The sequence below is a fragment of the Cellulosimicrobium sp. 72-3 genome, from assembly GCF_013127315.1.
Lineage (GTDB): Bacteria > Actinomycetota > Actinomycetes > Actinomycetales > Cellulomonadaceae > Cellulosimicrobium > Cellulosimicrobium funkei.
In genome coordinates this window covers 627,642-683,017 of the sequence record NZ_CP053419.1, presented here as the reverse complement: position 1 = coordinate 683,017, position 55,376 = coordinate 627,642, and the positions used below count along the sequence as shown (strand labels likewise).

General features: G+C 75.0%; 52 protein-coding genes and 3 riboswitches (2 of these 55 cut by a window edge). Of the genes, 15 read left to right on the top strand and 37 right to left on the bottom strand.

The window, feature by feature from the left end:
* The 4 genes from HKK73_RS03065 to HKK73_RS03050 all read right to left on the bottom strand — a co-directional run.
* On the bottom strand, window positions 1-30 hold the beginning of the coding sequence (locus tag HKK73_RS03065; RefSeq protein ID WP_085386588.1) for an ABC transporter permease. It extends 966 nt beyond the left edge of the window; 30 of the gene's 996 nt are visible here — the first part of the coding sequence; it begins with the start codon at window positions 28-30; its stop codon lies off the left edge, out of view.
* A 46-nt stretch (window positions 31-76) separates the two neighbouring features.
* A complete protein-coding gene (locus tag HKK73_RS03060) occupies window positions 77-1,756 on the bottom strand; it encodes an ABC transporter substrate-binding protein (protein ID WP_171467420.1) in 1,680 nt (559 codons plus the stop codon).
* Window positions 1,757-2,126: 370 nt separating this feature from the next.
* Window positions 2,127-2,915: a copper homeostasis protein CutC gene (locus tag HKK73_RS03055; RefSeq protein WP_171467419.1), complete on the bottom strand. Its 789-nt coding sequence runs from the start codon at window positions 2,913-2,915 to the stop codon at window positions 2,127-2,129.
* Window positions 2,916-3,023: 108 nt separating this feature from the next.
* On the bottom strand, window positions 3,024-3,632 hold the full coding sequence (locus HKK73_RS03050) for a TetR/AcrR family transcriptional regulator (protein WP_085386591.1): 609 nt from the start codon (window positions 3,630-3,632) through the stop codon (window positions 3,024-3,026).
* A gap of 111 nt (window positions 3,633-3,743) precedes the next feature.
* Between HKK73_RS03050 and HKK73_RS03045 the strand changes: the two genes are divergently transcribed.
* Window positions 3,744-4,175 (top strand): organic hydroperoxide resistance protein, encoded by a 432-nt coding sequence (locus HKK73_RS03045; protein WP_171467418.1) that lies wholly within the window; start codon window positions 3,744-3,746, stop codon window positions 4,173-4,175.
* Window positions 4,176-4,237: 62 nt separating this feature from the next.
* Here the strand turns inward: HKK73_RS03045 and HKK73_RS03040 are convergent, their stop codons facing one another.
* From HKK73_RS03040 to gdhA, 3 genes are all read right to left on the bottom strand, one after another.
* Complete coding sequence (locus HKK73_RS03040; protein WP_171467417.1) at window positions 4,238-4,672, bottom strand: VOC family protein; 435 nt, start codon at window positions 4,670-4,672, stop codon at window positions 4,238-4,240.
* 119 nt (window positions 4,673-4,791) lie between these two features.
* Window positions 4,792-5,118, bottom strand: a complete 327-nt coding sequence (locus HKK73_RS03035; RefSeq protein ID WP_085386594.1) for a hypothetical protein — start codon at window positions 5,116-5,118, stop codon at window positions 4,792-4,794.
* A gap of 177 nt (window positions 5,119-5,295) precedes the next feature.
* Entirely contained in the window at window positions 5,296-6,633 is a 1,338-nt protein-coding gene (gene gdhA, locus HKK73_RS03030) for an NADP-specific glutamate dehydrogenase (protein ID WP_021482903.1), read from the bottom strand.
* Window positions 6,634-6,859: 226 nt separating this feature from the next.
* Window positions 6,860-6,962: riboswitch (SAM riboswitch) on the top strand.
* A gap of 54 nt (window positions 6,963-7,016) precedes the next feature.
* Here gdhA and HKK73_RS03025 point away from each other — a divergent pair.
* A complete protein-coding gene (locus HKK73_RS03025) occupies window positions 7,017-7,616 on the top strand; it encodes an NADPH-dependent FMN reductase (RefSeq protein ID WP_144721481.1) in 600 nt (199 codons plus the stop codon).
* Window positions 7,613-8,176, top strand: coding sequence for a flavin reductase family protein (locus HKK73_RS03020; RefSeq protein WP_171467416.1), 564 nt, complete (start codon window positions 7,613-7,615; stop codon window positions 8,174-8,176). The genes HKK73_RS03025 and HKK73_RS03020 overlap by 4 nt, the downstream gene beginning before the upstream one ends.
* 85 nt (window positions 8,177-8,261) lie before the next feature.
* Here HKK73_RS03020 and HKK73_RS03015 read toward each other — a convergent pair whose 3' ends face one another.
* Both HKK73_RS03015 and HKK73_RS03010 read right to left on the bottom strand, forming a co-directional pair.
* On the bottom strand, window positions 8,262-8,654 hold the full coding sequence (locus tag HKK73_RS03015) for a hypothetical protein (protein ID WP_228074943.1): 393 nt from the start codon (window positions 8,652-8,654) through the stop codon (window positions 8,262-8,264).
* A 113-nt stretch (window positions 8,655-8,767) separates the two neighbouring features.
* Entirely contained in the window at window positions 8,768-9,793 is a 1,026-nt protein-coding gene (locus HKK73_RS03010) for an aldo/keto reductase (protein ID WP_114554006.1), read from the bottom strand.
* Window positions 9,794-10,032: 239 nt separating this feature from the next.
* Between HKK73_RS03010 and HKK73_RS03005 the strand changes: the two genes are divergently transcribed.
* Window positions 10,033-10,518 (top strand): Dps family protein, encoded by a 486-nt coding sequence (locus HKK73_RS03005; RefSeq protein WP_051028364.1) that lies wholly within the window; start codon window positions 10,033-10,035, stop codon window positions 10,516-10,518.
* Between the two features lie 76 nt (window positions 10,519-10,594).
* Here HKK73_RS03005 and HKK73_RS03000 read toward each other — a convergent pair whose 3' ends face one another.
* The 18 genes from HKK73_RS03000 to HKK73_RS02915 form a co-directional block, all read right to left on the bottom strand.
* Window positions 10,595-12,385, bottom strand: a complete 1,791-nt coding sequence (locus HKK73_RS03000; protein WP_171467415.1) for an ABC transporter ATP-binding protein — start codon at window positions 12,383-12,385, stop codon at window positions 10,595-10,597.
* Window positions 12,382-13,428 carry an ABC transporter permease gene (locus HKK73_RS02995; protein WP_171467414.1) on the bottom strand — a complete coding sequence of 349 codons (1,047 nt, stop codon included), beginning with the start codon at window positions 13,426-13,428 and terminating at the stop codon, window positions 12,382-12,384. The genes HKK73_RS03000 and HKK73_RS02995 overlap by 4 nt, the downstream gene beginning before the upstream one ends.
* The gene (locus tag HKK73_RS02990) at window positions 13,425-14,378 is read right to left on the bottom strand and encodes an ABC transporter permease (protein WP_074805478.1); all 954 of its coding nucleotides are present in this window, start codon (window positions 14,376-14,378) and stop codon (window positions 13,425-13,427) included. Before HKK73_RS02990 ends, HKK73_RS02995 begins: the two co-directional genes overlap by 4 nt.
* 70 nt (window positions 14,379-14,448) lie before the next feature.
* The gene (locus HKK73_RS02985) at window positions 14,449-16,077 is read right to left on the bottom strand and encodes an ABC transporter substrate-binding protein (RefSeq protein WP_171467413.1); all 1,629 of its coding nucleotides are present in this window, start codon (window positions 16,075-16,077) and stop codon (window positions 14,449-14,451) included.
* A 103-nt stretch (window positions 16,078-16,180) separates the two neighbouring features.
* Window positions 16,181-16,294, bottom strand: a riboswitch (SAM riboswitch).
* A 366-nt stretch (window positions 16,295-16,660) separates the two neighbouring features.
* Window positions 16,661-16,981 carry a contact-dependent growth inhibition system immunity protein gene (locus tag HKK73_RS02980; RefSeq protein ID WP_171467412.1) on the bottom strand — a complete coding sequence of 107 codons (321 nt, stop codon included), beginning with the start codon at window positions 16,979-16,981 and terminating at the stop codon, window positions 16,661-16,663.
* A gap of 220 nt (window positions 16,982-17,201) precedes the next feature.
* Window positions 17,202-18,299, bottom strand: a complete 1,098-nt coding sequence (locus HKK73_RS02975; protein WP_171467411.1) for an LLM class flavin-dependent oxidoreductase — start codon at window positions 18,297-18,299, stop codon at window positions 17,202-17,204.
* A 134-nt stretch (window positions 18,300-18,433) separates the two neighbouring features.
* Entirely contained in the window at window positions 18,434-19,546 is a 1,113-nt protein-coding gene (locus tag HKK73_RS02970) for an LLM class flavin-dependent oxidoreductase (RefSeq protein WP_171467410.1), read from the bottom strand.
* Between the two features lie 84 nt (window positions 19,547-19,630).
* A complete protein-coding gene (locus HKK73_RS02965; protein WP_171467409.1) occupies window positions 19,631-20,035 on the bottom strand; it encodes a rhodanese-like domain-containing protein in 405 nt (134 codons plus the stop codon).
* A 27-nt stretch (window positions 20,036-20,062) separates the two neighbouring features.
* A complete protein-coding gene (locus HKK73_RS02960) occupies window positions 20,063-21,328 on the bottom strand; it encodes an LLM class flavin-dependent oxidoreductase (RefSeq protein ID WP_171467408.1) in 1,266 nt (421 codons plus the stop codon).
* A 59-nt stretch (window positions 21,329-21,387) separates the two neighbouring features.
* Window positions 21,388-22,329, bottom strand: coding sequence for an NADPH-dependent oxidoreductase (locus tag HKK73_RS02955; protein WP_171467407.1), 942 nt, complete (start codon window positions 22,327-22,329; stop codon window positions 21,388-21,390).
* Window positions 22,326-23,519 carry an FAD-dependent oxidoreductase gene (locus HKK73_RS02950; RefSeq protein ID WP_171467406.1) on the bottom strand — a complete coding sequence of 398 codons (1,194 nt, stop codon included), beginning with the start codon at window positions 23,517-23,519 and terminating at the stop codon, window positions 22,326-22,328. The genes HKK73_RS02955 and HKK73_RS02950 overlap by 4 nt, the downstream gene beginning before the upstream one ends.
* A gap of 7 nt (window positions 23,520-23,526) precedes the next feature.
* Window positions 23,527-24,561: an ABC transporter substrate-binding protein gene (locus HKK73_RS02945; RefSeq protein ID WP_171467405.1), complete on the bottom strand. Its 1,035-nt coding sequence runs from the start codon at window positions 24,559-24,561 to the stop codon at window positions 23,527-23,529.
* Window positions 24,562-24,678: 117 nt separating this feature from the next.
* Window positions 24,679-25,458, bottom strand: a complete 780-nt coding sequence (locus HKK73_RS02940) for an amino acid ABC transporter ATP-binding protein (RefSeq protein WP_021482208.1) — start codon at window positions 25,456-25,458, stop codon at window positions 24,679-24,681.
* A complete protein-coding gene (locus HKK73_RS02935; RefSeq protein WP_076403581.1) occupies window positions 25,455-26,546 on the bottom strand; it encodes an amino acid ABC transporter permease in 1,092 nt (363 codons plus the stop codon). Before HKK73_RS02935 ends, HKK73_RS02940 begins: the two co-directional genes overlap by 4 nt.
* Window positions 26,543-27,139, bottom strand: coding sequence for a GNAT family N-acetyltransferase (locus HKK73_RS02930; protein ID WP_253705764.1), 597 nt, complete (start codon window positions 27,137-27,139; stop codon window positions 26,543-26,545). Before HKK73_RS02930 ends, HKK73_RS02935 begins: the two co-directional genes overlap by 4 nt.
* Complete coding sequence (locus tag HKK73_RS02925) at window positions 27,136-28,035, bottom strand: DUF1684 domain-containing protein (protein WP_085386609.1); 900 nt, start codon at window positions 28,033-28,035, stop codon at window positions 27,136-27,138. Before HKK73_RS02925 ends, HKK73_RS02930 begins: the two co-directional genes overlap by 4 nt.
* Window positions 28,036-28,094: 59 nt before the next feature.
* Window positions 28,095-29,492, bottom strand: coding sequence for an NtaA/DmoA family FMN-dependent monooxygenase (locus HKK73_RS02920; protein ID WP_171467404.1), 1,398 nt, complete (start codon window positions 29,490-29,492; stop codon window positions 28,095-28,097).
* A 17-nt stretch (window positions 29,493-29,509) separates the two neighbouring features.
* On the bottom strand, window positions 29,510-30,664 hold the full coding sequence (locus HKK73_RS02915; RefSeq protein WP_171467403.1) for an LLM class flavin-dependent oxidoreductase: 1,155 nt from the start codon (window positions 30,662-30,664) through the stop codon (window positions 29,510-29,512).
* A gap of 344 nt (window positions 30,665-31,008) precedes the next feature.
* Window positions 31,009-31,116: riboswitch (SAM riboswitch) on the bottom strand.
* Between the two features lie 169 nt (window positions 31,117-31,285).
* Between HKK73_RS02915 and HKK73_RS02910 the strand changes: the two genes are divergently transcribed.
* Both HKK73_RS02910 and HKK73_RS02905 read left to right on the top strand, forming a co-directional pair.
* Entirely contained in the window at window positions 31,286-32,008 is a 723-nt protein-coding gene (locus HKK73_RS02910) for a TetR/AcrR family transcriptional regulator (RefSeq protein ID WP_253705762.1), read from the top strand.
* Window positions 32,009-32,102: 94 nt separating this feature from the next.
* Window positions 32,103-34,823 (top strand): MMPL family transporter, encoded by a 2,721-nt coding sequence (locus tag HKK73_RS02905; protein ID WP_171467402.1) that lies wholly within the window; start codon window positions 32,103-32,105, stop codon window positions 34,821-34,823.
* 83 nt (window positions 34,824-34,906) lie between these two features.
* Here the strand turns inward: HKK73_RS02905 and HKK73_RS02900 are convergent, their stop codons facing one another.
* Together HKK73_RS02900 and purL are read right to left on the bottom strand one after the other, a co-directional pair.
* Window positions 34,907-35,914 (bottom strand): endonuclease/exonuclease/phosphatase family protein, encoded by a 1,008-nt coding sequence (locus HKK73_RS02900; protein ID WP_171467401.1) that lies wholly within the window; start codon window positions 35,912-35,914, stop codon window positions 34,907-34,909.
* A gap of 171 nt (window positions 35,915-36,085) precedes the next feature.
* Complete coding sequence (gene purL, locus HKK73_RS02895; RefSeq protein ID WP_043657435.1) at window positions 36,086-38,458, bottom strand: phosphoribosylformylglycinamidine synthase subunit PurL; 2,373 nt, start codon at window positions 38,456-38,458, stop codon at window positions 36,086-36,088.
* Window positions 38,459-38,621: 163 nt separating this feature from the next.
* Between purL and HKK73_RS02890 the strand changes: the two genes are divergently transcribed.
* Window positions 38,622-38,897, top strand: a complete 276-nt coding sequence (locus HKK73_RS02890; protein WP_034651373.1) for a hypothetical protein — start codon at window positions 38,622-38,624, stop codon at window positions 38,895-38,897.
* A 52-nt stretch (window positions 38,898-38,949) separates the two neighbouring features.
* Here the strand turns inward: HKK73_RS02890 and HKK73_RS02885 are convergent, their stop codons facing one another.
* The 3 genes from HKK73_RS02885 to HKK73_RS02875 all read right to left on the bottom strand — a co-directional run bounded on the left by HKK73_RS02885 (window position 38,950) and on the right by HKK73_RS02875 (window position 40,905).
* Window positions 38,950-39,336 (bottom strand): DUF1304 domain-containing protein, encoded by a 387-nt coding sequence (locus HKK73_RS02885; protein ID WP_043657438.1) that lies wholly within the window; start codon window positions 39,334-39,336, stop codon window positions 38,950-38,952.
* 70 nt (window positions 39,337-39,406) lie between these two features.
* The gene (locus tag HKK73_RS02880; protein ID WP_043657442.1) at window positions 39,407-39,955 is read right to left on the bottom strand and encodes a hypothetical protein; all 549 of its coding nucleotides are present in this window, start codon (window positions 39,953-39,955) and stop codon (window positions 39,407-39,409) included.
* Complete coding sequence (locus HKK73_RS02875; RefSeq protein WP_051028372.1) at window positions 39,952-40,905, bottom strand: LysR family transcriptional regulator; 954 nt, start codon at window positions 40,903-40,905, stop codon at window positions 39,952-39,954. The genes HKK73_RS02880 and HKK73_RS02875 overlap by 4 nt, the downstream gene beginning before the upstream one ends.
* Before the next feature lie 91 nt (window positions 40,906-40,996).
* Here HKK73_RS02875 and HKK73_RS02870 point away from each other — a divergent pair, with 91 nt between their 5' ends.
* From HKK73_RS02870 to HKK73_RS19050, 4 genes are all read left to right on the top strand, one after another.
* Window positions 40,997-42,118, top strand: a complete 1,122-nt coding sequence (locus HKK73_RS02870; RefSeq protein ID WP_051028373.1) for an EamA family transporter — start codon at window positions 40,997-40,999, stop codon at window positions 42,116-42,118.
* A gap of 62 nt (window positions 42,119-42,180) precedes the next feature.
* The gene (locus HKK73_RS02865) at window positions 42,181-43,656 is read left to right on the top strand and encodes an APC family permease (RefSeq protein WP_043657451.1); all 1,476 of its coding nucleotides are present in this window, start codon (window positions 42,181-42,183) and stop codon (window positions 43,654-43,656) included.
* Window positions 43,657-43,679: 23 nt separating this feature from the next.
* Window positions 43,680-44,120, top strand: coding sequence for an NUDIX hydrolase (locus tag HKK73_RS02860; RefSeq protein ID WP_043657470.1), 441 nt, complete (start codon window positions 43,680-43,682; stop codon window positions 44,118-44,120).
* Window positions 44,117-45,181 carry a DUF2599 domain-containing protein gene (locus tag HKK73_RS19050; RefSeq protein ID WP_253705761.1) on the top strand — a complete coding sequence of 355 codons (1,065 nt, stop codon included), beginning with the start codon at window positions 44,117-44,119 and terminating at the stop codon, window positions 45,179-45,181. The genes HKK73_RS02860 and HKK73_RS19050 overlap by 4 nt, the downstream gene beginning before the upstream one ends.
* 274 nt (window positions 45,182-45,455) lie before the next feature.
* Here the strand turns inward: HKK73_RS19050 and HKK73_RS02850 are convergent, their stop codons facing one another.
* A complete protein-coding gene (locus HKK73_RS02850) occupies window positions 45,456-47,588 on the bottom strand; it encodes an acyl-CoA dehydrogenase (protein ID WP_171467400.1) in 2,133 nt (710 codons plus the stop codon).
* Window positions 47,585-48,385 carry a TetR/AcrR family transcriptional regulator gene (locus tag HKK73_RS02845; protein WP_232322631.1) on the bottom strand — a complete coding sequence of 267 codons (801 nt, stop codon included), beginning with the start codon at window positions 48,383-48,385 and terminating at the stop codon, window positions 47,585-47,587. Before HKK73_RS02845 ends, HKK73_RS02850 begins: the two co-directional genes overlap by 4 nt.
* A 228-nt stretch (window positions 48,386-48,613) precedes the next feature.
* Here HKK73_RS02845 and HKK73_RS02840 point away from each other — a divergent pair, with 228 nt between their 5' ends.
* From HKK73_RS02840 to HKK73_RS02830, 3 genes are read left to right on the top strand one after another with little or no spacing between them, the layout of a single operon-like run.
* Window positions 48,614-49,996 (top strand): acetyl-CoA C-acetyltransferase, encoded by a 1,383-nt coding sequence (locus tag HKK73_RS02840; protein WP_085386619.1) that lies wholly within the window; start codon window positions 48,614-48,616, stop codon window positions 49,994-49,996.
* Between the two features lie 26 nt (window positions 49,997-50,022).
* Entirely contained in the window at window positions 50,023-51,399 is a 1,377-nt protein-coding gene (locus HKK73_RS02835; RefSeq protein ID WP_043654488.1) for a 3-oxoacyl-ACP reductase, read from the top strand.
* Window positions 51,396-52,463: a MaoC/PaaZ C-terminal domain-containing protein gene (locus HKK73_RS02830; RefSeq protein ID WP_043654491.1), complete on the top strand. Its 1,068-nt coding sequence runs from the start codon at window positions 51,396-51,398 to the stop codon at window positions 52,461-52,463. The genes HKK73_RS02835 and HKK73_RS02830 overlap by 4 nt, the downstream gene beginning before the upstream one ends.
* Before the next feature lie 101 nt (window positions 52,464-52,564).
* On the opposite strand, the gene HKK73_RS02825 is transcribed toward HKK73_RS02830, so the two are convergent.
* The gene (locus tag HKK73_RS02825; protein ID WP_085388544.1) at window positions 52,565-53,173 is read right to left on the bottom strand and encodes a GNAT family N-acetyltransferase; all 609 of its coding nucleotides are present in this window, start codon (window positions 53,171-53,173) and stop codon (window positions 52,565-52,567) included.
* A gap of 92 nt (window positions 53,174-53,265) precedes the next feature.
* Between HKK73_RS02825 and HKK73_RS02820 the strand changes: the two genes are divergently transcribed.
* Complete coding sequence (locus tag HKK73_RS02820; RefSeq protein ID WP_009866995.1) at window positions 53,266-53,439, top strand: CsbD family protein; 174 nt, start codon at window positions 53,266-53,268, stop codon at window positions 53,437-53,439.
* A gap of 129 nt (window positions 53,440-53,568) precedes the next feature.
* Here HKK73_RS02820 and HKK73_RS02815 read toward each other — a convergent pair whose 3' ends face one another.
* Together HKK73_RS02815 and HKK73_RS02810 are read right to left on the bottom strand one after the other, a co-directional pair.
* Window positions 53,569-54,216 carry a GNAT family N-acetyltransferase gene (locus HKK73_RS02815; RefSeq protein WP_076403620.1) on the bottom strand — a complete coding sequence of 216 codons (648 nt, stop codon included), beginning with the start codon at window positions 54,214-54,216 and terminating at the stop codon, window positions 53,569-53,571.
* A 112-nt stretch (window positions 54,217-54,328) separates the two neighbouring features.
* Window positions 54,329-55,376, bottom strand: the 3' portion of a protein-coding gene (locus HKK73_RS02810; RefSeq protein ID WP_171467399.1) for an aminotransferase class V-fold PLP-dependent enzyme. The gene runs 386 nt beyond the window's last position; 1,048 of the gene's 1,434 nt are visible here — the last part of the coding sequence; its start codon lies off the right edge, out of view; the stop codon is at window positions 54,329-54,331.

Here is a 55,376-nt window from a genome sequence, read left to right as displayed (position 1 = left end):
GAACGTGATCCGCCGTGCGTAGTACCTCATGCGACTGACTCCTCGTTCACCCGAGCTCCTCTTCGGCAGTGCGACATCAGCTCGCGGGCTCGAGCTGGGAGAGGATCACGCCGTTGCTGATCGTGGCCCACGACGGCGGGAAGGCGTACATGTCGTCCTCGGACGGCCAGCCGGTGTAGTCCTTCGTGTTGACGAACGACATGGTCGGGTTCACGACGAGGGCGATGTAGGGGAGGTCGCGGGCGATCTCCTTCTGCACCGTGGCGTACGCGGCCTTCTTCGCGTCCTCGTCGTTGGTGCCGGCGGCGGTGGCCACCGCCTCGTCGACGAGCGGGTTCGAGTAGCGCGGGAAGTTGAAGCGGCCGGCCTCGATGGTCTCGCCCACCGGCGTCGTGTACTCGGTCGTGAGCCACTGGCGGTAGATGGCGAACGGGTCGTCGAGCGAGGTGCCCGTGATGCCGCTGATCATCATCTGGTAGTTGCCGCTGGTCCGGGCGTCGGACATCTCCTGCTGCGTGATCTTCACGTGGTTGATCTCCACGCCCGCCTCGAGCGCCTGCTGCGCGATGAGGTCACCGGCCGCGTTGTGGTCGCTCCAGCCGTCGACCGAGATGAGCTGGACAGAGAGCTTCTGGCCGTCCTTCTCGTAGATGCCGTCGGCACCCTTGGTGTAGCCGGCCGCCTCGAGGACCTTGGCCGCCTCGGCCGGGTCGCCCTCCTGCGGGCTCTCCTTCTCGATCTCCGAGGAGATCCAGCGGTCGTCACGACCGAGGAGCGCGAGCGACGGCGACGCGACGGCCGCGTGGCCCGAGAACGCCTTCTCGTTGATCTCGCCGCGGTCGACGAGCAGGTTGACCGCCTGGCGGACGGCGAGGTCCGTCTGCGGGCCCGCGCAGCCGAGCGCCGCATTCGAGCACGACATGATCGTGGTCGGGTCCTGCGGGGTGTTGAGCAGCGAGACCTGGCCCGCGCCGGTGACCGTGTCCGGGTCCGCGATGAACATCGTGGTCCAGTCGATCTTGCCGGTGGCGAGGAGGTCCTGGGCGCTCTGGTTCTTGTCGAGCGCGAGGAAGCGGACCTTCCCGAGGCTCGGCTCGCCGCCCCAGTAGTCCTCGTTCGGGACGACGGTGTAGGTCGCGTTCGTGATGGTGTCGAGCGTGAACGGCCCGGTGCCCACCGGCTCGTCGTTCGTGAACGTGATGAGGTCCGACACCTCCTTGAAGAGGTGCTCGGGCACCATGAGCGTGGTGCCGAGGATCTGCACGGCGCTCGTGAACTGCGCGCCGTTGAACGTGAACTTGACGGTCGACTCGTCGACCTTCTCGATCGTGTTCAGGTAGTCGCGCTTCGCCGCGTCGTTGGTGTACGAGAAGATGACGTCGTCGACCGTGAAGTCCTCGCCGTCGGACCACTTCACGCCCTCGCGGATCTTGACGGTCAGCTCGGTGCCGTCCTCGCTCCACTCGTAGGACTCGCCCAGGCGGGGCGTCGGGTCGCCGGCCTCGGCCCGGTTGTAGAAGAAGAGCGGCTCGTAGATGCCGCCGTTCGTCACGTGCAGCGGGTTGGGCGCGTACGGGTTGAAGTTCGCGACCATGGGCGTCTGGGTGCCGGCCCAGACGTTGAGGACACGGGCCTCGCCGCCGTTGCCCTCGCCCTCGCCGTTGCCCCCGCCGGTGCAGGCGCTCGCGAGCAGCGAGACGCCCGTCACGAGTGCCGCGGCCGTGAGCAGACGCTTGCGCGCCGTGCTTCGAATCATCTTCGGTCCTTTCGCATGGACGACGCGTCCTCACGTCGTACTTCGGCGCCCGCAGGCGTGTGGCAGGAACACTAACTAATAGCCACCGGCCCTCCGACGAATACGACAGGAAAGTTACCTAACTGAGACATCGATAGCAGGATCGCGCCGCAACGGACTCGGCCGGACCCCGTGGGAACGGGGCCCGGCCGAGGTGCCAAGGGGGGTCAGGCGGGAGCGGGGGCGGCCCGCGGCCGGTCCGGGCGCCGCGGACCGCGGGCCGCGGGAGCGCAGCGCGTCGCGCGGCCGCAGCAGGCGGCGCTCGCACGAGCGGCCGGGGACGGGGTCGGCGGCGGTACGGCGGCAGCGCCGCCAGCGGGCCGGGGCGGGGTCAGCGAGCGACGTCCAGCGCGGCGCGCGCGGCCCGCGCGACCTCGGGGTCGGTGACCTCGTAGCCGGCGTCGCCGCCACCACCCGGCCCGGCGTCGTCCGCGACGACGCGCTTGGCCGAGAGGTGCACGGCGTCCACGCCCGCGGCCACCAGGGCCCCGACGTCCTGCGGCCGCACTCCCCCGCCGGCCATGACCTGCACACGTCCGTCGAGCGCGTCGCGCGCGTGCGCCGCCATGGCGCGCAGCCGGTCCGTGCCGTCGATGCTGCGCGACGCGCCGCCCGAGGTGAGCACGCGCACGACCCCGGCCCCCGCGAGCGCGTCGAGGGCGGCGAGCGGGTCGGCGACGACGTCGACGGCGCGGTGGAACGTGACCTCGCGCCCGTCGGCGGCGTCCACGAGGGTGCGGACGGCGCCGACGTCGACCAGGCCGTCCGGGGTGAGCGCACCCACGACGACTCCGCGCGCCCCGGCCGCCACCGCGGCCCGGACGTCGCGCACCTGGACGTCGAGGTCGGTGGGCGTGAGAACGAAGCCGCCCGGGCGCGGGCGCACGAGCACGTGCACCTCGATGCGCGGCCCGGAGCCGTCGGCCGCCGCCGCGGCGGCGACCGCGGCCTCGACGAGCCCGGCGCTGGGCGTGAGCCCGCCCGTGGCGCCGAGACCGACGCACAGCTCGACCCGGTGGGCACGCACGGCCGCGGCCACACGGACGCCGTCGGGGTCCTGGACGGCGAGCTCGAGGGCCACGTCGCGGGCCGCGCTGCCCTCGGGGTGGGTGGTCGTCATGGCGCTCTCCCGTCGTCCGGTCCGGCGGCCGTCGCGTCGCACGAACCCGCACGACGGCGGCCGTCGGCCAGGGTAGACGACTCCGGGCAGCGCGTCGGGCGCGCGGGCTCAGGCCGGCGTCGGCCGTCCCGCCGCGACGGCGGCGAGGCACGCGGACCGCAGGGTCGCGGCCACCTCGTCCGGGTCGCCGAGGTACCCCGCGACCATCGCGCCGTCGCGCAGCATCATGAGCTGCGCCGCGGTCGCGTCGGCGTCCGCGACACCGACCGCCGCCGCGAGCCGCGCGAACACGTCCCGCGTCCAGCGCCGGTGGCGGTCCACGACGACGCGCACCGGGTCCTGCGGGTCCGGCGTCTCCGCCGCGGCGTTGATGAACGGGCAGCCGCGGAAGCCCGGCACGCAGCTCACGGCGCCGATGGCGCCCGCGAGGGCGCTCAGGGCGTCGAGCGGCTCGGCGTCGCGCAGGGCCTCGTCGACCACCGCGCGGTCGCGCGCGGCCTGCTGCTCGAGGTACGCGACGACGAGGTCGGACTTCGTGCGGAAGTGGCGGTAGAACGTGACCTTGGTGATGCCGACCTGCTCGATGATCCGGTCGGCGCTCGTCGCCCGGATGCCCTGGGCGTAGAAGAGCGCCGAGGCGGCTTCGAGGATGCGGCGGCGCGTGCCCGCCGCGGTGCCGCGGCCCGTCGCCCCGGACGTCGGCGAGTCGTCGACCATGGCCCCCTCCTTCTCTCCGCCCCTTGCGCGCGGTCGGCCGCCAGTCTAGGTTCCTTGACGTAGACGTACTAGTAACTCTACGTCGCATCACGACTCTCGAAAGGCACCTCGATGGCTGACACCCTCTACACCGCCGTGGCCACAGCGACCGGCGACGGCCGCGCCGGAGGCCACGCCGTGTCCGACGACGGCCAGCTCGACGTCACGCTCGCGGTCCCGCGCGCGATGGGCGGCCCCGGTGGCGGGACCAACCCCGAGCAGCTGTTCGCGGCCGGGTGGTCGTCGTGCTTCCACTCGGCGCTGAAGATGGTCGCGGCGCAGCGCAAGGTCCCCGTGACGGACTCGGCCGTCGTCGCCGAGGTCGACCTCGTCCCGAACGGCGACGGCGGCTTCTCGCTCGGCGCGACGCTGCACGTCGAGCTCGGGGGCGGCGTCACCCAGGACCTCGCCGAGGAGCTCGCGGAGGCCGCGCACGCCGTCTGCCCGTACTCGCTCGCGACCCGGGGCAACATCCCCGTCACGGTCCGCACGACCGTCGCGTAAGGCACCCCGGCACCACCGCCGGGACCGGCTCGCGGATCGGTCCCGCGGGTCGGGCCCGGCGTTCAGTCCAGGCAGAACTCGTTGCCCTCGACGTCCTGCATGACGATGCAGGACTCGTTCTCCTCGTCCGCGAGCATCACGCGCACGCACGTCGCGCCGAGCGCGACGAGCCGGTCACGCTCGGCCTCGAGCGCGGCGAGGCGCTCGGCCCCCACGAGCCCGGTGCCGACGCGCACGTCGAGGTGCACGCGGTTCTTGACGACCTTGCCCTCGGGGACGCGCTGGAAGTACAGGCGCGGGCCGACCCCCGTCGGGTCGCTGCACGCGGACCACGCGTCCCGCTCCGCGGCCGGGAGAGAGGCCTCGGCGTCGTCCCAGGTGGCGAAGCCCTCCGGGGGCGGCGCCGGGACGTAGCCCAGCACCTCGCACCAGAACCGGGCGACGCGCCGTGGCTCCGCGCAGTCGAACGTGACCTGGATTTGCCTGATCGTCGCCATCCGGCCACCCTAGGCGCCCGGGCCCTCCCGGTCCGAGGGCATTCTTCCCGCGCTGGGAGACCGGGCCGGACACGCCCTCGCGCGCGCTGCGCCGCGGCTCGTGACTCAGCGGGACCGGGTCAGGAGCCACTCGTCGAGCGGGAGGGCTCGGACGCCCGGCCCGCGTAGATCCCGAACACGCCGGGTGCGATCAGCAGCACGACGCCGAGCACGATCGCCACCGCTCCTCCGACGGGATTCGCGGCGCACACCCGTCCCACGTCCGGGGAGAAGCACCGGTCGTCGAAGGCGCCCGCGGCGAAGAAGAGCGCCGCGAAGGCCAGCGGGAAGGCGGGAACGTAGAGGAGCGCCGCCACCACGAGGCCGAGGACCGCGCTGCCGGCGCGCTGCCCGACCGTGCGCCCGGCACTGTTCGCCGGCCGGCCGGTCATGTCGTCGGGCTCCACGACGACCGAGCATAGGCCGCTCGCCACCCCGTGTGGAGCGTCGCTCCTCGCTCCGTGCCCCACAGCAGGGCGCGGATCTCCGCCGGGGCACGGTGCCGCGCCGGCCTCGCGCGCACGACGGCCGCCGGAACCACCGCTCTGCGCGGGGCGCCGACGGCCGTCGTCGTGCGGCTCGGGTCAGATGACGCCGAGCGCGAGGATCGCGTCGGCGACCTTGGTGAAGCCCGCGATGTTGGCGCCGAGCACGTAGTTGCCGGGCGTGCCGTACTCGTCGGCCGTCTCGACGCAGCGGTCGTGGATGCCCGCCATGATCTGCGCGAGGCGGTCCTCGGTGTACTCGAAGGACCACGCGTCGCGCGACGCGTTCTGCTGCATCTCGAGGGCCGACGTCGCGACGCCGCCCGCGTTGGCGGCCTTGCCCGGCGCGAAGAGGACGCCCGCCTCCTGGAGCAGCGCGACGGCGCTCGGCGTCGTGGGCATGTTGGCGCCCTCCGCGACCGCGACGACGCCGTTCGCGACGAGCTGCTTGGCCGCCGCCTCGTCGAGCTCGTTCTGCGTCGCGCACGGGAGCGCGACGTCGCACGGCACGTCCCAGATGGACCCGTCGGTGACGACGCGGGCCCCGGGACGGCGCGCGGCGTAGTCGGCGACGCGCCCGCGCTCGACCTCCTTGATCTGGCGCAGGAGCTCGAGGTCGACCCCGGCCTCGTCGACGACGTAGCCCGACGAGTCGGAGAACGCGACCACGTTCGCGCCGAGCTGCTGCGCCTTGGCCGTCGCGTAGATCGCGACGTTGCCCGAGCCCGAGACGACGACGCGGCGCCCGTCGAGCTCCTGCCCGCGCGTCTCCAGCATGTTCTGCGCGAAGAGGACCGTGCCGTAGCCCGTGGCCTCCGTGCGGACGAGCGAGCCGCCCCACGAGATGCCCTTGCCCGTGAGGACGCCGGACTCGTACCGGTTGGTGATGCGCTTGTACTGCCCGAAGAGGTAGCCGATCTCGCGGCCGCCCACGCCGATGTCGCCCGCGGGGACGTCCGTGTTCTCGCCGATGTGCCGGTAGAGCTCCGTCATGAACGACTGGCAGAACCGCATGACCTCGCCGTCGGACCGCCCGCGCGGGTCGAAGTCGGAACCGCCCTTGCCGCCGCCGATGGGCATGCCCGTGAGCGAGTTCTTGAAGATCTGCTCGAAGCCGAGGAACTTCACGATGCCCAGGTAGACCGACGGGTGGAACCGCAGGCCGCCCTTGTACGGGCCGAGCGCCGAGTTGAACTCGACGCGGAAGCCGCGGTTGATCTGCACGCGCCCGGTGTCGTCCACCCACGGGACCCGGAAGATGATCTGGCGCTCCGGCTCGCACACGCGCTCGAGGACGGCGGCCTCGACGTAGCGCGGGTGCTTGCGCAGCACGGGGCCGAGCGAGTCGAAGACCTCGCGCACGGCCTGGTGGAACTCGGCCTCGCCGGGGTTGCGACGCAGGACCTCGTCGTAGACGGACTGCAGTCGGCTGTCCATGGGTACTCCTCGTCTGACGCGGGCGGAACTCCTGCTGACGGTACGCCTGTGCCAGAAGCTCCCGTCACACCGTCTCACTCCGCGCGCACCGGCACGGGCGTCCACAACGCACGAGCGACCGCACGGGGCGGCACAGGAGTCACCGACGACGACACATCCGTCCACCCACTGAGAAACCCTACCGATCCGGTGCAGTTTCCCGGGGCGGTTGCTATACCCGTCCCCAGGTCACGAGCGCCAGCGCCAAGCCCCGGCTCGCTGGCCGGCAACCCCCTGTCACGGCGGGGTGCTCCGGGAGATGACCAGGCCGGGCCCAGCCTGCCCCGCCACCGGCGAGGACGGCCCGCACGGCAAGCGTGATCGACGACTACTGCGAGGTGCACATGACCCACCACCCCACCCACCCGACGGTGCTCGCCGTCTCGGGCAACCCGCGGCCCGGCTCGCGGACGCTCGGCGCCGCCGAGACGGTCGCGCGCCGCGTCGCCGACCTCCTCGGCGCGGCCGACGTCGCCACGGTCGACCTGGCGTCGCTCGCCGGCGAGGTGCTCGCCGCCGACCATCCGGCGGCCGACGCCGCCCGTGAGCAGCTCGCCCGGGCGACCGTCGCCGTCGTGGCGACGCCGGTCTACAAGGCGTCCTACACCGGGCTGCTGAAGGCCTTCCTCGACCTCTACGGCCCCGACGGGCTCGCGGGCGTCGTCGTGGTCCCGCTCGTCGTGTCCGGGAACCCGGCGCACGCGCTCGTCGGGGAGGTGCACCTGCGACCCGTGCTCGTCGAGCTCGGCGCCGTCGTCCCGACCCGGTCGCTCACGGTCACCGAGCCGCAGCTCGCGGACCTGGGACCGGTGGTGGACGCGTGGCTCGCGCGCGAGGGCGACGCCCTGCGCCGCGCCACGGCGCAGCTCCCCCCGGCGGAGGACCGCCCGTCGGCCCGCACCGACGCAGCCGTCGCCGACGCGTTCGCGGGGGTGGCCCGATGACCGCCGAGCTCACCCACCTGGAGGCCCTCCTGGCCGAGCAGGACGAGCCCCAGCTCTCCCCCGACGAGTACAAGGCCGTGTTCCGCGGCCACCCCGCGGGCGTCGCCGTCGTCGCGCTCGAGCACGGCGACCGCCTCGTCGGCTTCACCGCGACGTCGGTCATCTCCGTCTCGGCCGCGCCCCCGCTGCTCGCGTTCTCGCTCGCGTCCACGTCGTCGTCGTGGCCCGCGGTCTCGACCGCGCGCACGCTGACCGTGAGCTTCCTCGCGGACCACCAGGACGACGTCTCGGCCCGGTTCGCGACGAGCGGCATCGACCGGTTCGCGGACGGCGGCTGGTCGCGCCTGCCGACGGGCGAGCCCGTGATCGACGGCGCGCTGTCGTGGGTGCGCGGGAGGGTCGTCCAGCGCACGCCGGTGGGCAACTCCTACCTGGTCTCGCTGCGCGCGCTCGCGTCGAGCGTCGGCGCCGCACCCGGGGCGCCGCGGGGGGCGGCGGCGTCGCCGCTCGTCTACCACGACCGCACCTACCACCGGATCGGCGACCACTCCGCGCTCTGAGCGCACGACGGGCGAGGGGCCCGACGGCGGACGTCCCGCCGTCGGGCCCCTCGCCCGTCCCCTGCCGCCCCTCACGGGTGGTCCGTCACCAGCTCCAGCCGCGCGCGCTGAGCTCGAGCTCCTCGCGGAACCGCTCGTCGTCGCCGGTGCGGAAGCCCGCGCGCAGGGGTGCGTCCGCGACCGGGAGCCCCGTGAGCCGGCAGGCCTCGCGCAGCAGCGCGTCGTAGGCGCCCTGGACCGCGAGGTAGTGGTGGGCACGCGCGTAGACGTCCGGGTCGGCCTCGATGCGCCGGAGCTCTGCGGCGAGCGCGGTGAGCCGCACCTGGAGCGCGAGCGTGGTGAGCGGGTCCGGTGCCGCGGCGGCACGACGGCGCCCGCCCGCCCGGTGGCTCGGAGGTCGCCCGGCCCGGCGCAGCACCCACCACGCGGCGGCGGCCGTGCACGCCGTCGCGCACCAGATCATGAGCAGCCACGACATCGGAGCCGACCTCTGCGCGGGGAGACCCACAGGACCTCTCCAGTCTAGGTCTCCCCGGCCCCGCGAGGCAGGGTGGGCGGCCACCTGTCCTCGCCGCCGGCCCGCGCGGCGGGTCAGCCGTCGAGGAGGTCCGGCTGCGGGTGCCGCACGCCCTGGACGGCCGCGCGCGGGATCGCCGCGCCGATCGTCGCGACGTCGTCCGGCGTGAGCTCGACCGCGGCCGCCGCGACGTTCTGCTCCAGGTACGCGACGCGCTTCGTCCCCGGGATCGGGACGACGTCGTCGCCCTGCGCGAGGAGCCACGCGAGCGCGAGCTGCGCCGTCGTGACGCCGCGCTCCGCGGCGAGCTGCTCCAGGGAGCGCACGAGGCCGCGGTTGTGCTCGAACGCCTCGCCGGCGTACCGGGCGTGGGCGCGGCGCACGTCGTCCTCCGCGAAGCCGTCGGTGGCGTCCACGGTCCCGGTGAGGATGCCCCGGCCGAGCGGCGAGAAGGGCACGAAGCCGACCCCGAGCTCGCGCAGCGTCGGCAGCACCTCGTCCTCCGGGTCGCGCGTCCACAGCGAGTACTCGCTCTGCACGGCCGTCACGGGGTGCACGGCGTGCGCGCGGCGCACGGTCGCGGCGGACGGCTCCGAGAGACCGATGCCGCGGACCTTCCCGGCCTCCACGAGGCCGGCGAGCGCGCCGACCGTGTCCTCGATCGGCACCTGGGGGTCGACACGGTGCAGGTAGTACAGGTCGAGGCGGTCGGTGCCGAGGCGGCGCAGGCTCGCGTCGACCGCGGCACGGACGTACTCGGGGCGGCCGTCGACCGGACGCCCGTCGGGGTGGCCGCCCGCGGGCGGGAGCCCGAACTTCGACGCGAGGACGATCTCGTCCCGGTGCGGCCCGAGGACCCGGCCGAACAGCTCCTCGTTGCGGCCGTGACCGTAGACGTCGGCCGTGTCGAAGAGCGTCACACCGAGCTCGAGCGCGCGGCGCAGCACGGCCTCCGCCTCCGCGGCGTCCGCGGGGCCGTAGGCGTCGGTGACGGACATGCCGCCGAACCCGACGGCGGAGACGGCGAGCGCCGCCTCGCCGGTGCCGAGCGTGCGCGACGGGAGGGTGCCGGGGGCGGGGGTCCGGGAGGTGTCGGTCATGGCCCCAGCGGACCACCGCGCGCCGCCGGGGGCAAGGGCGGACGCCGTCCTCTCACCTGGCGAGAGGACGTGACGCGCCGTGCCGCGGGACGAGCCCCGCCGCAGGTCAGGCACGCCTCTCCTTGCTGGCGGGCGCGCGGAATGCGACCTAGTCTGGAATCGTTCAAGTGAACGGCACCGACGGAAGCCGGGTGACCGCCGCACGATTCCGGGCGACCCCCGAGAGAGCGAGGAGCACCATGTCCGCACCCACCATCCACCGCACGACGGCCCGCTTCGAGGCGTCGGAGAAGCTCCGCGCCCACCTGCAGCGCGTGCTCGTCGCGCTCGTCGACCTGCACGTCCAGGGCAAGCAGGCCCACTGGAACGTCACGGGCCGCGGGTTCCGCGACCTGCACCTCCAGCTCGACGACGTCGTGGACGCCGCGCGCGAGCACAGCGACACCGTCGCCGAGCGCATGCGCGCGCTCCAGGTCGTGCCCGACGGCCGCACCGAGACCGTCGCGACGACGACGGACCTCTCGCCGTACCCGGCCGGCCTCGTGTCGGTCGGCGACACGGTCGACGCGGTCGTCGAGCGCATCGCGCAGACGGTCGAGGTCGTCCGCGCCGTGCACGACGACGTCGACGCGGAGGACCCGACGAGCGCCGACATCCTGCACGAGATCATCGCGGACCTGGAGAAGCAGGCCTGGTTCCTCTCCTCGGAGAACCGCGAGGCCTGACCCGGCCCGCCGCCGCGAGGTAGAACGGCCCGTCGCGAGGTAGAGCACGCCGTGTGCTACCTCGCGACGGGCCGTTCTACCTCGCCGTGCGCCCCTGGCGCGCGCGGCGGCCGGGGATGGCCGCGACGAGCTCACGCGTGTACTCCTCCTGCGGGTCGAGCAGGATCTGCTCGGCCGCCCCCTGCTCGACGACGCGCCCGCGGTGCATGACGCCGACGTGGTCGGACACCTGCCGCACGACGGCGAGGTCGTGCGAGATGAACAGGTACGCGAGCCCGTGCTCGGCCTGGAGACGCACGAGCAGCTCGAGGATCTGCGCCTGCACGGACACGTCGAGCGCCGAGACGGGCTCGTCGAGCACGACGAGCGCCGGGTTCAGGGCGAGCGCCCGCGCGATGGCGACGCGCTGGCGCTGCCCGCCCGAGAGCTCGCGCGGTCCCCGGCGGAGCACGTCGGGCGGGAGCGCGACGTCCTCGACGAGCGCACGCGCCCGGTCCGCCCGCTCGGACGGCGACCCGACCCGGTACGCCCGGAGCGGCTCGGTGACGATCTGCTCGACGGTGAACCGCGGGTCGAGCGACGCGTACGGGGACTGGTAGACCACCTGGAAGCCGCGGCGCAGCGACCGCAGCCGCTCGCCGCGCGCCGTCGTGATGTCCTCGCCGGCGAACTCCACCGTGCCCGCGGTGGGCCGCTCGAGCCGGAGAGCGAGGCGCGCCGTCGTGCTCTTGCCGGAGCCGGACTCCCCCACGAGCGCGTACGTCTCGCCGCGCCCGACCGCGAGGCTCACGCCGTCCACCGCGACGAGCGTCCGGTGCGCCGACCCGCGCGGCAGCGTGAACTCCTTGCGCAGGTCCCGCACCGCGAGGACGGGCGCGCTCGCGGTGTCCGGGCCGGCGGCGTCGGGCACCGCGATCCCCTGGTCGACGGCGCGGCTCGCGACCGCGGCGCGGCTCGCGTCGGCGCGCGGGACGACGCCGTCGTTCGGCGCCGTCTCCGGGGTGCCGCCTGCGACGAGGCGCGAGCTCGCGAGGCTCGGCGCCGCCGCGATGAGCTGCTGGGTGTACGGGTGGCGGGGGTCGTGCAGCACCTGGTCGGCCGTGCCCTCCTCGACGACGACCCCGTGCTCCAGGACGACGATGCGGTCGGCGCGGTCCGCCGCGACGCCGAGGTCGTGCGTGATGAGCAGGACGGCGGTGCCGAGGTCGCGCACGAGTCCGTCGAGGTGGTCGAGGATGCGGCGCTGGACCGTCACGTCGAGCGCGCTCGTGGGCTCGTCCGCGACGACGAGGCGCGGCCGGGCCGCGACGGCGATCGCGATGAGCACGCGCTGGCGCATCCCGCCGGAGAGCTGCGACGGGTACTGCCGCGCGCGGGCCTCCGGGTCGTCGATCCCGGCCTGGCGCAGCAGCTCGACCGCACGCTCGCGCGCCTCCTTGCGCCGCGCGAGCCCGTGGATGACGAGCACCTCCGCGACCTGGTCGCCCACGCGCGTGACGGGGTTGAGCGAGACCGTCGGGTCCTGCGGCACGAGGCCGACGTCGCGGCCCCGCACCTGCTGCCACTCCTTCTCGGAGAGCCGTCCGACGTCGCGGCCGCCGAGGCGGATGGTCCCTGCCGTCACCTCGCCCCCGCGCGCGAGCAGGTGCAGGGCCGCGTGCGCCGTCGTGCTCTTGCCCGACCCGGACTCGCCCACGAGCGCGACGACCTCGCCCGCCCCGACCGTGAGGTCGACGCCGCGGACGGCGGCGTACGAGCCGCCGTCGCGCGTGCGGTAGGCGACCTCCAGGCCGCGGATCTCGAGCGCGGGCGCCTCGCCCGACGTCGGGCCGGGACGCTCCTGGGTGGTCGGCGTCGTGGCGGTCATGCGTCCCCTCCGGTCCGTTCCAGGGCCCGCGCGATGCGGTTCGCCGACAGCACGACGGCGACGATCACGAGGCCCGGCATCGTCGTGAGCCACCACGCGGTGGCCAGGTAGTCGCGCCCGCCCGAGACGAGCGACCCCCACTCCGGCGCGGGCGGCGGCGTCCCGTAGCCGAGGAAGCTCAGGGCCGAGATGGCGAGCACGGCCGTGCCGAGCTCGAGCGCGACGAGCGCGAGCACCGGTCCCGTCGAGTTGGGCAGCACGTGGCGCCCCAGCACGCCGTACCAGCGCACCCCCGACGCGCGGGCCGCCTCGACGTACACCGACGTCGAGGTGCGCAGGACCTCGGCCCGCATGACGCGCGCGAACGTGGCGACGCTCGTGATGCCGACGGCGATCGCGACCTTGACCGTCCCGAACCCGAGCGCCGTGATGATCGCGAGCGAGAGCAGGATGCTGGGGATCGCGAGCAGCACGTCGACGAACCGGCCGACGACGTCGTCCACCCACCCGCGCACGAACCCCGCGAGCAGGCCGAGCAGCGACCCGGCGACGAGCCCGACCGCGACCGCGATCACGGTCGCGCCGAGCGAGGCCGACGCGCCGTGCACGACGCGCGCGTACACGTCCCGCCCCAGGTGGTCGGTGCCGAACAGGTGCGCGCCCGACGGCGGCTGCAGCCGGTCCGCGGGCACGCCCGTCAGCGGGTCGTACGCCGTGAAGAGCTGCGGGACGACCGCCCACGCCGTGACGAGCAGGACGACGAGCACGGCGACGACCAGCCCGGGCCGCCGCACGGCGTACCGCGCCCCGCGCCGCCACCGGCCCGCCGTGCCCCGGGTCCGCACGCGGCCGTGCCGGAGGATCGCCCGCGCGTCCTCGCGGTCCTCGACCTCGATCTCCGCGGGCGTGCGTCCCCCGGGCGCGTCGGCGGGCGGGGCGTCGGGGGCGAGCGCGCCCGACGGCGGCACGTCCGCCACCGCGGCACGGTCCGCGACCCGGGCCTCGTCCCGGAGCACGATGCGCACTCCCGGCCTGGTGCTCATGCGGCCACCGCCTTCTGTCGTGCGTCGATCCGGGGGTCGAGCAGGGGGTAGAGCAGGTCGACCACGAGCGTGACGACCACGAACACGAGCGCCGAGAGGACGACGACCGCCTGCACCACGGGGATGTCCTGCGCGTCCACCGACGTCACCGTGAGCCGTCCCAGGCCCGCGCGCGAGAACACCGTCTCGGTGACGACCGTGCCGCCGAGCAGCCCGCCCACGACGACCCCCAGCACGGTCAGCGCGGGGATCGCGGCGTTGCGCAGCGCGTGGCCGAAGTGCACGCGCGCGCGGCTCGCGCCCTTGGCGCGCGCCGTCTCCACGTACGGCTCGCCGAGCGTCCCGCGCAGGCTCCGCGCGAGCACCTGGGCGAGCGCGGCGCTCGCCGGCACGGCGAGCGTGATCGCCGGCAGCACGAGGCTGATCGCGCCCTGGTTGCCGATCGCGGGGAACAGCGGGAGCTGGAAGGAGAACCACTGCAGCAGGAGGAGGCCCAGCCAGAACGGCGGCAGGGCGACGCCGAGCGGAGGGAGCGACGCGAGCGCGTGGCGCAGCCAGGCCGCGCGCGGGAACGTGCTCGCGATCGCGATGCCGGCGCCCGCCACGACGGCGAGGACGAGCGCCGCGGCCGTGAGCCGGAGCGTCTCCGGGAGCGCCTGGAGCACGAGCTGCGTCGCGGGCGCCCCGGACGCGTACGACGTCCCGAAGTCGAGCCGCAGCGCGTGCCACAGCGCGTCGGCGTACTGCACGAGCACGGGCCGGTCGAGGCCGTACTGGGCGCGCAGGGCGTCGAGCAGCGCGGGGTCCACCTGGTCCGCCTCGCCACCGCCGCTCGCCATGAGCGCGGCCGGGTCGCTGGGCAGCAGGTAGAGGACGAAGAACGAGATGGTGAACGCCGCCCAGAGCACGAACAGGCCCTGCCCGGCGCGACGCAGGACGTACCGGCCCATGGTCGGCCTCCTTCCGTGGGGGATGCCCGCCTGCCCGACGCCGCGGCGTCGGGCAGGCGGGCCCGGCGGGTCAGCCCTGGGTGACCCAGGCGTCGTAGAAGTCGAGGCGCGACGACGCCTCGAACGTCAGGCTGTGGACCGTGTCGGCGGCCGCGATGGTCGTCGAGAGCTCGTAGACCGGGATCGCGTGGCCCTTCTGCACGAGCAGGCGCGACGCCTCCGTGACGAGCTCCTGGCGCTCGGTCGGGTCGGTCGCCGCGGCCGACGCGTCGAGCAGGTCGTCGACCTCCTCCGCGTCGCGCTGGTTGATGTTGCGCGCGTTCGCGGAGAAGATCGTGCGCAGCACGTCCGGGTCGGAGCGCGTGAGGTTGTAGTAGTCGAAGTCGAAGTCGCCGCTCTCCTTGATCGCCTGCGACTCGGCGACGGTCACGTGCTGGAGCTGGAGGTCCACGCCGATCTGCGCGAGCTGCTGCTGGACGAGCTCGAGCGGCTCCGGCACCTGCCAGAACGTCACGGTCGTGGAGAGCTTCTGGCCGTCCTTCTCGCGCACGCCGTCGGCGCCCTCGACCCAGCCCGCGTCGTCGAGGATCTTCTTCGCGCCCTCGGGGTCGTAGGCGAGCTCGTCCGCGACGCTCTCATAGAGCGGCGTCGAGTGCGACAGGACGCTCGTGGCCGGCTCGTCCTGCGCGCTGAGCACGGTGTCCGCGATCTGCTCGCGGTCGATGCCCTGGAGGATCGCCGTCCGCACGGCCTCGTCGCCCGCGAGCGGGCTCGACTCGTTGGGGAAGAGGTTGAACACGACGCCGGGGTTGGCGCGGTACTCGAGCCAGAACCCGTTCCCGTCGAACTGCGGGAGGTCGACGGTCGAGATCGCGGCCGTGGCGTCGATCTGCCCGGACTGCAGGCTGCCGCTGCGCACGCTCGCCTCGGGGATGACCTTGAACGTCACCGTGTCGAGGTAGGCCTCGCCCTGGTGGTCGCTCGCCTCCGAGCCCCACGCGTAGCCCGCGACCTTCTCGAGCACGATCTCCTGGTCCTGCGTGTACGACTTCACGGAGAACGGGCCGGAGCCGACGAACTTCCCGGCGCAGCGGTCCTCGACGCTCAGGTCGGCCGAGGACGGGGCGAGGAGGCCGAGCGAGAACGTCGACGTCGCCTGGAGGAACTGCGCGCTCGGCTCCGCGAAGTCCACCGTGAGGGTCTGCGGGTCGGTGACGGTCGTGCCCTCGTAGCCGACGAGGTACTGCGACCCGAGCGACGCCGTCGCGCCGAGCGCGACGATCGCGTCGAAGTTCGTCTTCACCGACTCGGCGTCGATCGGCGTGCCGTCGGCGTACGTCGCGTCGTCGCGCAGGTGGAACGTGTAGCTCGACGCGTCGTCGTTCACCTCCCAGCTCTCCGCGAGCCACGGCAGGATCTCGCCCGACTCCGGGTCCTGCGCCGTGAGCGACGCGACGGTCTGGCGGGCCGCCGCGATGGCGTCGTTGTTGCCGACCTGCTGCGGGTCGATGCAGTGCGAGTCGACCGTGAGGGCGAACGTCAGGTCGCCGCCCGCCACGGGCTCGCCGGACGGGCTGGGCGACCCGTCGCCGTCGGACGCACCGGAGCCGCCGCCCGCGCACGCGCTGAGCAGGAGGCCCGTCGCGGCGGCCGCCGCGGCGACGGTCAGGGACCGGCGTCGGTGAGGTGTGGGGATCATGTCGTGCTGCTCTCCTCGTGTGCCGGCTGCGGACCGGCGGTCGTCCGGCGCCGGTGGTCGTCCGCGCCGGGCCCAGGGCCGGCGCGGCGGGGAACCCACCGGGGTGCCGTGCTTACCGCGCCGCGGGAGCGGCGCGGTCAGGTCGTTCCCGGAGCACCCCGTCACGTCGAAGGGTTGCTGGTCAGCGAGCCGGGCCTGCGTGCTGACGCTCGTCACCTGGGAGCAGGAAAGACAATCTCGACTGGTTGAGTCAAGTATCGAGACGGCCGTCCCGCCAGGCGGACGGTTGTTTCCGCCGAGACGACGCGAGTCGCGGCCGTCTCGCGTGTCACCGCGCCGGGAAGGGCGACTCGGGAGGTGGGGTGGCGCCACGGACCGGGCGCGCTCGGACGGGCGCCCGACCTGCGGCAGCACGGACCGCCGCGACGCCACCGACAGCGAAGCGCGCGCCACGGGCGTCGACAGCGACGTCGTCGACGCCCGGACGTGCGCCGGCACGCCGAGCACGACGCGCCACCGGAGCCGTCGCGATCAGGCCCGCCGACCGTAGCCGGCACGCGAGAGACCGAGAGAGCGAAACTCCTCAGGGACCGTCAAGATCTGATGCGGTGATTCTCGCCGTCACTTCTCCCCGGACCACGAGGAGCCAGTCGCGCAGCGGCATTCCCACGGCCTCGCGATAGAGCTCGGCATGAAGCCGGCCGTTGATCCACTCGACGACCTGCTCGTCGGAACGGTAGCGGTCCAGGGTGCTGTCGATCTCGTCGACGAGTCCGTCGTACCTGCTGGGGCCGACCAGGTCCAGGAAACGCGCCAGAGCACCTGCGGGACTCCCGTAGTCCTCTTCCCAGTCCTGGTGGAAGAACGAGCCGAAGAACGCGTCGAGCGAGTAGTGGGTCGTCATGGCGCACCTCGCGGAGGGGTCGTCGCGTCAAGGAAGGGCGGCGTGAGTGCGAGAGCCTGCGTCGAGACCGGAGCTGCGCCCGGGACGCGACGCTACACCGTCGGCCTCTTCAGCAGGGGTGTTCTCAGCCTGCCGCCGGGCCCGCAGCGCAGCCTCCTCCATCATCCGCGCCGCCCAGCTCGAGGAAGAGCGAACCGGCCGTGGCGTCGAGGATGCCTCGTCAGGCCGCCGTGAACCCCGCCGCGCGGCGGGCGTCGGCCGGGCTCCACAGGTCCGTCTTCACCTCGGCCTGCACGACGGGCACGACCTCCTCCGCGAACCGGCGCAGCACGTCCTCCTGCTGCGCCGCGGGGATCAGGTGGTTCACCGAGACGGACTGCAGGTCGTGCCGGTACGAGGCGTGGTAGTCGAGGATCTTCTCCGCCACGCGCTCCGGCGACCCCACGAGCGCGGGCCCGCGCTCGACGGCGTCCTCGACCGTCCGGAAGCTCGGTGCCTTCCCGACGGCGTCCGGCCCGTACCCCCGGCGCGCCGCCGCCGCGACCTGGCCCTCGTAGATCGGGCGGTACTGCTCGATCGCCTCCTCCGTCGTGTCGGCGAGGAACAGCCCGCCCGAGCCCGACCCGACGAACCCGTACGCCGGGTCGTGCCCGTGCGCCGCGTACTGCTCGCGGTAGCGGTCGATGAGCACCTGGTAGTTCTCGCGCGGCTGCAGCGCGTTGGCGCTGACGATCGGGTCCCCGTACCGGGCCGCGAGGTCGACCGCGAAGCGCGACGTCGCCGACCCGTGCCAGATCCGGAACGGCCCGGCGAACGGCCGCGGCAGCGTCGTCGCGTGCTCCAGCGCGTGGCGGTGCCGCCCGCTCCAGCTGACGTCCTCCTCCGACAGCAGCAGGCGCAGCAGCTGGTAGTTCTCCTGGAGGTACTCGTACTGCTTGTCGAGGTCCAGCCCGAGCAGCGGGTACTGCAGCACCTCGTTGCCCTTGCCGATGACGATCTCCAGCCGCCCGCGGCTCAGCTGGTCGACCGTCGCGAGGTCCTCGGCGACGCGGATCGGGTCGAGCAGCGACAGCACCGTGACGCCCGTGCTCAGCAGGATGCGCGAGGTCCGCGCGGCGACCGCGCCGAGGAGCACCGTCGGCGCCGACGACAGCACCTCTCCCGCGTGCCGCTCCCCCACCGCGAACGAGTCGAACCCGAGCTCCTCCGCCAGCACCGCCGTGTCCACGACCCGGTTCAACCGGTCGGACGGCGCGACCGCCTCCCCGGTCACGGGGTGGGGCGGGTTGAACACGATGTCGAGTACCTGGAACCGCACGGTCCTGCTCCTTGCTGTCGGTGTCGTCGTTCGGGGGGCCGGTACCGGCGCGTTCGGCAGCTCCGGCCGTGATCGGCACGCGCAGGTGCCGAACCCGACCGGAGCTGCCGAAGCGGGGCGGGGTTGCCCATCTCTCAGGCTGCGGCGGCCTCGGCGGCGGCGTCGCGCTTCGCGACCTCCTCGCGGACGAGCGGGATGACGTAGCGACCGAAGTCGACCGCGTCGTCCAGCAGGTCGTAGCCGCGGGCCGAGATCACCCGGACGCCGAGGTCGTAGTACGCGAGCAGCGCCTCGGCGACCTGCTCGGGCGTGCCGACGAGCGCGTTGGAGTTGCCGGCGCCGCCGGTGGCCTTCGCGGTCGCGGTCCACAGCGCGGTGTCGAAGCGCTCGCCCTGGGCGGCGATCTCGAGCAGCCGCTGCGAGCCCGCGTTCTCGGGCTTGTCGATCGGGTGCCGACGGCTCAGCTGTCCCCCGGCGGCGGCCTTGCGCGCCTCGATCCGGTCGAGGATGCGGTGCGCCTTCTCCCAGGCGAGCTCCTCGGTCGGCGCGACGATCGGCCGGAACGCGGCGTGGATGCGGGGCGGCGTCGCACGACCCGCAGCGGCGGCCTCCGCGTGCACGCGCGCGATCTGCTCGGCGGTGCGGTCGAGCGGCTCGCCCCAGACGGCGTAGATGTCGGCCTCGGCCGCGCCCACGCGGAACGCGGCGTCGGACGACCCGCCGAACGAGATGGTCGGGGTGCGGCCCTCGAACGGCTTGGCGTCGAGCACGAAGTCGTCGAAGTCGTAGAACGGCCCGTGGTGGTCGAACGGCTCGGCGCTCGACCAGGCCTGCTTGACAATCCGGATGTACTCGTGGGTGCGCGCGTACCGCTCGTCCTTCGTCAGCGTGTCGCCCTCGCGCCCCTGCTCGTGGTCGTTGCCGCCGGTGATGAAGTGGACGGAGAGCCGCCCGCCGGAGAGCTGGTCGAGCGTCGCGAACGTCTTGGCGGCGTACGTCGGGTAGGACACGTTGGGCCGGTGCGCGAGGAGCAGCTCGATCGACTGCAGGCGCGCGGCGGTGTGGGCGGCGAGCGCGGCGGGCTCGGGGCCGGAGGAGCCGTACGCGAAGAGGACGCGCGTCCAGCCGTTGTCCTCGTGCGCGCGCACGAGGCGCTCGAGGTAGGCGGGGTCGAACGCGGCGGTCGTGCGCTCGGTGGTCTCCGAGGCGTCGTTGATCGTGGCGATGCCGAGGAACTCGACGGGCATGAGGGTCTCCGTGGTGTCAGTGCGGGTGGTGCGTCGTGCGGTGGTGCGGGGGCCGGACGTGCAGGGCACGGTCCGGCCGCCGGCTCAGGGCCGGGCGGGCGCCGTCGGGTCCGGCGGCGCCGCGGGCGCGGCGGGCTCCGGGGCCGCCCCGACCGGGTCGGACGCCGGGAGGCCGGCCTCCTTCCACGCGGGGAAGCCGCCGTCGACGTGGGACACGTGCGTGTACCCGCGCCGCGCGAGCGCCTCGGCCACCGGCCCGGAGCCGTTCGGCGACCCGCACACGACGACGACGGGCGTGTCGAGCGAGATCACCGGGGCGTCGGCGGGGCCGAACAGCGCGTCGAGGTCGTCGCGGTCGGCGAGCGTGGCGCCGGGGATCTCGCCGTGCGCGGCGCGACCGCCGGCCGAGCGCACGTCGATCAGCAGCGCGCCGTCGGCGACCTGGGCGGCGGCGTCGGTCGCGGCCCGCAGGGGCGGGGTCGTGGTCATGGGTGTCTCCTTCGCGGGGTGGTGGCGTCAGCGGGTGGTGGCGAGCGCGGGTGCGACGGCGGGCGTAGCGGTCGTGGTCGTGGTGTCGCCGCCGCTCGGGGCGCCCGCGAACCAGTGCTCGGCGAGCAGCGCGAACGAGCGTCGGGCGTCGTCGGCGTCGTGGGTCGCGGTGGTGACGAGCAGCTCGTCCGCGCCGGTCGCGCGGCGCAGGGTCTCGAGCCGCCGCACGACGGTCTCGGGGTCGCCGACGATGCGCGTGTCGACGCGGTCGGCGACGAGCGCGCGCTCCGCCTCCGGGCGCTCCTCCCACGCGGGCGACGTGCCCGGCTCCGGGTAGGCGATCGCGCCGTCGGCGCCGCTGCGGATGGAGAGCACCCAGTCCGCGAACGGCGTCGCGAGCTCGCGGGCCCGCTCGACGGTGTCGGCGACGAGCACGTCGGCGGACACGACGACGTAGGGCTCGTCGAGCACGCCCGGCCGGAACGCCTCGCGGTACGCGGCGACGGTGTCGAGCGTCGCCGACGGCGCCACGTGGTAGTTCGCGGCGAGCGGCAGCCCGAGCTCGCCCGCGACGCGCGCGCTCTCGCCCGCGCTCGACGCGAGGACCCACAGGTCCCAGTCGGCGCCCTCGACGGGCGGGCTCACGTACGGCGTCCCGCGCTCGTCGCGGTAGCTCCCCGCGCGCAGCCCGAGCACGAGCTCGAGCTCGTCGCGGAAGCTCGCCGGGGTGCGCGACGCCCCGACGATCCGCTTCTGCGCGAGGATCCGCTCGCGCAGCACGGAGTCGTTGACGTCCGCCGGCGGCGCGCCGGGCACGTACAGCCCGTCGACGACGCGCGGCCCGGTGGCCGGCCGGGCCCGCCGCGGCGGCGCCCCGGCCCCCTTCTCCCCCGTCGGCGGCGTGAACGCCCGGCCGAGCCCGAGGTCGACGCGGCCCGGGTGGAGCGCGGCGATCGTCCCGAACTGCTCGGCGGCGACGAGCGGGCTCGTCGTGCTGAGCAGCACGGCACCGCTGCCGACGCGGATGCGCTCGGTCCGGGCCGCGACGGCGGCGGCGAGCACGGCGGGCGACGCGGAGCCGACGCCGGGCGACAGGTGGTGCTCGGCGTACCAGACGCGGTGGTAGCCGAGCCGGTCGAGGTCGCGCGCGAGCCCGACGGCGCGGCGCACCGCGTCCTGGCCCGTCGCCCCCTCGGGGACGATCGCGAGGTCGAGCACGGACAGCGGGACGCGGCCGGACGCCGGTCGCGGCCCGCCGGGGGTGGCGGTCGGGTGCGGGTGCTGGTGGGACATGGCTTCCTCTGGTGGGGTGCGGTGGCTCGGGGCGACGCGGTCGCGTGGGGCCCGCCGGGCTACTTGGACGGGAACCCGAGCGCGGCGAGCGTGGTGCGCAGGTGGGCGCGCCCGCGCAGGGCGCCGGGGACACGCAGGCGGTCGACGACGCGGTCGCGCCAGCCGCCGTCGAGCCCCTCCTCGCGGTAGAAGGGCGCGATGCGCTCCTCGTACGCCGCGACGTGCTGCTCCTGGCCGGCGGCGCGGTAGCGCTCGGCGTGCAGGACGGCGGCCTGCGGCAGCCGCGGCTTGACCCGTTCCCCGCCCGCGGGGTCGGGGTGCCCGACGACGAGCCCCACGACCGCGACGACGCCCTCGGGCAGGCCGAGCTCGGCCGCGACCTGGGCGGGGTGGTTGCGCAGCGCGCCGATGTACACGGTGCCGAGACCGAGCGACTCCGCCGCCACGACGGCGTTCTGCGCGGCGAGCGCGGCGTCGAGGAACGCGACGACCGTCGTCTCGAGGTAGTCGGTCGCCTCGAGACGGACGCCCTCGCGCTCGCCGAGGGCGCGGGCCCGTGCGACGTCGGCGAGCCAGACGAGCAGCAGCGGCGCGGTGCGCACGTGCTCCTGGTCGCCCGCGAGCGCCGCGAGCCGCGCCTTGCGCACGGGGTCGGTGACGGCGACGACGCTCCAGAGCTGGAGGTTCGACGACGTCGGGGCGGACTGCGCGGCGGCGACGAGCGTCGGCACGACGTGGTGGGCCAGCGGGTCGGTGCGGTAGCGGCGCACCGTCCGGTGGCCCAGCTGCGTCGCGAGGACGGTGCCGGGACGGTCCGCGGCGGGTGCCAGGCCCGCGGGCGCGCCGGGCGCGACGTCCTCGACCGCGGCGGGGTCGACGCCGTACCGCGCCGCGAGCGCGGCACGGGCCCCGCCGGTGTCGCGGGACGGCGCGGGGAGCGTCCCGGGGTCCGCGGCCGGAGCCGCAGCGTCCCCAGCGGCGGGTGCGGGAGCGATCGTCATGAGGCGGTCCTCTCGGGGAGTGCGGCGAGGCGGGCGAGCGCGAACCGCTCGGCGGCGGTGCCGCCGTCGGGCAGGGCGCCGGGGGCGGTCGCGAGGTCGGCGAGCACGCGCGCGACGGCCGGGGCGAACTTGAAGCCGTGGCCGGAGAACCCGGCGCCGACGACGACCGGACCGCGGCGGTCGAGCACGAAGTCTTGGTCGGGCGTCGTGGTGTAGGTGCAGCTCACGGGGACGTAGGCGTCGGGGTCGAGGCCGGGCAGCCAGGTGCGCACGTAGTCGCGCAGCGCGGCGAGCTGACCCGGCTCCGGCCGGTACGAGCGCCGGTCGGGGTCGACGACGGGGCCGACGCCGTGGAAGCCGACCTTGACGCCCTCGCCCGGGGTCGCGAGCCCGTAGACGCCGCTCGGCCACGCGGTGCCGGGACCGACGTCGTGCGTGAACGCGGGCCACCCCGCGGGCGACGCGCCGGGGGCGAGCGCGAAGTGGGCGGGCTGCTCCTGCGTGACGACGAGCGGGAGCTCATGGCCGAGCAGGCCGCCCGCCGGGGAACCCAGCAGACCCGCGCTCCACGCCCCGACGGTCACGACGACGACCCGCGCGACGACGTCGGCGCCGTCGGTGACGACGCGCACGCCCCCGGGAACGCGCTCGACGTGCCGGACGGCGACCTCGTGCCGCACGTCGGCACCCCGGGCGGCCGCCGCCCCCTGGAGGGCCGCGACGGCGCGGTCGGCGTGGAGCCGGCCGGCCGTCGCGACCTCGTGCAGCACCCGCCCCTCGAACCGCAGCCCCGGCCAGCGCTCGGCCGCGGCCGCGGGGTCGAGCCACTCGTGCTCGATCCCCCGGGCCGCGAACGCGGCGCCGATCGCCTCGGAGCGGCGCTCGGCCGCGCCGTCGCGACGCCCGTGGCTCACGCCGCCGGTCACGTCGAGGAGCTCGGTCCCGGTCTCGTCCTCGACCTCGCGCCACAGGCGGAGCGCCTCCTGCGCGAGGTCGAGGTACTCGGGCTCGGCGTACGTCGTGCGGTAGATGCGCGACGTTCCGTGCGAGGCGCCGTGCGCGTGCCCGGGCGCGAAGCGCTCGAGCAGCACGACGTCGCGCCCGCGCCGCGCGAGCTGCCACGCCGCGGCCGAGCCCATGACGCCGCCCCCGACCACGAGGTGGTCGACGTGCTGGGTGCTGGTGGTCATGCGCGGGTCACTCCGTCTTCGGCAGGCCGGGCGGGTTGGTCTGCGACTCCTCGACGGCCTCGGACTCCAGGCCCCACCGCTGGAGCACCTCGAGGTACGTGCCGTCCTCGATGGCGTGGTTGATCGCGGCCGTGATGGCCGGGGCCGCCTCGTTGCCCTTCTTGGTGGCGACGGCGATCTGCGCCGTGTCGGGCCAGCCGCCGTTGAGCGTGCCCACGACCTTGAAGTCCTGCGGGGAGATCGCCGCCTGGTACGCGAGCGACGCGTTGGGGCCGACGTACGTCTCGATGCGCCCGGACTGGAGCGCGAGCAGGACGTCCGAGAACTGCTCGTAGTACTCGGGGCCCTGGACGGGCTCGAGGCCGTCCTCCTGGTTGAGGCGGTCCCACTCGAGCACGATCTTCTCCTGGTTCGTCCCGGAGCCGACGGCGACGACCTTGCCCGCGATGTCCTCGCGCTTCGTGATCGACGTGATGTCGGAGTCGGCGCCCACGAGCCAGCCGAGCTCGTCGTTGCGGTACGTGGAGAAGTCGATGGTCTCCTTGCGCTCCTCGGTCACCGTGACGTTGGAGATCACGGCGTCGACGTCGCCCGAGCCGAGCGCGAGCGGCCAGTCGGCCCAGGCCTTGACCTCGAGGCGCAGGTCCTTGCCGAGCGCGTCGGCGACGAGCTGCGCGATGTCGGTCTCGTTGCCGATGGGGGTCTCGTCGTCGTCGGCGAGGAAGCCGAGCGGCGGCGCCGCGCCCGCGGAGATCGCGACGACGAGCTCGTCCTTGTCCTTCCAGGCGTCCGGGAGGAGCGCGACGGCCTCGGCCGACTCGGTCGTGCGGATGCGGTCCTGGTCGGGGCTCGTGCTCACGTCGAGGGCGTCCGAGACGGACGTCGTGCTCTCCGTCGTGCCGTCGGAGGACGCCGCGCCCTCGTCCGCGGCGGCCGGGGCGTCGGTGCTCACCCCGGAGCAGGCCGCGAGCGCCAGCAGGGGCACGACGGCGAGGGCGGCGAGCGCGCGGGGGGCGCGGGCGCGGGTGGTCGTTGCGGTCACGTGAGTCCTACCTCTCGGGTGGTGCGTCGGGGTGACGCAGGGAGTGCGGGTGTGCGGGACGGCCGGGCGGCCGGTCGCGGGTCACGACGGCGGGCGTCGGTGGACGTCGGGTGGGTTTCAGAGGACTTTCTGGAGGAAGGCCCGGGTGCGGTCGTGGCGCGGGTGGTCGAGCACCTCGGCGGGCGTGCCCTGCTCCACCACGACGCCGTCGTCCATGAACACGACGGTGTCGGCGACCTCGCGGGCGAAGCCGATCTCGTGCGTCACGACGACGAGCGTCGTGCCGGTGCTCGCGACGTCCTTGATGACCTCGAGCACCTCCCCGACGAGCTCGGGGTCGAGCGCCGAGGTGGGCTCGTCGAACAGGAGCACCTTGGGCCGCAGCGCGAGCGCACGGGCGATGGCGACGCGCTGCTGCTGCCCGCCGGAGAGCTGGCGGGGTCGCGCGTCGGCCTTGTCCGCGAGCCCGACGCGTTCCAGCAGCGCGCGGGCCTCGGGCTCGACGTCCTCGCGGCGCCGACGCTGCGCGGATACCGGCGCCTCGACGACGTTCTCGAGCGCGGTGAGGTGCGGGAAGAGGTTGAAGCTCTGGAAAACGAACCCGATCTGGGTGCGCTGGCCGAGGATCTCGCGCTCCTTGAGCTCGCGCAGGGTGCTGCCCTTGCGGCGGTACCCGATGAGCTCGCCGTCGAGCGAGATGAACCCCTTGTCGACCTTCTCCAGGTGGTTGATCGCGCGCAGCAGCGTCGACTTCCCGGAGCCGGACGGGCCGAGCACGACCGTCACGGACCCGGGCGGCACGGTGAGCGACACGTCGCGCAGCACCTCGAGGGTGCCGAAGCTCTTGTGGACGCCGTGGATCTCGACGAGCCCGGCGGTCGCGACGTCGGCGCTCATGCCGCACCTCCCGACGTGCGCGCGGTGCGGGTCAGCACGCCCACCCGGGCGCGGGCCGCGTACGCGGGCGGGACGGCGTCGGGCACGGGGCGGCCGGAGAGCCGCGACGCCCAGACGAGCACGGTCCACCGCGCCTTCTGGAGCGGGGTCGGGGGCAGCGTGCGCACCGCGCCCTTCGCGTAGTGCCGCTCGACGTAGTACTGGACGACCGTGATGAGCGTCGTCAGCACGAGGTACCAGATCGACGCGACGATGAGCAGCGGCACGACGCGGCCGTTGCGGCCGTAGATGACGCTGACGATGTAGAACAGCTCGCCGTACGCCAGCACGTAGACGATCGACGTGCCCTTGAGCAGCCCGATCACCTCGTTGACGGCCGTCGGGATGATGGAGCGCATCGCCTGCGGCAGGATGATGCGGCTCACCTGGCGGCGCTTGGGGATGCCGAGCGACGCGGCGGCCTCCTGCTGCCCCTGGTCGACCGAGAGGATCCCGGCCCGCACGATCTCGGCCGAGTACGCGGCCTGCGAGAGCCCGAGCCCGAGGATCGCGGCCCAGAACTTGTCGATCACGGACAGCGTGTCGAAGTACAGGAACTCCGGCCCGAAGGGGATGCCGACGCTCAGGTACGGGTACAGGTAGGCGAGGTTGTACCAGAGCAGCAGCTGCAGCAGCAGCGGCACGGACCGGAACACCCACGTGTACGTCCACGAGACCGACTGCAGGAGCGGCGAGCGCGACAGCCGCATGAGCGCGAGCACGGTGCCGAGCGCGAACCCGACGACCGACGCGACGAGCGTGAGCCGGATCGTCGCCCACGCGCCCTCGAGGATCGAGGGCCAGGTGAGGTACTGCGCGACGACGCCCCACTCCCAGCGGTCGTTCGTCACGAGCGAGCTGACGACCATGGCGAGCAGCACGGCCACGCCGGCCGTCGCGACCCAGCGGCCCGGGTGCCGGGCGGGGACGATGCGCAGGCTCTCGAGCGGCAGCGCGTCCTCGACACCGCCGCGCGGGTCGGCGGGATGCCGGCCCGACGGCGGCGCGAGCTGCCGGGACTCGTCCTGCGGGAGCGACACGGTGCTCATGGCGCGACCTCCAACCACTTCTCGAAGGCGAGCGGGCCGATCTCCTCGGGATCGGTCCCGGTGTCGAACAGGGGCGTGTAGCCCGTCGCGAGGTACAGGCCGGCGGCCTCGGGCTGGCGCGGGCCCGTCGTGAGGTACACGCGCCGGTAGCCGCGCTCGACGGCCCGGCGCTCGAGCTCGGCGAGCACGAGGCGCGCCAGCCCGCGGCGCCGGTGCGCCGAGTGCGTCCAGATCCGCTTGAGCTCGGCGGTGCGCACCGCGGGCGTCCCGTCGGCGCGGCGCGCGGCCGGCCGGGCGAGGCGCGCCGGGTCGCCGAGCTCCGGCTCGCTCCGACGGCGGAACGCGCCGCCCGCGACGGGCTCGCCGTCCTCCAGCACCAGCACGAGCTCGCCGTGCGGCGGCGCGAAGTCCTGCGCGGGGTAGTGCTCCATCTCGGCGCGGAGCTCCTCGGCGGTGAGCACGCGCTGGTACCGCGTCCAGTACTCGTGGGAGAGCTCGTCGAGGAGCGGCCGCACGAGCGGGTCGTGCATCGCGACGGACCGGACCTCGCGCGCCCCGCTCACCGTGGCGGGACGCGCGGCGACCGCGGTCACCGGGGTGCCCTCTCACCCGCGGTGACGGCGAACGGCACGTGGTTGCCCTCGACCGGCGCCGGGCACGTGCCGAAGTCGCTGAACGCGTACGGCAGGTTGACGGCCCGGTTGAGGTCGAGGCGCACGCTCCCCTCGGTGCCGGGCACCGCGTCGGCGTCCACGCGCAGGACCCGCCAGGGGGCGACGCCGTCCGCCTCGTCGCTGAAGAGCAGCGTCACCGCACCGCCCGGCGCGCCGGTGAGGGCGAGCGTCGCGCCGCGCCGGGCGCCGTCGCGCTCGACGACGAGGTCGACCTCGCCGACCGTGCGCACGTGGTGCACGAGGCCGGGCCGGGCCGCGCCGACGACGACGGGCCGCGGCGCGTCGTACCAGCGCACCGGCGCGTCGACGACCCAGGCGGCGTCGTAGGGGAACGTCGGGACGCCGTCGAACGCCGTCCGGGCCGGGGCGAGCGGGTCGCGCACGCGGACGGCGTAGCGGCCCGTGCGGTGCACGACCTCCACCGCGACCTCGCGCGTCTCGCCGCCGTCCGCCGGGTCGCCCGCGTCCCGGCCGTCCGGGAGGAACGTGCCCGCGAGCGTCGACCCGCCCTCCGCGACGACGACGGTCCCGACGACGCTGCCCGTCGTCGTCCGGACGGCGCCGCCCTCGCCCGCGCGGTGGTGCGCGCCGTCGGCGTCGGCCCACCAGAGCCCCGGGATCCCCGGGAGGGCGGCGGGCTCGGCCGGGAGCGCGTGGTACGCGACGAGGCTCAGCCAGCCATGCGGCGGGCGCAGCCCGTCCTCGCGCTCGGCGTGCCAGGCGGCCCACGCGGCGGCGTCGGGCGACGCGGACGCGACGGGGTCGGCGGGTGCGGTGGCCACGGCGCCCGTGGCGGTCGGCGTGCTCGTGCTCATGGGTCCTCCGAGGTCGGTGCGGGTGGTCGGTGCGGTGGTCGCCGCGGTGCCGGCGGCGGTCAGCCGACGAGCTCGGCGGGGTGCGCCGTCGTGGGCTCGCCGTCGCCTCGCGTCGCGCCGGGGCGGGCGAGGCCGAGGTGCTCGCGCAGGGTCGTGCCCGCGTACTCCGTGCGGAACGAGCCGCGCTCCTGGAGCAGCGGGACGACCTGGTCGAAGACGTCGTCGAGCCCGCCCGGCGTGAGGTGGGGCACGAGGATGAAGCCGTCGGAGGCGTCCTCCTGGACGTGCCGGTCGATGTCGTCCGCGACCTGCTGCGGCGTGCCGACGAACCCGCCGCGCGACGTCACCTGGATGACGAGCTCGCGGATCGACCACCCGTTCGCCTCGGCCTGCTCGCGCCACGCCGCGGCGACCGCCGCCGGGTCCTTCGCGTGCCGCACCCGGCCGCGCGTGATCGACAGGTTCTCGGTGTCGGGGTCGACGTCGGGCAGCGGGCCCTCGGGGTCGTACGCCTCGAGGTCGCGGCCCCAGACCTGCTCGAGGAACGCGATCGCCGTCGGGCCCGAGACCTGCTGGAGCCGGATCTCCCGGGCGCGCTCCTCCGCCTCGGCGGGCGTGTCGCCCAGCACGACGACGGTCGCGGGCAGGATCTTCAGGGAGTCGCGCTCGCGCCCGTGCGCCGCGAGCCGCCCCTTGACGTCCTCGTAGAACGCGCGCCCGGCGTCGAACGTCGAGTGCGCGGAGAACACGACGTCGGCCGTCGCGGCGGCGAAGTCGCGCCCGTCGGCCGAGTCGCCCGCCTGGAACAGGACGGGGTGGCCCTGCGGCCCGCGCGGCGTCTCGAACAGCCCGACGACGTCCGCGTACGTCCCGTGGTGCGCGACCGGCCGCACCGCGCCGGGCCGCAGGAACTCGCCCGCGATCCGGTCGGCCAGCACCGCGTCGTCGTCCCACGAGTCCCACAGGGCGCGCGCGACCTCGACGACCTCGGCCGCCCGCGCGTACCGCTCGGGGTAGGGCAGGTACCCGCCGCGGCGGAAGTTGGCGCCCGTGAAGGCGTCGGGGCTCGTCACGAGGTTCCACGCCGCGCGGCCCTCGGAGAGCAGGTCGAGGGTCGCGAACTGCTTCGCGAGCTCCCACGGCTCGTTGAACGTCGTGTTGATCGTGCCCGCGAGGCCGAGCCGCTCCGTGGCGGCGGCGAGCGCGGCGAGGACGGGCAGCGTGTCGGGGCGGCCGACGACGTCGAGGTCGTGGATGCGGCCCTTGTGCTCGCGCAGGCGCAGGCCCTCGGCGAGGAAGAAGAAGTCGAGCTTCGCGTCCTCGGCACGGCGCGCGAGGTGCTCGAACGACGCGAAGTCGATCTGGCTGCGCGAGCGGGGGTCGCTCCACACGGTGGTGTTGTTGACGCCCGGGAAGTGGGCGCCGAGGTGGATCTGCTTGCGGGGTCGGGTGCTCATGTCGCGTCCGTCCGGGCTCAGGCGATCGCCGCGTAGCGGTTCGCGGGGTGCGGGAGGCCGAGCGTGTCGCGCAGCGTCGTGCCCGGGTACGCGGTGCGGAACAGGCCCACGCCCTGGAGCAGCGGCACGACCCCGTCGACGATCGCGTCGAGGTCCGTGCTCAGCGACGACGGCCGCAGCAGGAAGCCGTCGGCGGCACCGGCGTGCGCCCACTCCTCGACCGTCGCCGCGAGGTCGCGCGCCGTGCCGACGTGCGTCAGCGAGTCGGTGTCCCACGAGACGCCCTCGAGGTCCTCGAGCAGGTCGAGGCGGGCCTGCGCGCTCGCGCGCGTGTCCCCCACGACGACGTACGCGTCCACGAGGACCCGCAGCCCGTCGGGGTCGCGCCCGGCGTCCGCGGCGGCGTCGCGCACCTGCGCCCGCAGCGCGACCGCCTCGTCCCGCGTCGCCGCGCGGACCCGCACGACGTCGGCCCGCCGGGCCGCGAGGTCGAGCGACGCCGGCGTGCTCGCCCGCACGACGACGGGCGGCTGGCCCTGCGGCGGGCGCGGCGTGATCGACGGCCCCTTGACCGCGAACCGGATGCCCTCGTGGTCGACGTAGTGCAGCTTCTCGCGGTCCACGAACCGGCCCGTCGCGACGTCGCGGATCTCGGCGTCGTCCTCCCACGAGTCCCAGAGCCGCGTGACGACCTCGACCGCCTCGTCGGCCTCGGCCACGGCCTCGGGCTCGTCCTGGGCGCCCTTGCGTCCGAAGGCCGCGGCCTCGGCCGGGGTCGTGGACCACCCGACCTGCCATCCCGCGCGGCCGGAGCTCACGTGGTCGATCGTCGCGACCGCCTTGGAGACGTGGAACGGCTCGGTGTGCGTGGTGGTGACGGTCGGGACGAGGCCGATGCCCGCGCTGCGCGGCGCGAGCCGGGACGCGACGAGCGCGGCGTCGAGCCGGCCGCGCACGGACCCGTTGCGGCCCGGCTGGAGGGTGAACGCGTCGTCGAGCGTGACGAGGTCGAGCAGGCCGCGCTGGGCGGTGGCCACGAGCTCGACGAGGCGCTTGGCGTCGAACAGGCGCTGGGCCTGGGAGCCTACGGTCCGCCAGGCGGCGGGGTGCGCACCGGCGTCGGTGAGGTCGACGCCCAGGTGGACGGTACGGGCGGGGCGGGGGTCGGGCATCGCGAGGATCCGTTCTGGGACAGGCGCCGGCCGCGCGCTCAGGGCGCGGCGGGGTGCCGGGGGTGGGCAGGGTCGCCCCGCCGCGGGGCGGCAGGGCGGGGCCGGGAGGCCGGAGGGAGGCCCGTCAGGGCGTGCGCGCGGGGGCGCGCGGCGTCAGGAGCGGGGCGTCGTCAGCGACAACAGGTGACGCGCGCGGGGGCGCCGACCGGACAGGAGACGACGGCCGCACCGCGGACCGGACAGGGGCACGTCGGCGCGTGCGGGGTGCTCACCGCGGTGCTCGACTCTCGCCGGTCCATCGTCCGTCTCCTTCGTGCCCGTCTCCGGGCGCCGCGTGTTGCCCCGCACCGCGCAGGTCGCGCGACGCGGGACCTGGTCCTCACCCGGGGCACCCCGCCACGCGGGAGGGTTGCCGTCCGACGAGCCGGGGCTTCGCGTCGGAGCTCATGACCATGTCCTGTGCCGGGGTCCGTGGACCTCGGTTGCCGGGAACCTACGAGCGGTCGGAGAGGGTGTCAACGCACCGCCGGGACCTTCCCACATACTGGACTCGATCGGTCAACTTTGAGCAGCAGAAGTGCCCGTTTGCACCGAGTGCATCGATGCACCTAGTGTCAAGAGGTGCCTCTCCTCCCCGGACCCGAGCGCCCGACCGCGCCCGCGACGGGCGCCGTGACCCCGGACGCGCCGAGCGCGGACGTCCCCGGCCCGGACGCCGCGGCCCCCGACCGTCGCGCTGCCCTGCGCGCGCGCCACCGCCGTGCGATCGTCGCCGCCGCCGCGTCGCTCATGGAGGAGAAGGGCGGCGCGCGCTTCACCGTCGACGAGCTCGCGGCCCGCGCCGACGTCGCGCGCCGCACGATCTTCAACCACTTCGCGTCGCTCGACGACGTCGTCGTCGAGGTCTGCGAGGACGTGCTGGGCAGCGTCGTCGAGACGCTCGGGGCGAGCGCGGCCGAGCCGGGCACCGACCGCCCCACGCCCCTCGACGACGTCACCGCGGCGCTGCGCGGCACGGACCTCGTCGGCCCCATGGCCTACCTCACGCGCGCCCTCGGCGGTACCGCGACCGAGCCCACGCCGCGCGTCACGACGATGGTCGTGCGCACCTTCACCCACCTCGCCGAGCGCCTCGTCGCGGCGACCACGCGCCGGCACCCGGACGTCGACCCGCTCGAGATCGAGATGCTGGTGGGCGCGCTGATGGCCGGGGTCCTCGTCATCCAGCGTCGCTGGTGGGCCGAGACCGGCGCCGCCGACGACGACGCCTCGCGCGCGGTGTGGTCGGGCCTGCTCGACCGCCTCGTCGAACGGATCCGCGCCGGCTGGGCGGACCCCGTCTGACGCGAGCCGCACCCTCCCCGCGACCACCTCTCCCGCAGCACCGCACCCGCCACCCCGGGCGCACCCGCCACCGGACTCCCACCGAAGGACCCTCATGGCTGAACTCCTCTACCGCCTCGGCCGCGCGTGCGCGCGCCGCGCGCGGACCGTCCTCGCCGCGTGGCTCGCGGTGCTCGTGCTCGCCGGGGCGGCGTTCGTCGCGTTCGGCGGCACGCTCGCGAGCAGCTTCTCGATCCCCGGCACCCCCACCGCGGACGTCACCGAGCGCCTCCAGACCGCGCTGCCCGAGGCGTCGGGCGGGAGCGGCACGATCGTCCTCGCGACGCAGGACGGCGCGCCGTTCACACCCGAGCAGGAGGCGGCGATCGCGGACCGCTTCGCCGCGGCGGAGGAGGTCGACGGCGTCGCGTCGGTCGTCGACCCGTTCGCGACGCAGGAGGAGCTCGCCGACCAGCGGAAGCAGATCGACGACGGCCGCACCCAGATCGCCGCGGGACGCGAGCAGATCGAGGACGGCCGCGCGCAGCTCGCCGCCGCGCAGGAGCAGGTCGACGCCGCGCGCGCCCAGCTCGACGCGGGCCAGGCCCAGCTCGACACCGCACGTGCCCAGGCGGAGGCCGCGGGCGCGCTGGAGCAGGCGGCGCCGCAGCTCGACGCGCAGCAGGCCGAGATCGACGCGGGCCGCGCCACGCTCGAGTCGCAGGCCACGACGCTCGACCAGCAGGTCACCGCGCTGGAGGACCAGAGCGCGACGCTCGAGGAGCAGTCCGCGCAGCTCGAGCTCTCCGCTCCCCTGCTCGACATGGCGTCCGACATCCGCCTCGTGTCCACGGACGGGAGCGCGGCGGTCGCGAACGTGACGTTCACCGAGCCGAACATGAGCATCGACCAGCAGACGAAGGACGACCTCGTGGCCGTCTTCGCCGACGACCCGGTCGACGGCGTCCAGACCGACTTCTCGTCCGACATCGCCCAGGGCGTGCCGCAGGTGTTCGGCGTGGGCGAGGCCGTCGGCCTCGTCGTCGCGGCGATCGTGCTCGTCGTCATGCTCGGGACGCTCGTGGGCGCCGGCCTGCCGATCCTCACGGCCCTCATCGGGGTCGGGATCGGCGCCCTCGCCGCGATGTCGCTGTCCGGGGTGGTGGAGATGTCGTCGGTGACGCCGGTGCTCGGCCTCATGCTGGGCCTCGCCGTCGGGATCGACTACTCGCTGTTCATCGTCAACCGGCACCGGCGCCAGCTCAAGCAGGGCGACGAGCTGCACGAGTCGATCGCGCTCGCGAACGGCACGTCGGGCAACGCGGTCGTGTTCGCCGGGGCGACGGTGCTCATCGCGCTGCTCGCGCTCAACGTCACCGGCATCCCGTTCCTCGGCCTCATGGGCACGGTCGGTGCGCTGTGCGTCGCGATCGCCGTCCTCATCGCCGTCACGCTCACGCCGGCCCTGCTCGGCATGATCGGCCCGCGGATCCTCAGCCGCCGCGAGCGCGCCGCGCACGCCGGGCCCGCCGCGTCGTCGGGCGCCTCGACGGGCGCGTCGACGGGCGCGTCGGCCGGGACCGCGTCGTCGGAGCCGGGCGCCGCGGGCGGCCTGCCCGCCGCGGAGCCCGTGCGCCCCATGTCGACCGTCCGCGCGGTGGGAACGGCCCTGCTCTCCGTCGTCGCGCTCGGCGTGATCGCCCTGCCCGCGCTCGACCTGCGGACCAACCTGCCCGACGGCTCGTCCGAGGCGCACGACTCCACGCAGTACCGCGCGTACTCGACCGTCGCCGAGGAGTTCGGCGAGGGCACGAACGGGCCGCTGCTCGTCGTCGCCGACCTGCCGGGCGAGCCCACCCAGGCCGAGGCGCTCGAGTACCAGGTCGGCGTGGCCGAGGAGCTGTTCGCCCAGGACGACGTCGTGGCCGTCGCGCCGATCGGGACGTCCGAGGACCGCACGGTCGCGGCGTTCCAGGTGATCCCGGCCGAGGGCCCGACGAGCGAGTCGACCGAGGAGCTCGTGCACGCGCTGCGCGCCCTCGAGCCGCTCGACGGCGAGGTCACGCTCGGCGTCGCGGGCTCGGCCAGCGGCAACATCGACATCTCGGAGAAGCTCGCGCAGGCCCTGCCGATCTACCTCGCGGTCGTCGTCGGGCTGTCGCTCGTCATCCTCGTGCTCGTGTTCCGGTCGATCTTCGTGCCGGTCGTCGCGACGCTCGGGTTCATCCTGTCGTACTTCGCCGCGCTCGGCGGGGTCGTCGCGATCTACCAGTGGGGCTGGCTCGCGGGGGTGTTCGGCGTCGAGACGCCGGGCCCGATCCTCAACTTCCTGCCCACGATCCTCGTCGGCATCCTGTTCGGCCTCGCGATGGACTACCAGCTCTTCCTCGGCTCGGGGATGCGCGAGGCGTACGCGCACGGCGCCCCCGCGCGCGTCGCGATCGTGCAGGGCGTCCGCGCGGGCCGGGCCGTGGTGACGGCCGCGGCGATCATCATGATCTCCGTCTTCGGCGGGTTCGTCTTCTCGCACAGCGCGATGATCCGGCCCATCGGGTTCGCGCTCGCGTTCGGTGTGCTGGTCGACGCGTTCGTCGTGCGGATGCTGCTCGTCCCGGCGCTCATGCACCTCGTGGGCGACAAGGCGTGGTGGCTCCCCCGCTGGCTCGACCGCATCCTGCCCGACGTCGACGTGGAGGGCGCCGCGCTCGAGCGCCGGCACCCGCACCACCTCGACGGGTCGACCGACCCGGCGGCCCAGGGCGGCGCGCACGACGCCGGCACCGAGCCGGGCACCACCGGCCCGGACGCGACCGAGCCGGAGACCGCGCGCGGCTGAGGCCGCGGAGCCCCCACCGGACCCGGTGCCACCGGTCGACGAGCGAGCCCGCTCGTCGGCCGGTGGCGCCGGGTCCGTCGTCGTCAGGGGCGGGGCACGTGCACCGTCGCGACGATCGCGCGGTGGTCGCTGCCCACGACGTGCAGCGAGTCGACGTCGGTCACGACGTTCTCGCGGTCGGTCACCACGTGGTCGAGGTTGAGCAGCGGCGGCACGACGCCGGGGCGCGGCGACCACGACAGGTCGAGCCCGCCGCCCGAGGCGCGCGTCGCGTCGTGGAACCGGTCGCCGAGCAGCCGGCGGAACGTCGCGTGGTCGTGGGTGGAGTTGAAGTCGCCGACGAGCACCTGGGGCAGCGGGTCGCCGTGCGCGCGCTCGGCGAGCGCGTCCGTCTCCTCGTGCCAGATGTCGACGTACTCCGGGATCGGCGGGATCGGGTGCACCGCGGTGACCCGCACCGGGACGCCGTCGACCTCCACCGTCGCCGACGGCATCGCGTCGTTCGAGAACGGCTCGACGTCCACGTCGCGGAGCGGCAGCGCGCTCCACAGCCCGCTGCCCATGGCGCCGCGCCCGACCTTGCCGTCGGCGCTGTACGGCAGCACGTCCTCGATCCCCGCCGCGACGAGCCGCTCGCGCAGGTCCGTCGTGAGCTCCAGCACGGCGAGCACCTGCACGTCCTCGGTGCGGACGAGGTCGACGAGCGCCTCCGCGTCCGCCGCGCCGTACCAGGTGTTGGCGCCCATCACGCGCAGCGTCACCGCGTCGTCGGGCGGCGCGGGGCCGGGCACGAACGCGGGGACGAGCCACACCGCCTGGACGGCGACGCAGACCGCGAGCAGCGCCGCGAGCAGCCACCGGCGCGCGAGCAGCGTGAGCACGAGCCCCGCGACGGCGCCCAGGGCGACGAACGGCGTGAACCCGACGAGCTGCGCGACGGGCGTCCACGCGTCGTCGGGCAGCATGCGCACGAGCGTGAGAAGGAGCACCGCGACGGCGCCCGTGGCGAGCACGACCGTGAGGGGTCGGCCGCCCGGTCGGCGCCGCGTCGTGACGCGCGCGGGCGGGAGGCGCGTGGTGGCCGAGGTCATGCCCGGACTCTCGCAGCGCCGGCCCCGCCGCCGCGACCCGCCCCACCGGCCCGCCCGGCGATCTCCACGGAACCCGCCCCCCGCCCGTCCCGAACGTCCCGCCCGTCCGCCGAGACCGGACGACGACGCCCCGGCCACCGTGCGGTGACCGGGGCGTCGGTGGAGCGGGTGTCAGCCGAAGATGGCCGGCAGCGTGCCGCGGAAGGCCGCGTCCGCCTCGCTGAGCGGGACGGTGAACAGGCCCGCGACCTCGAGCGCCTCGCCCGACTCGGCGACGGCGCCGGGCTCGGTGCCCGTCTCGCCGATCTTCAGGACGGGGACGCCGCGCGCGACGCACGCGTCGACGAGCTTGGACTCCTCGCCGCGGGGCACCGCGACGAGCGCGCGGGCCGTCGACTCGGAGAACAGCGCCTCGAACGGGGTGACGCCGTCGCGCTCGGTCAGCGCGTCGAGCGACACGGTGGCCCCGACGCCGAAGCGCAGCGACGCCTCGAGGAGCGCCTGCGCGAGCCCGCCCTCGGAGAGGTCGTGCGCGGCCGACACGAGGTCGTCGCGGCTCGCGTTGACGAGGACGCCCGCGAGCGCCTTCTCGGCCGCGAGGTCCACCCGCGGGGGCACGCCGCCCAGGTGGCCGTGCTCGACGTCGGCCCACGCCGAGCCGTCGAGCTCCGCGCGCGTGGTGCCGAGGAGGTAGATGCTCTCCCCCGTCTCGCGCCAGCCCGACGGCGTGGCGTGGGCGACGTCGTCGAGCACGCCGAGCACGCCCACGACCGGGGTCGGGTGGATCGAGGAGTCGATCTGCCCCGGCTCGCCGGTCCCGTTGTAGAGCGACACGTTGCCGCCCGTCACGGGGACGCCGAGCTCGCGGCACGCGTCCGCGAGGCCCTCGATCGCCTCGACGAGCTGCCACATCGAGTCGGGGTCCTCGGGCGAGCCGAAGTTGAGGCAGTCGGTCACGGCGAGCGGGCGGGCGCCCGTCGTCGCGACGTTGCGGTACGCCTCGGCGAGCGCGAGGCGGGCGCCCGTGCGCGGGTCGAGCTTGCCGTAGCGGCCGTTCGCGTCCGTCGCGAGCGCGACGCCGAGGCCCGTGCTCTCGTCGACGCGGACCACGCCCGAGTCGTCAGGCTGCGCGAGCGCGGTGTTGCCCTGGACGAACCGGTCGTACTGGTTCGTCACCCACTCCTTGGACGCGAGGTTCGGCGACGCGAGGAGGCGCAAGGCCGTCGCGCGGAGCTCGTCGCCGCTCTCGGGGCGGGCGAGCGCGTCGGCGTCCACGGTGCGGGCGTTGAGCCCGTCCTGCCACGACGGGCGCGCGTACGGGCGGTGGTACACCGGGCCCTCGTGCGCGACGGTCCGCGGGTCGACGTCGACGATGCGCTCGCCGTGGTGGTCGATCGTCAGGCGCCCGGAGTCGTTGACCTCGCCGATCACGGCGGTCTCGACGTCCCACTTGGCGGTGATGGCGAGGAACTCGTCGAGCTTCTCCGGCGCGACGACCGCCATCATGCGCTCCTGCGACTCGGACATGAGGATCTCGCCCGCGTTGAGCGTCGGGTCGCGCAGCAGGACGTCGTCGAGCCACACGTGCATGCCGCCGTCGCCGTTCGAGGCGAGCTCCGACGTCGCGCACGAGATACCGGCGGCGCCGAGGTCCTGGATGCCCTCCACGACCTGCGCCGCGTAGAGCTCGAGGCAGCACTCGATGAGGACCTTCTCCATGAAGGGGTCGCCCACCTGGACGCTCGGGCGCTTGGCGGGCACGCCGTCCTCGAACGTCTCCGAGGCGAGGATCGAGGCGCCGCCGATGCCGTCGCCGCCCGTGCGGGCGCCGAACAGCACGACCTTGTTGCCGACGCCCGAGGCGTTGGCGAGGTGGATGTCCTCGTGGCGCAGCACGCCGAGGCACAGCGCGTTGACGAGGGGGTTGCCCTGGTACGAGGAGTCGAAGACGAGCTCGCCGCCGATGTTCGGCAGGCCGAGGCTGTTGCCGTACCCGCCGACGCCGCTCACGACGCCGTGCACGACGCGCGCCGTGTCCGGGTGGTCGACGGCGCCGAAGCGGAGCTGGTCCATGACGGCGACGGGGCGCGCGCCCATGGAGATGATGTCGCGCACGATGCCGCCGACACCCGTCGCGGCGCCCTGGTAGGGCTCGACGAACGACGGGTGGTTGTGCGACTCGACCTTGAACGTCACGGCCCAGCCGTCACCGATGTCGACGACGCCCGCGTTCTCGCCGATGCCGACGAGCAGGTGCTTCTTCATCTCGTCCGTGGTCGCCGCGCCGAACTTCGACAGGTGGACCTTGGACGACTTGTACGAGCAGTGCTCGGACCACATGACGGAGTACATCGCGAGCTCCGCGGCCGTGGGGCGACGCCCCAGGATGTCGCGGATGCGCTGGTACTCGTCCGGCTTGAGGCCGAGCTCGGCGAACGGCTGGACCTCGTCGGGCGTGGCGGCGGCATGCTCGACGGTGTCGAGCGTCGGCGCGGCGGGACGAGCCTCGGAGCGTGCGGAAGCCTGGGGTGCGGGGGCGGTCATCGTTTCCCTCGGGTGGGCGCTGAGCGGGGAGCGCACGACGGCGCGCGGCTAGTCTACCGGCGCCCAGGGAGAGGCCGTCCGGGCGTCTCGCGTCGCGGGCGACCGAGAAGTGAGACGAGCGTCTCGCCGTGCGGAAACCGGGTTTCCGGGTTCCGATGGAGGGGTGACCACCCTTCTCGAACCGACGTCCGGCACCGCCCGCAGCAGGACCAGCGACCTCCTCGACCCGCACCTGGAGCGGCTCGGCCACGAGCTCACGCTCGTCGAGCGCCAGCTCAACGGCTACTCCCGGCGCACGGGCTCCTACGTGGGCCGCGGGGCCGTCGAGACCGTCGAGCCGGCGGAGGGCCGCTACCGGGACGAGCTCGAGGCCGAGCGCGAGCGCATCCTGTCGCGCCTCGAGATGCTCAGCGCCATGCGCGTCGCCGCGTCCTGCTGACCACGACCGCGACCGCGACTCCGAGCGCGGCCACCGTGGGGCGCAGGACGGCTCAGATCGTCAGCCCCAGCACGATCGCCAGCACGCCGAGCGCGGGCGGCACGAGCTGGACGAGCGCCGCGCGCGCCTTCGACGGCGACGAGAGGATCAGCACGAGCCCCGCCGCGACCATCGACCCGGCCCCCGCGACCACGAGCGTCAGGCCGACGTCCTGCCGGTCCACCGCGTACAGGACGATGCCGAGCACGACGAGCACCGCGAGGAACAGGTTGTAGAACCCCTGGTTGAAGGCCATCTCGCGCGTGGCGGCCGCCTCCTCCGGGGACGTGCCGAACGTGGCGCGCGTGCGGGCGCTCGTCCACGTGAGCGACTCCATGACGAAGATGTACACGTGGATCGCCGCGGCGACCCCCGCGAGCGCCAGCCCGAACCCGATCATCGTCGGCCCCTCCCGGTCCGCGAGGCCGCACGGTGCGCGGACCCCGGCGTGCCGACCGGGTGTCGCTGCCTCAGCGCTCCTCAGCGTTCCACAGGAGCGGCTCCGCCGCCGCGAGCGCCACGGCCAGCGCGCCGACCACGAGCCCGACGCGCGTGTGCGGCAGGCGCACGCCGCGGTCGCGCAGCCGCTCCCCGCGCCGGTAGACCCACTTCTCCCCCGCGACCACGAGGGTCGTCGCGAGCGCGAGCCCGGCCGCCGCGCCCGCGACGGCGACGCCCGCCGGCACCGGCGTGGTGTCGTCGTCGGCCGTCGCCCAGGTGTTGTCCTCCCGCGGGGCGCCGTCGGCGGTCGTGGTCCCGGGCGTCGCGTCGGCCCCGTCCGCGTCCGCCTCGCGGGCGGCGTCGCGCAGGGAGCGCAGGCCCTCGCGCGCCTCGGTCCCCTCGGTCGTCGAGGTGAACGTCAGCACGACGGCGGCCGTCCCGACCGCGGTCTTGACGAGCGCGCGCGCCCAGCGCGGGCGGACGACGTCGGGCACGGCGTACCACGCCACGGTGGACAGCCCTGCGATCGCCACGGTGCGCGGGTCGGCGACCCGTCGGGTCGGCGCGTGCTCGGTCATCGTGCCCCTTCGTCGGCAGGTGTGCTCGGGGTTCCTAACGGCCCGCGACCGTGCCGAGTTCCTGCAGCGCGGAGGCGTTCGCGCAGGTAGCGCACCGCGGGGGCCTCGGTCATGGTCGCGCGCCACACGACCGTGACCGGGCGGGTCGGGACGGGCTCGCGCACGGGCACGGCGACGACGTCGGCCGGCAGCGGGCCGCGCCCGAGGCGCGGCACGAGCGCGACGGCGAGGCCCTGGGCCACGACCTCGACCTGCGACGCGAACTCGAGGCACCGGAAGTCGATGCGCGGGACGCGCGGCTCGCGCGCGAACATGTGGCAGAACCACTCGTAGCAGATGGTGCCGTCGGGCGTGCAGACCCACGTCTCGTCGAGCAGGTCCGACGGCGTGAGCGCCTCCCGCCCCGCGAGCGCGCTCGACGCGTGCACGAGCACGTCGGCCTCGTCGCGGAACAGCTCCTCGGCGCGCAGGCTCGGGGGCAGCGCGAGGCCGACGCCCTCCCAGTGGTGCACGAGCGCGAGGTCCAGGGTGCCCGCCGCGACGGCCGCGACGGCGTCCCACGGCTCGGTCTCCTCGACGACGAGGCGCAGGTCCGGCACGTCGTCCCGCACCTGCGCGAGGAGCGGTGCGACGACGCCGCGCACGGCCGTCGAGAACGACCCGAGGCGCACGGTCCCCGTGGGGCGGGCGCCGGCGTCGTGCAGGCGGGCCCGCAGCGACTCGACCTGCTCGCGCAGCGCGCGACCCTCCTCGACGACGCGCCGCCCCGCGGCCGTGAGCACGACGCCGCGGCCCTCGCGGTCGAGCAGGCGCGCGCCGAGGTCGCGCTCCAGGCGCTTCACCTGCTGCGAGACGGCGGACGGCGTGTACCCGAGGTCGCGCGCCGCGGCGTGCACGGTGCCGGTGCGCTCGACGGCGAGCAGCGCGTCCACGGCGGCGAGGTCGATCATGCGTCCGATCCTAACCGGAAGCGTCGCTACCGAGAACCGTTCATCACTGTGCGCTGGACGTTCACGGTGCGACGGGCGCACCCTCGATGCCATGCCGCTGCGCCCGTCCCTCCTCGCCGTCCTCGTCGCCGTCGTCTGGGGCGTGAACTTCGTCGTCATCGACCTGGGGCTCGGCGACGTGCCGCCGACGCTGTTCGTCGCCCTGCGCTTCCTCGTCGTGCTGGTCCCGGCGGTCTTCCTCGTCCCGCGGCCGCGCGCACGGTGGCGGGACGTGCTGCTGGTCGGCACGTTCATGAGCCTCGGCCAGTTCGGCCTGCTGTACACCGCGCTCGCGCTCGGCATGCCCGCCGGGCTCGCGTCGCTCGTGCTCCAGGCCCAGGTCGGGCTCACCGTGGTGTTCGCCGCCGCGGCGCTGCGCGAGGTCCCGACGCGTGCGCAGCTCGTGGGCGTGCTGGTCGGCGCGGCCGGGCTGGTCGTCGTCGGCGTGGGCCGCAGCGCCTCGACGCCGGCCCTCGCGTTCGTCGTGACGCTCGCCGCCGCGGCGTCGTGGGCGGTGGGGAACGTCGTCGCCCGACGCGCCGGGAGCCGCCGCGACCTGGCCTCTCCCTCGCGTGACCAGGGCTCTACCCCGCGCGACCTGGGCTCTACCTCGCGCGACCAGGGCTCTCCCTCGCGGCCCGGGCTGGAGGGGCTGTCGATGACGGTGTGGTCGGCGCTCGTGGTGCCGGTCCCCATGCTCGGGCTGTCGCTCGCGCTCGACGGGCCGGACGCCGTCGGGCACGCGCTCACCCACCTCACGCTCGCGCCGGTCCTGTCGACCCTCTACACCGCCTGGCTCGCGAGCCTCGTGGGCTACGGGATCTGGAACACGCTCCTCGCGCGGTACCCGGCGTCGGCGGTCGTGCCGTTCACGATGCTCGTGCCGCCGGTCGGGATGCTCGCCGCGTGGCTCGTGCTCGACGAGGTGCCGAACGCGGCCGAGGTGGTGGGCGGCGTCGTGCTCCTGCTGGGTGTCGCGACGACGACGGGCGTCCTCGGGCGACGGCGCTCGCCCGGCACGGCGGTCGCGCCCGGCGCGACGGCCGTCCCCGGCACGGCGGTCGCGCCCGACGCGGCGGCGTCCTTCGTCGCGACCGACCCGCCCTCCGCTCCCGGGCGCCCCGACGCGACCGCGACCGACGGTCCGACCGGGACACGCGCGCGTTCGCGCTGACAGGACGCCCGCGCGGGGGTTCCATGGGAGTCCGGGACGTCCGAGACGCGAGGGAGCCTCTCATGAGCGAGACCGCGGGCCGCACGGAGGAACGGCAGCAACCGGAGCTCAAGCGCGTCATGGGGCCCAAGCTGCTCCTGCTGTTCATCGTCGGGGACATCCTGGGCACAGGCGTGTACGCGCTCACCGGCCAGGTCGCGGGCGAGGTCGGCGGGGCGGCGTGGCTGCCGTTCCTGCTCGCGTTCGTCGTCGCGACGATCACCGCGTTCTCCTACCTCGAGCTCGTCACGAAGTACCCGAGCGCCGCGGGCGCCGCGCTCTACACGCACAAGGCGTTCGGCATCCACCTGCTGACGTTCGTCGTCGCGTTCATGGTCATGAGCTCCGGGATCACGTCGGCCTCCACGGCGTCCAACGCGTTCGCGGGGTTCGTCTCCGACGGGTTCGGGCTCGAGCTGCCGACGGGCGGGGACGGGCGCCTGCTCATCGCCCTCGCCTTCATGGCCCTCGTCGCGCTCGTCAACCTGCGCGGGGTCGGGGAGAGCGTCAAGGCGAACGTCGTGCTGTCGCTCGTCGAACTGTCCGGCCTCCTGCTCGTCATCTTCGTGGGGCTGTGGGCGACGACGCAGGGCCGCGCCGACTTCTCGCGCGTCGTCGTGTTCGAGAGCGCCGACGACAAGAGCGTGTTCCTCGCCGTCACCGCCGCGACGACGCTCGCGTTCTTCGCGATGGTCGGGTTCGAGGACTCCGTGAACATGGCCGAGGAGTGCAAGAACCCCGTGCGGGACTTCCCGCGCATGATGCTCACCGGGCTCTCGATCACGGGCGCGATCTACGTGCTCGTCGCGATCACCGCCGTCGCGCTCGTCCCCGTGGGCGACCTCACGGACGACGCCAAGGGGTCCGCGCTCACGCAGGTCGTCGCGGCGGGCGCGCCGAACCTGCCGTTCGACACGATCTTCCCGTTCATCGGGATGTTCGCCGTCGCTAACTCCGCGCTCATCAACATGCTCATGGCGTCCCGCCTGCTCTACGGCATGGCGAACCAGGGCGTGCTGCCGCGCGCGTTCGGCCAGGTGCACCCGTTCCGCCGCACGCCGTGGGTCGCGATCCTCGTGACGACGGCCATCGCGTTCGCGCTCATCGTGTACGTCGTGCGGCAGTCCGGGACCGCGGCGGGCACCAACGCGGTCGCCCTGCTGGGCGGGACGACGTCGCTGCTCCTGCTCGCCGTCTTCACGATCGTCAACATCGCGCTCCTCGTGCTGCGCCGCGACCGCGTCGACCACGAGCACTTCCGCACCCGCACCTGGCTCGCGGTGCTCGGCGCCCTCACGTGCGCGTACCTCGCCGGGCCGTGGGCCCGCAGCGCCGAGCAGCAGGAGCAGTACGTCATCGCGGGCGCGCTCGTGGCCCTCGGGGTCGTGCTCTCGTTCGTCACGTGGCTCTACAACCGCTCGGTGCGCCACCGCCGGATCGCGTTCTCCGACGTGTCGCGCCTGGAGGACGACGTCGACGACGACGGCCCGGGGCGGTGACCGCCGTCGCGCATGATGGGTCCATGCAGACCCGTGTCGCCGCCTACGCCGTGGTCGTCCGCGAGGACGGCCGGATGCTCCTCCCCCACTGGAGCGAGGGGGACCGCGGCGGCTGGACGCTGCCCGGCGGCGGCATCGACCCGGGCGAGGACCCCGCCGCCGCGGCCGTCCGCGAGGTGCGCGAGGAGACCGGCTACGACGTCGAGCTCGACGGCCTGCTCGGCGTCGACAGCCTCGTGATCGACGCCGCCGACCGGATCCGGCCCGAGGACCGCGACCGGTCGCTGCACGCGATCCGCATCGTCTACCGGGCCCACGTGGTGGGCGGCGAGCTGCGCGTCGAGGAGGACGAGTCGACCGACGACGTCGGCTGGTTCACGCCCGACGAGGTCGACGCGCTGGACCGCGTCGGCCTCGTCGACGTGGCCCGCCGCTGGGCCGGCCTGCTCCCCGTGCCGTCGTGACCCGCTCGCGCCGGGTGGCCGGCGGGCTGCCCGGGACGACGGTGCTGGGCGCGCTCGCCGTCGCCGTCCTCGTCCCGGCCGCGCTCGCCGCGTGCACGCCCGGCACCCCGGCGCCGGACCCGGACGTGGTGACGTCCGCACCGGTGCAGGTCCCGTCGCCCGGCCCGGGCGCCACCACCGAGGACGGCGGAGCCGCGGACGACCCGGACGGCGACCGGCACGGCGACACCGAGCCCGCGTCCGTGCGCGTTCCCGTGGGGACGGCGACGGTCGAGCTCGCCGTACTCCCGCCGACGTCGGGCGGGGCGACGCCTCCCCGCGTCACGGCCGACGCCGAGGGTGCGTCCGACGTCACGCTCGCCCTCGCGGGTGCCGCCGCCGTGGTCTCGGTGGAGGGCGGCTCGCTCGTGCGCCACGCGGACGGCACGCTCACCGTCCTGGACGACGGCGGCACGCCCGTCGGCGGGCTCGGCGCCCCGCGCGTCGTGGGCCGGCACGGCGCGCCGGGCACGCCCGGCGCGGACGGCGCGGACGGCGCAAGCGGGGCGGCGAGCGGGGCGGCCGACGGCGCGGACGCCGGCCCCGCGGCGAGCACCCCCGCGCCCGGGACCCCGCGCGTCCGGGTCGCGCTCGTCGACGCCCACCGCGCGGAGGTGACGCTCGTGGGGACCGCGGGGACGACGTCGGACGCGGACGACGCGGCGGGCGCTCCCGCCGGGGACGCGGATGGGACCGCGACGCCGGACGCCGCCGCGGCGTGGGACGTCGTCGTCCCGCTCGGCACGCGCGCGGTGCGGAGCACCGGCTGGGGCGAACGCGAGGGCGGCCGATCGCTCGCCGTCGACCCGACGGCGTGGGCCCGCGCCGCCGGGCAGGCGGGCCGTGAGCTCGTGTGGGCGCAGGTCGTCGCCGCCGAGCCGGAGGCCGACACCCCGACGATGCACGACCAGCTCGTGTGCCACGCCGTCGGCGCCCCGGACAAGGCGACGTGGAACCTCGAGCCCTGGCGGCCCGACGTCGGGCTGCTCGCCACGATGTCCGCGCGCTGCAACCCCGTCTGACCACCGCCGTCGACCCGACTGCGGCCCGCGCACCGGCTCGGCCGCCGAGCACGACGTCCCTCCCCGTCGAGCACGAGGTTCCTGTCGGCACGCGCCTCGGAACGACACGAACCTCGTGCTCGGCGACCGGGACGGAGACCGAGACGGCAACGGCCCGGGCGGCGCGACGGCTGGTGGACGTCGTGCCGCCCGGGCCTGACCCTCGGCAGCGGTACCGCTCCGCCTGCGACGCCGAGGACGTTCCGGGGTGGCGCCGAGGACGGCGCCGGGGTGGTCAGCGGGCCTGCGGGCCGCCCTTCGCGGCCTTGCGCAGCGACTTCTCGCTCCGCGGCTCGTCGCCGCTCGCGCGCAGGCGCCGGTAGTAGTCGCGCGCCTCGTCCTGGCGCTCCTTCTCGATGCCCGTCGCGATCGTCGCGCGCAGGTGCTCGGGGCCGTAGCCCCAGGCGTCGACGAGGTCCTGCGCGTGCGGACGCAGCCGGTCGATGAGGCGGTCGAGGTAGCTCGTGACCGTGCGCGCGCGCTGCGTCGAGAGGCGCCCGTTGAGCAGGTACCAGGCGAGGTGCCGCTCGACGAGGCTCAGGCCGAACAGGTCGCGCACCGTGGTGAGGACCTCGCGCGTGCCCGCGTCCTCGATCGTGCCGAGCGCCTGCGTGAACGCCTCCCAGCGCAGCAGCTCCGCGTGGGCGCGGGCCGCCTCGACGAGCTCGACCTGGTGGGCGTTGAACAGGTTCGTCGCCGTCTCCGGGTCGGCCTTCTGCGCCGGGCGCAGCGCCTGCGCGACGTCCGCGACCATCGTCTCGACCCGGTCGGTGAGCAGCGCGCGCTGCGTCTCGGGGTCGCGCAGGTGGCCGGCCGCGCGGCGCGGGTCGCCGACGTCCGCGAGCGCCTGGGCGGCCCGCTTGAGCGGCGTGCGGTGCAGCGCCATGTCGCCCGCGCGCTCGACGACGACGCGTGCCATCTGGCCCGGGGTGATGCCCTTGAACTGCTTGCCGTAGTCCGCGAGCAGGCGCTTCGCGACGAGCTGGAGCAGCACGGTGTTGTCGCCCTCGAACGTCGCGTACACGTCGAGGTCCGCGCGCAGGCTCGTGATGCGGTTGGTCGTGAGGAATCCGGCCCCGCCGCACGCCTCGCGCGTCTCCTGGAGCACGTCGAGCGCGAACCGCGTGCTCGTCGCCTTGAGCGCGGCCGCCGTCGTCTCGAGGTCCTCGCGCTGCTCCGGGGTGTCCTCCTCGCCGGAGAACACCGAGTGGAACAGGTCGAGCAGGCGGTCGTGCGCGAAGTGCGCCGCGTAGGTCTCCGCGATGGGGACGATCAGGCGACGCTTGTGCGTGCCGTAGTCGAGGAGCACGACCTCCTCCGTCGGCGTCGCCCCCGTGAACTGGCGGCGCTCGTTCGCGTACCGCACCGCGATCGCGAGGCCGAGCTTCGCCGCGGTCACCGCGGCGCCGTCGAGCGACACGCGGCCCTGGACGAGCGAGCCGAGCATCGTGAAGAAGCGGCGTCCGGGGCTGTCGATGGGGCTGGAGTACGTGCCGTCGGCGTCCACCGAGCCGTAGCGGGCGAGCAGGTCGGTGCGCGGGACCCGCACGTGGTCGAAGTGCAGGCGCCCGTTGTCGATGCCGTTGAGGCCGCCCTTCTGGCCGTCGTCCTCGCCGCCCACGCCGGGCAGGAAGGGCAGCCGGCCGAGCTCGTCGCGCTCACCCGCGGTGTCGCGGATGGGCACGTAGAACGCGTGCACGCCGTGGTTGACGTTCTTCGTGATCAGCTGCGCGAACACGACCGCGGCGACGCCGTGCACGCCCGCGTTCCCGAGGTAGTCCTTCCACGCCCCGCGGAACGGGGTGTGGATGACGAACTCCTCGGTCTCCGGGTCGTACGTCGCCGTGGTGGCGATGCTCGCGACGTCGGACCCGTGGCCGATCTCCGTCATCGCGAACGCGCCCGGCACCGAGAGGTCCATGGCGCCCGGCAGGAGGCGGTCCTGCTGCTCGGGCGTGCCCAGGTGCAGGATCGCCGAGCCGAACAGCCCCCACTGCACGCCCGCCTTGATCTGCAGCGACGGGTCGGCCGCGACGAGCTCCTCGAACCCGGCGAGGTTGCCGCCCGCGTCGTCCGCGCCGCCGAGGCGCTCCGGGTACCCGCGCCACACCTGGCCCTTGCCCACGAGCAGGTGCATCTGCTCCAGCACGCGCTCGCGGTGCTCGCGCAGGCTCTGACCCTCGATGCGCTGGAACGCCTCCTCGCCCGCGGTCGCGCGCGCCGCCGCGCGCAGGTCGGCCCAGCGGCCGAGCAGGATCTTCTCGAGGGCGGCGACGTCGACGCGGGCGGGGCCCTGCGACGTCGGGCCCGCGTCGCCGGCGCTCGTCGTGCGCGGTGCGAGCGCGGGACGGTCGGACGTGGCGGTCATGGCTTCTCCTTGGGGTCTGAGGCGGTCGCCGGGTGCGGAGGGCGGACGGCGTCCGGGCGGGTCGCGCCCGGGTTGTGGGAGAGGACGCCGACGGGGCCGGCCCACAGCCACGCGGCGACGCGCTCGGTGAGCTGCTCGCGGTCGGGGACGTCGGCGCGGTCGCGGTGGGCGAGCCACCACTCGCCGGCGCCCCGGACGAACCCGACGGCGCCCGCGGCCCACGCCGCGGCGTCGGCCGGGGAGACGTCGGTGACCCGGGCGAAGGGCTCGGCGACGAGCTCGATCACCGAGTCGAGGAAGGCGGCGAGCGGGGCGCGGTCGGCGCCGCCCGCGCCCTGGGTGAGGCCGCTCGCCGCGAGCTGGGCGGCGGGCTCCTCCGTCCCCGCGACGGCGCTCGTCCGGGTGACGAAGTAGTACACGTTCGGCGAGCTCTCGATCATCTCGAGGTACACGCCGACCATCGCGCGCAGCGCGCGCTTGGGCGTCTCCGCGGCCTCGGCCGCCTGGGTCAGGGCGTCGTGCATCTGCCCCACGACGGCGGAGCCCAGGGCGACCTGGAGCCCGGTCTTGTCGTCGAAGTAGCGGTAGATGATCGACTTCGACGTACCCGACGCCGCCGCGATCTCGTCCATGGAGACCCCGGGGCCTCCCCGGTGCACCGCCTTGCTGGCCGCCCGGATGAGCTCCGCGCGGCGCGCCGCCCGGTGCTCGTCCCAGCGGGTCGACCGACCGTCGACCGCGGCGGCCGGCTGCACCCGCCCTCGGGTGACCGGTCGCGCGTCGGCACCTGCGTTCACGTCGTCCTCCGTTGCGCCCGACCTCGATGTCGTCGGCACCTCGTCACGGGTGCCGTGCCGGGGCAGGGCACAGCCCTGTGACCCGACTCACGAAACCGAGAGTATCAGGTACTCTTGGTATTGGACACCAACCGGCCCTCTCCCCCGCCTCGCGCACGCCGTGCCGAGGCGCCCTCCCGGGCCGGCACCGAACGCAGCGCAGCGAGCACGGACAGGAAGTGAGGCACAGTGGCCACCAGCACCAGCCCCCGCCCGACCCCCGAGCAGTCCCCCCGGGAACACGCCCCCGCGGGCGCTCCCCGCGACGCGTGGGTCGTGGGCGGGAACCGCATCCCGTTCGCCCGCGCCGGCAAGAAGTACGCGTCCGCGAGCAACCAGGAGATGTTCACCGCCGCGCTCGAAGGGCTCGTCGCGCGCTTCGGCCTCCAGGGCGAGCGGCTCGGGGAGGTCGTCGGCGGCGCCGTGCTCAAGCACTCCCGCGACTTCAACCTCGTGCGCGAGTCCGTGCTCGGGTCGTCGCTCTCCCCGCAGACCCCGGCCTACGACCTCCAGCAGGCGTGCGCGACCGGCCTGGAGGCGACCATCGCCGTCGCGAACAAGATCCGTCTCGGCCAGGTCGAGTCGGGCGTCGCGGGCGGCTCCGACACCGTGTCCGACGCCCCCATCGCCGTGAGCGAGGGCCTGCGCCGGGCGCTGCTCGAGGCGAGCCACGCCAAGACGCTCGGCCAGCGCGTCAAGGCGTTCGCGAAGGTCCGCCCCGCCGACCTCGCGCCGCTCACGCCCGCGACCGACGAGCCGCGCACCGGCCTGTCGATGGGCGAGCACCAGGCGATCACGACGGCCCGCTGGGACATCTCGCGCGAGGCGCAGGACGAGCTCGCGCTCGCGAGCCACGAGCACCTCGCGGCCGCGTGGGACGCCGGGTTCTTCGACGACCTCGTCACCCCGTTCCGCGGGCTCGTGCGCGACGACAACCTGCGCGCCGACTCGTCGCTCGAGAAGCTCGCCGCGCTCAAGCCGGTGTACGGCAAGCGTCTGGAGGGCGTCACCCCGACCATGACGGCGGGCAACTCGACCCCGCTCACCGACGGCGCGTCGACCGTCCTCCTCGCCTCGGCCGAGTGGGCGCGCGAGCGCGACCTGCCGCTGCTCGCGCGCGTCGTCGACGCGGAGACCGCCGCCGTCGACTTCGTGCACGGCCACGAGGGCCTGCTCATGGCGCCCGCGCACGCGGTCCCCCGCCTGCTCGCCCGCAACGGGCTCGCACTCGGCGACTTCGACCTCTACGAGATCCACGAGGCGTTCGCGTCGACCGTGCTCACGACGCTCAAGGCCTGGGAGGACGACGAGTACTGCCGCACCGAGCTCGGGCTCGACGGCGCGCTCGGCTCGATCGACCGCTCGCGGCTCAACGTGAACGGCTCCTCGCTCGCCGCGGGCCACCCGTTCGCCGCGACCGGCGGGCGCATCGTCGCGACGGCGGCCAAGCTCCTCGCGCAGCGCACCGCCGAGACCGGGGCACCCGCGCGTGCGCTGATCTCCGTGTGCGCCGCGGGCGGCCTCGGCGTCGCCGCGATCCTCGAGTCCGTCCCCGCGACCGACGCCGCCTGACGCCCCGACGACCGAGAGGAACACCCGTGACCGACTCCTACGTCCAGGCCGTCAACTCCGGCTTCACGAAGACGCTCGCCAAGAAGCTCGGCCTCCCGCGCCCCGCGGTCCTGCGCCGCTTCCGCGCGGGCGACCCGCTCACCGTCGGGCCCGTGCTCGTGCTCGGCGGCACGCCGGGCGTGCGCGACGACGCCGACCTCGTCGCCGAGGCCCTGCTCGGCTGGGACCTCGACGTCCGCCAGACCCCGGACGACACGACCCGCTGGGGCGCGGTCGTCGTCGTGCTCAGCGGGATCGAGCGGCCGCAGGACGCGTCCGCGCCCGTCATGGCGCTCTCGGCGACGCTCCGCCGCCTCGCGCCCAACGGCCGCGTCGTGACGATCTCGCGCGCCCCCGCCGACACCGACTCCCCCGAGCTCGCCGCCGCCCGCGAGGGCGTCGACGGGTTCCTGCGGTCCGTCGCCAAGGAGCTGCGCTACGGCGCGACCGCCAACGGCATCCAGGTGACCGACGACGCCCCCGTCGACAGCCCGAGCGTCCTCGCGACCCTCCGCTTCTTCCTCTCGGCGAAGTCCGCGTTCGTCGACGGCCAGCTCCTCCGGGTGGGTCCGAGCGCGACCGACGGCGCCTCCGGGAGCACCTCCGCCGACCTCGACCAGCCGCTCGCCGGCAAGGTCGCCGTCGTCACGGGCGCGGCCCGCGGCATCGGGGCGCAGGTCGCCCGGACGCTCGCGCGCGACGGCGCGAAGGTCGTCGTCGTCGACGTGCCCGCGGCGGGCGAGGCGCTCGCCCGGGTCGCGAACGAGATCAAGGGCACGGCGCTGCAGCTCGACGTGACCGCCGACGACGCGGGCGCCCGGATCCTCGAGCACGCCCGCGCACGGCACGGCGGGCTCGACGTCCTCGTGCACAACGCCGGCATCCTGCGCGACAAGCTGCTCGCCAACATGTCGCCCGACAAGTGGGACGCGGTGGTCGCGGTGAACCTCGCCGCACAGCTGCGGATCACGGAGTACCTGCTCGGCGCGAACGGGTTCTCCTCCGCGCCGCGCGTCGTGTCCCTCGCTTCGACGAGCGGGATCGCGGGCAACCGGGGCCAGGCGAACTACGCGTTCTCCAAGGCGGGCGTCATCGGGCACACGCGCGCGTTCGCCCGCCTGCTCGCGGCGCCGGGCGGTCCGGGCGGGACGGCGAACGCCGTCGCGCCGGGCTTCATCGAGACGGACATGACGGCGTCGATCCCGTTCGTGCAGCGCGAGGTCGCGCGCCGCGTCGCGTCGCTCCAGCAGGGCGGCCAGCCCGTGGACGTCGCCGAGGCGATCGCGTTCCTCGCGTCGCCCGCGGCCGGGGGCGTCAACGGGCAGGTGCTGCGCGTGTGCGGGCAGAACGTGGTGGGCCGGTGACGGCGCCCGCGGGCGCCCCGGCGCGCGTCGAGACGCTGCCCGCCGTCCCGGGTCTGGGCGGCCTGTACGTGCGCGGGCTCGCGGCGTCGGGCCGGATCGCGGCGGCGCACCGGCTGCCCGTCCGGGGCGGCCGGACGGAGCTGACGCTCCCGGACGTCACCTACCGGGTCGCGGCCGTCCCGACGGGCGACGACGCGGCGCCGGGCCACGTCGGCAGCGCCGCGCACCTCGCGCGGTACGCGCGGCTCGTGGGCGAGGCGCCGTCGGACGTCCTGCCCGCCGGGTACCTGCACGTGCTGGGGTTCCCGCTCGCGACGGCCGTCATGGTGCGGGCCGACTTCCCGCTCCCGCTGCTCGGCATGGTGCACCTCGCGAACTCGGTGTCCGTGCTGCGCCCGGTGCGGCTCGGGGACGCGCTCGAGGTCCGCGCGTGGGCGCAGGACCTGCGCCCGCACCGTCGCGGGGTCCAGGTGGACCTCGTCACGGAGGTCTCGGTGCTGCGCACGGACGACGAGCGCGCCGCGGGGAGCGGGCTGGCCGCGACGACGCTCGCCTACCGGGGCGTCTCGACGTACCTCGCGAAGGGCGCGTCCCTCCCGGGCGGCCCCGCCCCGGCCGACGCCGAGGGCCCCGCCGCGTTCGTCCCGCCCCTGCCCACCGCGCGGTGGAGGCTCGGGGCGGGGACCGGCCGCGCGTACGCGGCGGTGTCCGGCGACCGCAACCCGATCCACACCTCGGCGCTGGGCGCCAAGGCGTTCGGGTTCCCGCGCGCCATCGCGCACGGCATGTACACCGCGGCGCGGGCGCTCGCCGAGGCGGGCCCCGGTCGCGGCGACGCCTACGACTGGACCGTCACGTTCGCCAAGCCGGTGCTGCTCCCCGGCACGGTCGACGTCGCGCTGCGCCCGGCGGCCGACGTGCCCGCCGAGGTGCGGGACGCCGTCGGGCAGGTCGCGGCGGCCGTGCCCGACGGCGCGGGCGACCCGGGCACGGGCGTCACCTACCAGGCGTGGGACGGCAAGGGCCGCCTCCACCTCGCGGGCCGCGTCACCCCCCGCCCCTGACCCCCGCTGCCGAGCACGGGGTTGATGTCGTTCTCGAGCGCATGACGACACCTACCCCGTGCTCGACGCCACGCAGGCTCGTGCTCGGCGGGACAGCCCCGTCAGGGCAGGCGGGCGAGCAGGCCGGCGCGGACGGTCGGCCACTCGTCGCGGAGGACCGAGAAGTAGGCGGTGTCCTGGCGGGAGCCGTCGGGCGCCACGCGGTGGCTGCGCAGGACGCCCTCCGGCACTGCGCCCAGGCGCCGGATCGCCCCGATGGACCGGCTGTTGCGGGCGTCGGCTCGGAGCGCGACGCGCGCGACCCCGAGGTCCTCGAACGCGTGCCGCAGCAGGAGGTACTTGCACGCCGGGTTCGTCGTCCCGCCCCACCACTCGCGCGCGTAGAACGTGGACCCGAGCTCGACCCGGCCCTGGGACGGGACCCACTCGTAGAGCGACGTCGAGCCACGGACCACGGCGTCGGCGGTCGCGCCGTCCGCACCGGGTGCACCGGGAGCGCCGGGAGCACCGAGGACCGCGAACGCGAGCCGGCCCGGCGCGGCGGCCGCGTCGCGCACGTAGCCCTCCATCGCCTCCGTGCCGCGCGGGACGGCGCTGGACATGCCCGCCCAGATGCCGTCGTCGACGAGGGCGCCGAGCGCCGGCGCGTGGGTCGCGGCGAGCGGTTCGAGGCGGACGCCGAAGCCTTCGAGGACGGTCTCGTGCTGCACCCGCACATCCCACCACACCACCGGTGCTCCGACCGCGTGCGAACCCGGCCGACCGTGGTTACGGTCGAGAGGTACCGACGAGAGGAGCACCCATGGGACTCGGAGACAAGGCCAAGCACGCCGCCGAAGAGGCGGGTGGCAAGCTCAAGGAAGGCGCGGGCAAGCTCACGGACAACGAGCGGCTCGAGGCCGAGGGCCAGGCTGACCAGGCCAAGGCCAACGTCAAGCAGGCGGGCGACGACGTCAAGGACGCGTTCGACCGCTGACGTGCTCCACCGTTCTGCTCACGAGGGCTCCGCTCCGGCGGGGCCCTCGTGGCGTCTCCGGGACCGTTCGACCGGGACGCGACGACCGGGATGCGACGACCAGGACTCGACGAGCGGGAGCCGCGACGGTCAGGACGCGGCGAGCGGCCGGACGTCGGCCGACGGCGCCGGGGCGAGCACCGGGACGACGCGCGGGGCGGTGATCCGCGCGAGGAGGCCCACCTCGACCCCGGGCCACTCGGGCGCGAGGATCGAGAACAGCACGGAGTCGGCGCGCGTCCCGTCGGGCGCGGTGCGGTGCCCGCGCATGACGCCCTCCTCGTGGGCGCCGAGACGGCGCATCGCACCGAGCGAGCGCTCGTTGCGGGTGTCGACGCGGAAGCCGACCCGGTGCACGTCCCACGTCTCGAACGCGTGGCGCAGCAGGAGCCACTTCGTCACGGGGTTGACGAGGCTCCCCCACGTGGAGCGCGCGTAGAACGTGCGGCCCACCTCGACGCGGCGGTCGACGAGCGACAGGTCGCGGAACGCGGTGCTGCCAAGCACGGCGCCGGGCGCGCCGTCGGGGTCGACGGCGCGCACGACGAAGCCCGTGAGGTCCGGGGCCGCGCGGGTCGCGGCCACGAGATCGGCCATCCCCGCGACCCCGTAGGGCAGGGGGATGCTCATCCCTGACCACATCGCCTCGTCGACGAGGCCGGCCAGCGTCTCAGCGTGCTCCAGGGCCAGCGGTTCCAGCCGGAAACCGTGCCCCGAGAGGACGACGTCGTGCAGCACAGCGCATATCAGAGCACACGCGGAACACCGCGCCAAGAGGGTCCGGCGACGCGGTGGACAACGCTCGGCGACGACCCGGTGAACAGGCTGCCGCGTCGGCCGCCGGTGACGGTCAGACGGCCGGTCCGCAGCCCGCCGCGTCGGCGAGGAAACCCGCCGCCGCGGTCGCGAAGAGCCCCTCCAGGCCGGACCCCGCGGGGACCGGGCGCGGGTCGTCCACGACGGCCCAGCAGCCGTCGACGACCTCGTACCGGGTGGTCGGTCCCTGCTCGACGTACGCGCGCACGGCCTCGACGAGGCGCACGACGTCCGCACCGGTCGTCCCGACGCCCACCGAGGCGCGGATCGCGCCCGCGTCGTAGCCGAGGCGCGCGAGCAGCGGGTGCGCGCAGAACCGGCCGTCGCGCACGCCGATGCCGTGCTCGGCCGAGAGGTAGGCGGCGACGAGGCCCGGGTCGTGGCCCTCGACGGCGAACGTCACGACGCCGACCGGGTCGACGGCGTCGTCCCACACGCGCACGACCCGGACACCCGGGACGGCCTCCAGGCCCGCGACGAGGGCCGCGCGGAGCGCCGCCTCGTGCGCGTGCAGGTCGGCCGGGTCGAGCGCGGCGAGCGCGTCGCACGCCGCCGCGAGCGCCGCGGCGCCCACCACGTTCGGCGAGCCGGCCTCGTGGCGTGCGGGCGCCGTCTGCCACTGCGTCCCGGTCACCGCGACCTGGCGCACGGCGCCGCCGCCCGCGAGGTAGGGGGTGCCCGCGTCGAGCCAGTCGCGCCGCCCGACGAGCGCCCCCGCGCCGAACGGCGCGTAGGTCTTGTGCCCCGAGAACGCGACGTAGTCGACGCCCGACGCGGCGAGCGAGAACCCGCGGTGCGGGACGAGCTGCGCGCCGTCGAGCACGACGCGCGCCCCGGCGTCGTGCGCGGCGCGGACGACCTCGGCGACGGGCAGGGACTCGCCCGTGACGTTGGAGGCGCCGGTCACGGCGACGAGCGCGTACGGGAAGCGCGCGAGCTCGGTGCGCAGGCCCGAGAGCGTCTCCGCGACGGACGCGCCGCCCGCGAGGACCGTCGCGCCGCCGGCGCGCTGCCACGGCAGCAGGTTCGCGTGGTGCTCGACGTCGAGGACGAGCACGCGCCCGGGCGTGCCGTCCGGGTTC

Excerpts from the sequence above, each read along its gene's own strand:
- HKK73_RS03060 (WP_171467420.1), bottom strand. The coding sequence starts at position 1,756 with ATGATTCGAAGCACGGCGCGCAAGCGTCTGCTCACGGCCGCGGCACTC.
- HKK73_RS03055 (WP_171467419.1), bottom strand. The coding sequence starts at position 2,915 with ATGACGACCACCCACCCCGAGGGCAGCGCGGCCCGCGACGTGGCCCTC.
- HKK73_RS03050 (WP_085386591.1), bottom strand. The coding sequence starts at position 3,632 with ATGGTCGACGACTCGCCGACGTCCGGGGCGACGGGCCGCGGCACCGCG.
- HKK73_RS03045 (WP_171467418.1), top strand. The coding sequence starts at position 3,744 with ATGGCTGACACCCTCTACACCGCCGTGGCCACAGCGACCGGCGACGGC.
- HKK73_RS03040 (WP_171467417.1), bottom strand. The coding sequence starts at position 4,672 with ATGGCGACGATCAGGCAAATCCAGGTCACGTTCGACTGCGCGGAGCCA.
- gdhA (WP_021482903.1), bottom strand. The coding sequence starts at position 6,633 with ATGGACAGCCGACTGCAGTCCGTCTACGACGAGGTCCTGCGTCGCAAC.
- HKK73_RS03025 (WP_144721481.1), top strand. The coding sequence starts at position 7,017 with ATGACCCACCACCCCACCCACCCGACGGTGCTCGCCGTCTCGGGCAAC.
- HKK73_RS03020 (WP_171467416.1), top strand. The coding sequence starts at position 7,613 with ATGACCGCCGAGCTCACCCACCTGGAGGCCCTCCTGGCCGAGCAGGAC.
- HKK73_RS03015 (WP_228074943.1), bottom strand. The coding sequence starts at position 8,654 with ATGTCGTGGCTGCTCATGATCTGGTGCGCGACGGCGTGCACGGCCGCC.
- HKK73_RS03010 (WP_114554006.1), bottom strand. The coding sequence starts at position 9,793 with ATGACCGACACCTCCCGGACCCCCGCCCCCGGCACCCTCCCGTCGCGC.
- HKK73_RS03005 (WP_051028364.1), top strand. The coding sequence starts at position 10,033 with ATGTCCGCACCCACCATCCACCGCACGACGGCCCGCTTCGAGGCGTCG.
- HKK73_RS03000 (WP_171467415.1), bottom strand. The coding sequence starts at position 12,385 with ATGACCGCCACGACGCCGACCACCCAGGAGCGTCCCGGCCCGACGTCG.
- HKK73_RS02995 (WP_171467414.1), bottom strand. The coding sequence starts at position 13,428 with ATGAGCACCAGGCCGGGAGTGCGCATCGTGCTCCGGGACGAGGCCCGG.
- HKK73_RS02990 (WP_074805478.1), bottom strand. The coding sequence starts at position 14,378 with ATGGGCCGGTACGTCCTGCGTCGCGCCGGGCAGGGCCTGTTCGTGCTC.
- HKK73_RS02985 (WP_171467413.1), bottom strand. The coding sequence starts at position 16,077 with ATGATCCCCACACCTCACCGACGCCGGTCCCTGACCGTCGCCGCGGCG.
- HKK73_RS02980 (WP_171467412.1), bottom strand. The coding sequence starts at position 16,981 with ATGACGACCCACTACTCGCTCGACGCGTTCTTCGGCTCGTTCTTCCAC.
- HKK73_RS02970 (WP_171467410.1), bottom strand. The coding sequence starts at position 19,546 with ATGCCCGTCGAGTTCCTCGGCATCGCCACGATCAACGACGCCTCGGAG.
- HKK73_RS02965 (WP_171467409.1), bottom strand. The coding sequence starts at position 20,035 with ATGACCACGACCCCGCCCCTGCGGGCCGCGACCGACGCCGCCGCCCAG.
- HKK73_RS02960 (WP_171467408.1), bottom strand. The coding sequence starts at position 21,328 with ATGTCCCACCAGCACCCGCACCCGACCGCCACCCCCGGCGGGCCGCGA.
- HKK73_RS02955 (WP_171467407.1), bottom strand. The coding sequence starts at position 22,329 with ATGACGATCGCTCCCGCACCCGCCGCTGGGGACGCTGCGGCTCCGGCC.
- HKK73_RS02950 (WP_171467406.1), bottom strand. The coding sequence starts at position 23,519 with ATGACCACCAGCACCCAGCACGTCGACCACCTCGTGGTCGGGGGCGGC.
- HKK73_RS02940 (WP_021482208.1), bottom strand. The coding sequence starts at position 25,458 with ATGAGCGCCGACGTCGCGACCGCCGGGCTCGTCGAGATCCACGGCGTC.
- HKK73_RS02935 (WP_076403581.1), bottom strand. The coding sequence starts at position 26,546 with ATGAGCACCGTGTCGCTCCCGCAGGACGAGTCCCGGCAGCTCGCGCCG.
- HKK73_RS02925 (WP_085386609.1), bottom strand. The coding sequence starts at position 28,035 with ATGAGCACGAGCACGCCGACCGCCACGGGCGCCGTGGCCACCGCACCC.
- HKK73_RS02920 (WP_171467404.1), bottom strand. The coding sequence starts at position 29,492 with ATGAGCACCCGACCCCGCAAGCAGATCCACCTCGGCGCCCACTTCCCG.
- HKK73_RS02915 (WP_171467403.1), bottom strand. The coding sequence starts at position 30,664 with ATGCCCGACCCCCGCCCCGCCCGTACCGTCCACCTGGGCGTCGACCTC.
- HKK73_RS02905 (WP_171467402.1), top strand. The coding sequence starts at position 32,103 with ATGGCTGAACTCCTCTACCGCCTCGGCCGCGCGTGCGCGCGCCGCGCG.
- HKK73_RS02900 (WP_171467401.1), bottom strand. The coding sequence starts at position 35,914 with ATGACCTCGGCCACCACGCGCCTCCCGCCCGCGCGCGTCACGACGCGG.
- purL (WP_043657435.1), bottom strand. The coding sequence starts at position 38,458 with ATGACCGCCCCCGCACCCCAGGCTTCCGCACGCTCCGAGGCTCGTCCC.
- HKK73_RS02885 (WP_043657438.1), bottom strand. The coding sequence starts at position 39,336 with ATGATCGGGTTCGGGCTGGCGCTCGCGGGGGTCGCCGCGGCGATCCAC.
- HKK73_RS02880 (WP_043657442.1), bottom strand. The coding sequence starts at position 39,955 with ATGACCGAGCACGCGCCGACCCGACGGGTCGCCGACCCGCGCACCGTG.
- HKK73_RS02875 (WP_051028372.1), bottom strand. The coding sequence starts at position 40,905 with ATGATCGACCTCGCCGCCGTGGACGCGCTGCTCGCCGTCGAGCGCACC.
- HKK73_RS02870 (WP_051028373.1), top strand. The coding sequence starts at position 40,997 with ATGCCGCTGCGCCCGTCCCTCCTCGCCGTCCTCGTCGCCGTCGTCTGG.
- HKK73_RS02865 (WP_043657451.1), top strand. The coding sequence starts at position 42,181 with ATGAGCGAGACCGCGGGCCGCACGGAGGAACGGCAGCAACCGGAGCTC.
- HKK73_RS02860 (WP_043657470.1), top strand. The coding sequence starts at position 43,680 with ATGCAGACCCGTGTCGCCGCCTACGCCGTGGTCGTCCGCGAGGACGGC.
- HKK73_RS02850 (WP_171467400.1), bottom strand. The coding sequence starts at position 47,588 with ATGACCGCCACGTCCGACCGTCCCGCGCTCGCACCGCGCACGACGAGC.
- HKK73_RS02820 (WP_009866995.1), top strand. The coding sequence starts at position 53,266 with ATGGGACTCGGAGACAAGGCCAAGCACGCCGCCGAAGAGGCGGGTGGC.